Raw genomic sequence first — 57,671 nt, forward strand, 5'->3', positions numbered from 1 at the left:
TGCAGATCCTACCAGTCCCGCAAAAAATTATACGGAATTAATCAAAATTGAACGCCGCATAAAAAGGTGGATTGTTAAAAATAATTTACTAATCACCATCGTAGGACACACGCACAGACCACGTTTTCCAGAACCCAAAGACATTCCTTTTTTTAATGATGGTAGCTGTGTACACCCAAGAAGCATTACGGGTTTAGAAATTGAAAACGGCAAAATTTCGTTAATCAAATGGCATATTTCTACGACTGAAGATGGTACACTTAGAGTGGTACGCGTACTTTTGGAAGGACCTCAAAAATTAAGTGATTATAAGAGCTAAGATCTAATTAATTATTGCACCACTTTTTAGAAACTCTACGTCTTGTTTATTACCGTCTTTAGTGATTTCAACATCATAGAAGAATCCTTTTTGATAATGAGTAACCTCCTCTATCTCTACAATCTTATAGGCTTCATATTTTGTATCTATGATATCTTGAATAACCTCTGGCAAGTCTTTCTTATCTATATTGTTTTCTGTTTCTATCCAATTACCATTGGGGCTAAAATCAGCTCTATAATGAACACCATCCTTTTTAAAACTAGCTTCAAAATTATCATTTTTATCTATGTCCCAATCAGGATCATTCTCATTTGGATACTTTGCATTAAAATTCTCTTTTACAACTTTCGGCACTTTTCCATCCTGGTATTGACAACTCATATAGGTTACCGAAATAAATAATGTCAAAAAAAATAAACAGGTTCTCATAAGCTTTTTTCTTTAGATGTTGTGCTGCGAAGAAACTGAATATGGAAGTCAAAGTTTAACTTAAAAAAAAGGAATACTAGCTCAAAAGCTACACAACTAAAAAAAATAGCTTTTAGACCTATATCTTCGCGCTACGAACAAATTTAAACGCATTATACCATTGAGAATTGAGACCCGTCTCTAATTCTTGAACTAAATTAGCTTCAAAACCAACATTACACTATGCATGCATCTTTTAGAAAGAATACTACTCAATATTTAAGTGTTACACGCTTAATAGCCTATCTTATTTTTATACTATTTTTAAATGGGTGCGCTACTTTTAAAATGCAAGAGACAGATGAAATTAAGGATTCAAAATCAACTTCTAAAACACCTGTTCATACCTTTTTTCTTGCAGGCGGTTATGGAGACTACACCATTACTGAAAACAAAACTGCCGCTACACTTTTAAAAAAACAGTTAGCCAGCGCAGATAAAAACACAACACTTTTATTTACAGGAGATAATATTTCTGCAACCACTAAAAACTGGAACACAGATAAAGAATTAATTCAAGAGCAAATTGCTTTAACGGAAAATTTTAAAGGGAACACTATTTTTATGCCAGGCGTTAACGAATGGAAAAGCTACAACACGCGTGATGTAGAAAAAGTGGAAGAATATTTAGACTCCGTTGATTCTGATGCGCTAAAATTCTTTCCTAAAAATGCCTGCCCTATTGAGCATATTATAATCAATGATGATTTAGATTTAATATTAATTGATTCTAAATGGTTTACAGGCAATTGGTCTAGATTAGAAAATATAAATAAAAAATGTACCGATATAAATACCCGAATGCGCTTTGCTGAAGAATTAGAGGGCTACATTAATGACGGACAGGGTAAAAATATTGTGATTGCCATGCACCAACCAATTTTTAGCAACGGGGAGTTTGCGGGTAAAAAATCCTTTAAATCACATATGACTCCAGCGCCAATTGTAGGCACCGTAGTAAACACCGTATTAGATTTAGGGGCTTTTTCCTCAGACCTTTTAAATGCAAGACCTTATGAATATTTAAGAATATTAGTTAGCTCACTTGCCAAAGCATCAGATAGAATAACTGTTGTCTCTGGTCATGAAGAGAGCTTACAATATTTAACAGGGGGAGGCATTCATCAAGTAATTAGTGGTTCGCTCAGTCAAAAATCGGCTACGAAATTATCTAAAGATAATCTAAGTAGTATTGGCGGAACACTAGATTTTGAAGGCAAATTTACCTATGGAAAAAAGGGTTTCGCAAAACTGGTGTATTATGAAGATGGTTCCTCCGAGGTAACTTTTGTTACCGAAGATGATGATGAAAAAAATATTTCCATACTTCCCAGCTTACAAAAAGACACCACATCTGTAACATTTTCTAAGAACCAGGCAAAAACCATAAAAACAAGTATTATTAAAGATACTGATGCCATAAACAAATCAGATTTTTACACCTTTTTATGGGGACAACGGTATCGTTCTTATTTTGGAACTCCTGTTACCGCAAAAATCGCACAGTTAGATACCCTTTATGGCGGACTGAAAGTACTTAAAGAAGGAGGAGGTCATCAATCATTCTCAGTTAGACTTGCTGATAAAAATGGAAAAGAATACAATATGCGTTCCTTAAGAAAAAACGCTTTAAAATATTTAAAATTTAAAATTAAGGGAGTGGCTTATAATGAAAACGATTATAAGAATACGCTAACCGAAGAAACTATTTCAGATTTCTTTACCACCGCTCATCCCTATATGCAATTAGTAATTAATCCGCTGGCCAAATCTATAGGCTTAAACCACTCAAGTCCTGAATTGTTTTACATTCCAAAACAAGAAACTTTAGGAGATTTAAATAATGAGTTTGGAGATGAACTTTATTTCATTGAAGAAAGACCTTCAGACGAGCAATTAAATCATAAGGGCTACCGAAGAGAAATTGATGAATCTGGCGAAATAACAGACTTTGAGAGTACAACAGATATGCTCGAAAAAATTAAGAGTGATGAATCTTACAGTGTTGACCAACGAGCTTATATAAGAGCCCGTATTTTTGATATGCTAATTGGCGATTGGGACCGGCATGAAGATCAATGGCGTTGGGTAGAATATGAAACAAATGATGGGAAAAAAGAATTTCAACCGGTACCAAGAGATCGTGATAATGCATTCCCCAAATTTGATGGCAAGGCCTTAAAAATAATTAAACTATTTGCTGCAGACTCCAGGATGTGGCAAAATTATGACGCCGATATTCAAGATGTAAAATGGTTAAATAATAACGGGAACAGTCTAGACAGAGCTATTTTAACTAAATATGATGCTAAAACCTGGGAAGAAGAAGCCAAATTTATCCAAGAAAATTTAACGGAAGCTAAGATTGATGCCGCTTTTAACAATTTACCGAAAGAAGTTAAAGATTCTACTGCCGTTGAAATAAAAGATAATTTAAAATTGCGCTTAATGACTATCAGACAGGATGCTAAAGCCTATAGTAAGTATCTAGATAAAATGGTTTCATTACACGGTACTGAGAAAGATGATAAATTTGAAATTACAAGGTTACCAAATGGTGAAACAAAAGTTGTTATTAAGAGAATACTTTCTGACAAAGAGAACCCAATAATATTTGAACGTACTTTTAATAAAAAGGATACTAAAGAATTATGGCTGTATGGTTTGGGCGATGATGATGTTTTTGAAGTTACAGGAGATGCTAATAAATCTATTTTTATACGCTTTATTGGCGGCTATGGAGATGACAAATTTAATATTCAAAATAAAAAGAATTTAAAAGTTTACGATTGGAAACATGAGACTAGTGTTTTTGAAGGAGAGCAACCAAAAAAACAATTGACCAATCTTTATGATACAAACATGTACCATTGGCGTTATTTTGAAGAGAATTCTAATATGCTTATTCCTAATATAGGTTTTAGAACAGATGATGGGCTTTACATAGGTGCTACAAATATTTACACAAACAAAGGGTTTAATCGTAATGGTTTTAGACAAAAACACAAGATTGTTGCTAATTACTATTTTGGCTTTAAAGCTCTTGAACTAGGTTATTATGGTGTTTTTGCAAATATATTCCCTAAATGGAATTTTGAAATTAGCGCCTACCACTCTACTGATCGATTCTCAAACAACTTTTTTGGAATAGGAAATGAAACTATTAATTTGGATGATGATTTAGATAAAGATTTTAATAGAGTTAGAATTGAAAAAACAAGGTTTGATGCGGGTATTGCTTATCACACTTTAAAAATAAAAGGTGTGTATGAATCTTTTGAGGTTATTGAACAAAACAACCGCTACTTAAATTCTGATAATTTTCAACCTGAATTGTTTGACAACCAACGTTATTTAGGAATAGAAACCGAAGCTTACTATGATAATGATGATGCTAAAGATTTTCCTTCAAGATCAATTATGTTTGGATTGAATGCTGGCTACAAGGCAAATATGCAAATAAATGACAATCAATTTGGGTATTTAAAGTTTAAAACAGGCATTAGCCACAAACTTATATCTTCCGGCGATTTGGTTTTGAGTACAAAAGCAGAAGTGAGTACTACTTTCGGAGACACATATTTCTTTTACAATATGCCGTCTATAGGAGGGAACAATGGGTTGAGAGGTTTTAGAGACGAACGCTTTACTGGAAAAACTTATTTCTATGAGACAACAGATTTACGCTTTAGAATTAAAAAATATATGACTCCGGTTGCTCCAATAAACGTTGGTGCATATGGAAGTTTTGATTATGGTAGGGTGTGGAATAAAAATGAAAGTTCAAACGTTTGGCATACTTCACAAGGTGTAGGAGTATGGGCTAGTGCTTATAATTTTTTAACCTTAAATGTTGGATACTTTAATTCTGTTGAGGGCAACATAGTGCAATTTAAATTTGGTTTTGATTTTTAGCATATTGTATACAATTAAATAGATGTTGATTTTTGATTAATTTAGCACTCTATTTAAAAACACAACCATGTTTAAAAAATCTATTACACTTATTATAATCTGTCTTTCTCTAACATCTTGTTGGAAAGATAAAAGTCCAGAAGATTTAATCCGATTAAAAGAAAAATTTAAGTCGCAAGTATCTTCTTTTGAAAACAAGAAAGAAAATGCAAATAAGATTGTCAATTCTGGTCTAGAGTCCCTCAACTCCTTAAAGAGCGCTTTAGAAGACACTAAAAATGAAGATAAAGAATTTGCTAAGGTTTATGGAGATTGGGAAAAAGTAAACAATCGTGTAGAGAAATTGAATAAAGAATACGAAGATTTAAAAACTAAAGCCGCTAACCTTTTTTCCGCAATGGAAACGCAAACCAATAGCCTAAGCGATGAAGACAGCAAAAAAACGCTATTAAAAGCAATTAATAGCGCAAGAAAAAAATACAATGGTACACTCGAGAATACTTCTAAAGCTATCGAGAAGTTGCGCTTATTGCATGGAGATGCTGTTGAAGTAGTTAAAGCCTTAGAAGTAGCAGCTGCATTAAATTCTTTTGACACTATTAATGATCAAATGAAAAGTATTGAAGGTCGTGTAGACGGCATCATGCAAGAATTAAACGTTGCGGTTGTAGAAAGTAAAAAGCTTTACGAAAAGAAAATTACGGAGTTAGAAGACAAATAAGGAGCGTTAGGAGATGCTACTCGTCTAATTTAACAACAATTTTAAATTCATTGGCAGGGTATTTGCTAAATTTACTATTAGCTAACAACTATATTAACCTATGAAGCAGTTTCTAATTTTTTTATTTTTTGGTTTACTTTTTCAAGTAGGTTTCTCTCAAGAAGGAGTGATTAAGGCACAGCCTTTGAAAATAGAAAGCAAAACTCCTAGTGATTTAAAATTAACTCCCGAAAAGAAGACCAACCTATCTTTGAATATGCCAGACTTATTAGAAAAGCAAGAAGACTACAACATGAAGGATTCTTCAAAGACTACTATTTCTATGTTACCAAATAAAGAGCTGGTCCAAGCTGGAAAAGATTTAAAATTGAATCCGAAATTTGGTGAAAACTCAGGCGAAAGTCAGGGCAAACATTTTCCCAATATGTATTTAGGTGATATTAAAAACAATGGAAAATTTATTGGTATTGTTTGTCGTGATCACGAATATGTAGATGGAGATTTAGTGAGTATCTCTGTAAACGGAGAGGTTGTTGATCCAAAATTATTTCTAACGGGAGCCTTCAAGGGAGTTAATGTAGATCTTAAACAAGGCTTTAACAGAATAGAATTTAAAGCATTAAATGAAGGTTCTTCTAGCCCAAATACCGCACAAATTAATGTGTACGATGATGAAGGTAAATTGCTTTATGCCAATCAATGGAATTTATCTGCGGGCAGCGTAGCTACTTTTATAGTGACCAAGGATTAATACTATTGTAAATGTCCCCCTATAAAAAGTAATATCCCTATACACACCAGCTATCCTTTCTTTATCACTTTTCATAAGTACCGTACCTTTTAACCAATAAGTCTGTTATAACGTTTAGTCACTTAGGTATCACCCTAATTAAACATCTAAAAATTTAATCCAAAAGGCCTACAATAGTGCTTTAGTTCTAAAATAATATGTAGTTTGAGCCGTTTCTAAGAGACAACCACCAATAAAACCGCCAAATGAAGAGTCTCTTTACCACCTTATTATTAAGTAGTTTGTTATTTTCTTGTGTTGATAAAAATCCAGAAGTAGATGAAACAAAATACTTGACGGCACAAAAAGAATACGAAGAAAAGAAAGAAACACTTACCAAAAGCAAAGGCTTGTATTTTAAAGAAAATAGCGCTGCTATTATCGCTAAAATAACCAACCTTCATAAATTAGCAGATTCTACAAACACGTTCAAGGAAGCATCTACTGATTCTACCCTATTTTACCGAAGCTCCGCAATTAACTTTATAAATTTTCCCAACTACATTGTAACAGACAAAAGCAAAAGCGTAAACTATTCTAGTTTTGAATTTAGAGCAAAAGAAAAAAGTAATGTCCCTTCTAAATCTGCAGTTTTTATTGCTAAAGAGAATAATGAATTTGCCAAGCAAAACATAAAAGATGTCTTGGAACATTTATATTCTTGTACCGATACCCCATTAGATATAAGCTGTACCAGTTTAAACGAAGAAGAATTAGAGCAATTTAAAGACATTAGCTTGGCCTTTATTATAGAAGGTTATAGTGTTATGGATCCAAAATTAGATGCTGCTGATAATTTCTCTTCTGGGTTATTTTTTGCATCCATCACAGCCATAGACATAGAAAAAAATTATCCAATCTTAAAATTTAATGTTACTGCTACGAACAGCGATCAAATTGAATATCGTGAGGGCGGGTTCATGAATGAAAGTCCTTCTCAGAAGATTAATGAAGATTACAGAAACAACATCCGAAAGGCGATATTAGCGGCATGTAAAAAACACTTTACAGTTATCAATTATTAATAAAAACACCAGTATAAAAAAAGGACTAAATCTTATAAGATTTAGTCCTTTTTTATTATCCAGTAAACACCTGAAACTTTAATTCTGCGCTACATCAAGTTTTTCTCTATCCATTCCTTTAAATACATAGCACCAATTCATATCCTTTAAAACGACATCATCACCATAGTCTCTGTATTCTTTAAGGAACGAATTCATAATGTCTTCTTTCTTCAGTTCAAAAGAGTTGTAGCGGTAATCAAGATTTTTATTTATTTCTGACTGAATTGAATAGGAATATTGATTACTATCTAAAATATTCATGTATGCACTTGAAAACTCTATGCTATCCTCATCATAAGCAATAACTTTCACTATGATTTCTGCAGGACGGCTATTGGTATCTGAGCATTCAAAAGCTTTAAATTTGTAATAATCTCCGGTTGTCGGATATTTAACCTGCATCTTCTGATCTGCCTGCTCTGCATAGAATCTATTTTCCCATTTGATATCTTTCATTTTTTCATTTCCGAAAAAAGACACTCCAATAAATAGCGCCAAAAAGATAAGAGCAAATGAATACCAAGGCGTTTTTATATCATCTCTTTGTGATAGTAGATGCTGCAATTCAAGCGGCATCTCGTACATATTACTATCGCCTTCTTTTCTAACGACATAGGCTTTACCTATAGGAAAGAATGGAATCCAAAATAAATGAAAATAACGCTGACGTACCTCTAGAGTTATCCTTTGATCACCAGGATTTTCTGGAATACCTAGTTCTCTAGGTGAAAAACTTTTTATTTTAAAATTATTATGTCCGAATACAATCATACTAAAGGCTTGTTGGTTGGTTGTTTTTAAGCGAACGTAAACCAAACTTATTTAGTATTTATTTTCGATGAACACCAAGCTAAGGGCTAAAAATGCGCAAAAACTGAAATACCTACTATTTTAAAAATGTATTAGTTTTATTCTCCCGCTCCGCATAGTCTCCCGACTTTAAGGCTACAGTCTTCAAAATTTTAATTCTTTTTAGTACTTGAAATTACTTTCGCTCTCCCGGCCTATAGGTTTCCTTTGCTCTTTTCAACACATCGTCTTTATAAAAAGCGACGTCTTTAAATTGCATGGCAGCATAGCGTGCTATTTGATCATCAAAATGAGGTGATTTTGGATCTCCACATTGCCCACCAGCCAACATACTTTTTGCCTTCACTTTAGCTCCAAATTCTACAACAGCCACAAAACTATTGCCCCTAGTCCCGTAAATCTTTTTAGTATCATTGGTGTAACTTACGCCATAGGCTGCCAATGCACCCCACCTACCCGATGCAAACCCAATAGGAATACTCGGCAAACTATCATTAAAAGCTTGATGAATAGCCCCATCTAAGCGTTGGTATCTATTTACCTCTCCCCAAGGCATATTCCAAGTACCAAAATCTTCCTCAAGCTTTTCTAGTACTGCCTTAAAAACTCTTAATCGCTCTTCAAATGGCGTATCCGTACCAAAATAATTCAAGCGTTCCATATCACTAAAATCCTTAGGCACCTCAACCATTTTACTATACATGGTTCCGTAATAATGCGCTAAAGTCATGGCTACTGAAGTTTCAGAAGTTTTTAAATCCCAAGATCTCAGTACTTCTATTGGAGCTCCTAATTCTTTGGTTTTATCTGCCTTATCATATGCCTCTACCAAACCTGGAATTAATTTTTCAAATGCTGGTAAATACGGATCGTGTGCCAATTTAATGAGGCTATCTATGGTATACCCACTTCTATCAGTCAATAAATTAATGGCATGAACTCCTCTAAAATTCTCTTGGTCCTTAGACATATAATTAGGATACGCTTCCTTTTTAGGACTGTATGCTAATGCTGCTGTAAATGGGGTAGAGTTACAATTCTGAAACCATCCGTTCTCCGGATTTAAAATCAGAATATTTTCATCTACCGTGTGCAAACCTTGCCAGTCTGTTTTTGGGTTACTACCATCTACCGGTAGCGTATAATCATAAATGGTATCCCGTTTCGGGACAAAATTACCATGGAAATACGCTATATTCCCTTCCGCATCTGCATAGACGGTATTATTGGAGGAGTTGGTTCTTATATCCATCATTTCTCTAAACCCTTTGTATCCTGTCTGTTTGGTACGAATATAAGATTGCTCTAAAGCTTTTACAGGTTCCCACATCATTGCCGAAGCCGTCCACTGGCCATCTACCATATGTGTAATTGGTCCGTGGTGGGTTCTATAACTTGGCACTTTCTTTTCCTTAATACTATCACCCTCTTTATATTTTAGTATAAGTTCACCCACGGTAACGGGTCTCAATTCTTCTCCGTATTGATATACCAACTGGTCATCAACCTCCAGAATAGTTTCTTTAAATTCATCCATGACATCTGTATAGGTAGAGGTATGCATCCAACCTGTTTTTTCATTGAACCCTTGATACACAAAAAACTGACCCCAAGTAACGGCACCATACGCATTTAACCCTTCTTCACTTACTACATGCACTTCACCTCTAAAGAAAAATGAGGTATGTGGGTTGATAAGTAATAAGGCGTTTCCGGAAGCGGTTAACTTCCCAGATATTGCTATCCCGTTAGAACCTTGTGGCTCTGCCATTTCTTCCTCTTTTTTTAATTCTAACTGCTGTAGTTTTGGCAACTCCATTCCGCTTTCATAAAAGGCTTTTATTTTACTGCTGGATATGCGTTCTATATCTCCACCAATAGAACCTTCGCTAAAATACATAGGCATCCACGGATCAAAATGGGTAAGTAACTTTGGCTTTACTTCTGGATGTGTTTCCAAATAATAGTTAACGCCATCAGCAAATGCATCACATAATTTTTTTAACCATTCAGGGCTATTCTTATAATTTTCCTTTGCTTCATCTTCGGTCATAAATAGTTTAGCCCGCAAATCACTATACAAAGCACTTTCCCCCTCTACCTCTGCCAACCTACCTGTTGCCCAAATATAATTCTGCTCTACTCTATTAAAGTCATCCTCGCATTGTGCATATAAAAGTCCGAATACGGCATCGGCATCTGTTTTTCCGTAAATATGCGGCACTCCAAAATCATCTCTAATGATTTCTACATTAGTAACATACTCTACATATTGATCGGGAACCGTAGTAGTTTTTGATTCTGATTGGCAGCTAATTAAAGCGATTACAAAAACCGATAAAAGATAATTTTTCATTAAGGTTGTTTTAGGTTGATACCATGAAATTAAATGACTTGACAATTAAATACTAATTTTCAACTAAAAAAAACTGACTAGAGACTACCAGGTACAATTTCAATCATTTTAAAGTAACTTTGCATTTTATTTATTTATTGTAATTTTCAATTATGGCAGAAAAAAAAGTGAGTATTCTTACCGCATTCAAAACGATTATTTGGCCAAGGAGAAACCTTGTATTTATAGGGCTTTTATTAATTGTCATTAGTAAAGCAGCAAGTTTTGTAGCTCCATTATCACTTAAGTATTTAATGGATGATATTATCCCAAATAAAAACATACACCTTTTAAAATTATTGGTAGCCGCTGTAGCTTTAGCAATTTTAGTACAATCTGTTACTTCATTTTTACTGACTAAAATTTTAAGTGTACAAGCACAGTACCTGATTTCCGAATTACGAGCACAAGTTCAAAAAAAGGTACTTTCATTACCTATTCGGTTTTTTGACAATGCAAAATCTGGAGCTTTAGTCTCTAGAATTATGTCTGATGTTGAAGGAGTTCGTAATTTAATAGGTACAGGATTAGTACAATTAGTGGGTGGATCTATCACAGCTATCGTCGCTTTAATTTTATTACTACAGACGAGTGTTTCTATGACTTTATTCACCTTAGTACCACTAGCTATATTTGCTATTATTGCTTTAAAAGCCTTTAAAGTAATAAGACCAATTTTTAGAAATAGAGGTAAAATAAATGCTGAAGTAACGGGTAGACTAACAGAGACTTTAGGCGGGGTTAGAGTTATTAAAGGATTCAATGCTGAAGAGCAAGAAAGTAAGGTATTTGAAGAAGGTGTTGATAAACTGTTTCAGAATGTAAAAAAGAGTTTAACAGCCACGGCTTTTATGACTAGTTCTAGTACATTTCTATTGGGTATAGCTACTACGGGAATTATGGGAATTGGCGGGTATAAAATAATGATGGATGAACTTACCATAGGTGAATTTTTAACCTTTACTTTTTTATTAGGATTGATGATTGCTCCGATTGTACAAATGAGCAACATTGGAAGTCAGTTAACTGAAGCATTAGCGGGCTTAGACCGTACCGAAGAATTAATGAATATGACTCCCGAGTCTGATGAAGAAAATAGAACGATTGTTTTAGAGGACATAAAAGGAAAAATCGTTTTTAACGATGTTTCTTTTGCTTATGAAGAAGATAAAGATGTACTCCATAATATAAATTTTGAAGTTAATTCTGGTGATGTAGTTGCCTTAGTAGGTAGTTCTGGTTCGGGAAAATCTACTATAGCAGGTTTAGCCGCTACGTTTTTAAATCCGCAATCGGGTATGATTACGATAGACGGTAATGATGTATCTAAAGTAAACCTTAACAGTTACCGAAAAAATCTTGGTGTTGTGCTACAAGATGAGTTTTTGTTTGAAGGCACTATCCGTCAAAATATTTTATTCCCAAGACCAAATGCTTCTGAAGAAGAATTACGTGCTGCGGTAGAAGCTGCCTATGTAAATGAATTTACAGATCGATTTGAAAAAGGGCTAGACACTTTAATCGGGGAACGCGGTGTAAAATTATCTGGTGGCCAACGTCAGAGAATTGCTATCGCTAGAGCCGTTTTAGCAAATCCCAAAATATTAATTTTAGATGAAGCAACGTCTAATTTAGATACGGAAAGTGAAGCCTTAATTCAAAAAAGTTTAGCCACCTTAACCGAAGGGAGAACTACTTTTGTTATTGCCCACAGGTTAAGCACCATTCGCAAAGCCAATCAAATATTGGTCATTGAAAACGGTAGGATTGCAGAGCAAGGAACGCATGACGATTTAATTGCAAAAGAAGGTCGTTACTATAACTTGTTTACGTATCAAGCAAGAATATAAAACATAAAAAAGGCTAGTTTAAAGCGATATCATCACTGTCAACTAGCCTTTTTAAATTTATTCAAACTTTATTTTCAACTCTCAGGAGCCAATTCTAACTCCAGCCCTTCTAAATCATCCGTAAGATGAATTTGACATCCTAGACGGCTGTTATCTTTTACATAGAAAGCTTCTGCTAACATAGCATCCTCATCGTCAGATTTTTCTGGTAAAGCCACATCATTTAGCACATAACATTGACAAGAAGCACACATTGCCATACCTCCACAAACACCAATAGTACCCTCTGGAGCTAATTCGTAAGCACGAACTAATTCCATGACATTCATGTTCATATCTGTTGGTGCATCTACTTCGTGTGCGACCCCTTCTCGATCTATAATTTTAATTTTAATATCGGCCATGGTTACTTCATATTAAAAATTCCCATAGATTTTTAAGTCCAAGGGAATATTACTTTATTTTATTACTACTAATTAAGCTAAATTGATCACTTCTTCTATTTGAGGAGCATACTTTTTAATCGTCATTTCAACACCACTCTTTAAAGTCATCTGATTAACAGTACACCCTATACAAGCGCCTTCTAATCTAACTTTAACTGAAGTATCGTTATCTATAGAAACTAATGAAATATCACCACCATCACTTTGCAAAAAAGGTCGAATTTCTTCCAACGCTTTTTCAACATTTAATCTTAGTTCTTCTGATGTCATAATTATTTCTTTTTAACCGGCGAGCAACCCGCCATAGTCGTTATTTTAATTGCCTCTGTAGGCGGTAGCTCTTCATTTCTGTTTACTACTTCTTGCACAACATTTTTAGTAATCTCTTCAAAAGCTTTCGCTATTGGAGTTCCTTCTTGCATTGCTGCAGGCCTACCAATATCACCCGCTTCTCGTATACTCTGCACTAAAGGAATCTCTCCTAAGAAAGGCACTTTCAAATCTTCAGATAGATGCTTAGCACCTTCTTTTCCAAAGATATAATATTTATTATCCGGAAGTTCTTCTGGTGTAAAATACGCCATATTTTCAACGATACCTAACACAGGAACGTTAATAGAGTCTTGCTGAAACATGGCAACACCTTTACGCGCATCTGCTAAAGCAACTTCTTGCGGAGTACTTACGACTACAGCACCAGTAACTGGCATTGCTTGCATAATACTTAAATGAATATCACCTGTTCCAGGAGGTAAATCTATCAACATAAAATCTATTTCTCCCCAATGTGCATCAAAAATCATTTGATTTAATGCCTTAGACGCCATTGGTCCTCTCCAGATAACTGCTTGATTAGGTTGTGTAAAAAAGCCAATAGAAAGTAACTTAACACCATAACTTTCTACGGGTTTCATTTTAGACTTACCTTCTATAGTTACTGCTAGGGGTTTCTCCATAGCAACATCAAACATAATTGGCATTGATGGCCCGTAAATATCAGCATCTAACAAACCTACTTTAAAGCCCATTTTAGCTAAGGTTACGGCTAAATTTGCTGTCACTGTAGATTTCCCTACACCACCTTTACCGGAGGCTATAGCAATAATATTTTTAATCCCAGGAAGTGGCTTCCCTTTTATTTCGTTAGCCTTTGGTTTACCTGCTGCTGTTGCCGGAGCCTCTACCTTAACGTTAATTTTTATCTTTGCTTTTTCGTAAACCTCTTTGTGTATGATCTTCAAAATTTCTACCTCGGTCTTTTTTCTTGCTTGAAGACTTGGGTTTGCAATGATTACATCTATCTCAACTTCATCACCAAAAATCTGAATATTTTTTACAGCACCACTTTCTACCATGTTTTTACCTTCTCCTGGTACTGTAATTTGTTCTAGAGCTTTAAGAACATCTTTTTTTTCTAATTTCATCTGAGTATTTTACTGCTGTTTATCTGTAAGACGTAATTTTCATGAATTCATTTCAAAAAAAACTTAGAAAAGAACCCTAAAATCACGTATTATCATCCAGTTCTATTAAAACTGATTCTCAGCTACAAAGATACGGTTTAGAAAGGATATTAAGAAAACAAGAAATTGAAATATAACATTGTTAGATAAGATTGGACTATCTGATATTTTCTGCAACTTTTAAACTAATTATAAATCTATTTCTAGTTCTAAAAATGGATCCCAAAAAAGAGCATCAAGATTTTGAATTTGATTTTCTATAACCTCAACACCTTCATTTTCTAAAAGTTGCTGCATTAAGTTTGTTCCATCAAAATGATGCTTTCCTGTTAACAATCCTTTTTTATTAACCACTCTATGCGCCGGTACATCTTCCATATTATGAGAAGCATTCATTGCCCACCCTACCATTCTGGCACTTCTGGCAGCACCTAAATATTTGGCTATTGCTCCGTACGATGTTACGCGACCGTATGGAATTAACTTAGCCACTTCATATACTTTCTGAAAGAAATTCTGATTCTCTTCTTTCATTTTTATTGATTAAAAATTCTGAATAATGTGATGATAAAAAGCAAGCCCATTAATCCACTTAATATATAGTTGGAGTTTCTAGAGAAGGCGTTATTTTTTGTTTCTAATTTAAAAAAATAAATAGTATAAATATAAAGTACCACAAAGGTTCCTGTTCCTGCAGCAAGTACAAAAATTACGATATCCGTGATTTCAAACTTAATCCACCCCGACGCCTTCCACATGGCATTAAGACCACTATAATAAGGAATAGTGAGCAAATTTATTGCCGCTAAGAAAATCCCTTTAAAGAAACTATTTTTCTTACTAACATTGATCGTCTTCTGTTTTTTAACAGTATTCCGCTTTGCAAGAATAAAAAAGTAGACACATAAAAAAGCAAATACGACTAATGCTATTATTAATAAAACAGCGACTACTTCTGGGTGGTTGTGTAGGTATTTTGAAATAAGCACGGCGATATACGCCTGAATCATAATCATGGAAGAAACGCCAAGACTAAATATGATTCCGTTGAGCTTACCCTTCTCTACACTAGTTTTTGCCGCATTCATATTCAATAACCCTGGCGGTACGGTTGCTATAAAGGCAGCCGAAAAGGTCGCAAAAAATAAAAGTAGCAAATGCGCCATTAGTTAATTGACTTTAAATTGAGTAAAAGTAATAGGTTTTCCTTTCTCAAGATACTGATTTTCGTAGAACGTTTGAATTGTCAAGACCTCTTTAGGACTGCCTTCGTTTTTATACACATCATGATTGGCATATATAACTTCAAGTCCTAATCCATGTAAAAGCCCTAAGGTATAGCCGTGCATAAATTCACTATCTGTCTTTAAATTTACAACACCCTTCTCGTCTAATATGTAGTTGTATTTATCTAAAAACAATTTATTGGTAAGCCTATGTTTTGTGCGCTTGTATTTTATTTGTGGATCTGGGAAGGTAATCCAAATTTCAGAAACTTCATTTTCTGCAAAAAGTAAATCAATTAATTCTATTTGCGTTCTTAGAAAAGCCACGTTAGCTAAGCCTTCTTCTTTTGCAGTTTTAGCACCACGCCAGAAACGTGCACCCTTAAGATCTACCCCAATAAAATTTTTATTTTTATCTTGTCTTGCTAATCCAATCGTGTACTCTCCTTTACCGCATCCTAATTCTAAAACAATAGGATTATCATTCTTGAAAAATTCGCTCCATTTTCCTTTCAAATCGCACAAACCCTTCTGAACATCGTCTCTATCAGGTTGAAGAACATTTTCAAATGTATCGTTCTCTCTAAACCTTTTTAACTTGTTTTTACTCCCCACTTTTGTAATATTTATTGAATCGGCAAAACTACTAAAATCTTAGCATTAAGAATGATGCAATATGAGAATATCTAAACAAAAGAATATTTATACTTTTAAGTGGTTTACTTTGGGTTTACTTTTTCAAGCGTAAATGAAAATTCTGACCCTACACCTTGCACACTTTCTACATAAATACGCTCATTATGTGCTTCTATGATATGCTTTACAATAGACAAGCCTAATCCTGACCCACCTTCTTCTCTACTTCCGCTTTTATCAACACGATAAAAACGCTCAAAAAGTCTAGGTATATTCTGTTTTGAAATTCCTTCTCCATTATCCGTCACCCTAACAATCACCTTATTTTTAATAAGATTTTCAACACTTACCTCTGTGGTACCGTTCTCATGACCGTATTTAATGGAGTTTACTAATAAGTTGGTAACTACTTGCTGAATTTTTTCCCTATCCGCATTAACCAAAATAGGTGTCTTGTATTTCATATCAAAAGTGAGCGAGATATTCTTCTTGGCTGCTTTCATTTCTAAAAGATCAAACACATTCTGAATTAACTCTACAATATTAAACTCTCTTAGTTCTACATTTAAATCACCCACTTCTAATTTGGTTATTAAATCTAAATCTTTAACGATATAAATTAAACGGTCTACCCCTTTACTTGCCCGTTGTAGGTATTTTTTACGGAGCACTTTATCATCCGCAGCACCATCTAGCAAGGTAAGTATATAGCCTTGCACCGTAAATAGAGGCGTTTTCAATTCGTGCGAAACATTCCCTATAAAATCGCGACGGTATTCTTCACGAATTTTAAGGGTATCTATTTCTATTTTTTTGTCTTTCGCAAATTTTTCAATTTCAGAAGTTAGCGTACCCATATCTGTAGTTACGGTACGCGATGCCAAACTAGAAGATTCTAATAATGAAACATCATCATAGATTCTTTTGATTCGTTTGTAAATAAATTTTTCTACCCGAAGTTGAATTACAAAAAAACAAACGGTAAATGTAATCAGCATAAACACAATTAGAAGCAACCAGTCTAATTCATCCTTTAACCACAAGAAAGTAGATAAGAATAATGTTATTGCTACCGTAATATAAGTCGCTGAGCGAAATGCAAATTTGTATGATTTTTTAAAGGATATTGCCATTATAACACAAACTTATACCCTACTCCTTTTACGGTTTTAAAATGATCATCTCCTATTTTCTCCCGAAGCTTTCTAATATGAACATCAATAGTTCTTCCGCCAACAACAACTTCATTACCCCACACTTTATCTAAGATAACTTCTCTTTTAAATACTTTGTTAGGTTTAGAGGTAAGTAATGATAACAACTCAAACTCTTTTCTTGGCAGCACTAATTCTTGACCGTCATTCACAATTTTATATTCCTCCCGATTTATGACAATGTTCCCTACTTTCACAATGTCTTCTGCAGCGGCTTCCTCATCTTTTAAACGTCTTAATAAAGCTTTTACTTTACTTACAAATACTTTTGGCTTTATAGGTTTTGTAATATAGTCATCTGCTCCAGCATCAAAACCAGCAACTTGAGAATAATCTTCACTACGTGCTGTTAAGAATGTAATGATCGTTTCTTCTAAACCTGGCGTATTTCTGATAATTTCACATGCCTCTATACCATCCATTTCTGGCATCATAACATCTAGTATGATCAAATGTGGCTGTTTCTTTTTTGCCTTAGCTACCCCTTCCGCTCCATTTTTAGCTGTAAAAACTTCATAGCCTTCTGCGCTTAGGTTGTAACTTAAAATCTCAAGAATATCTGGCTCATCATCTACCAATAATATTCTAATGTCCTTCTTTTTCATTTGATACTTGAATTAAATTCTGGAACTTTCTATGGCATAAATTACATTCTTATCGCTGTATATCAACAACTTGCAATCATTACCCCTAAAGCCTTTTAGTTTGTTAATCGCTCAAAAGTAAAGATAATACAATTACGACTAAAGCACTTAACATTGATTTAATATCGTAACATTAAGTTAACGCTTAAAAAATAAATCTTTAACATAGAGGTAACATCACTTTTACCCTGCCGAACGTTCTTTGCCGCGTAAAAAGACAAAAACAAAATGAAGTATCTATTAGTATCATTATTTTTAATAGTATCCACTTTATCTTACGCACAGGACAAAGGAAGTGTTGTTGGGAAAGTAATTGACAAAGAAGCAAGTGATGAACCCTTGGCGTTTGCCAACGTGTTAATAAAAGGGACAACGAAAGGTACGACTACAGATTTTGACGGATTATACGAAATTGCAAATATTGATCCAGGCACCTATATCGTTGTATTTAGCTATTTAGGGTATGAATCTGTTGAAATCCCGAATGTAGCGATAGAAGCAGGAAAAGCAACCACTATAAATGTTCCTATGGCAGCGAGTGAAGGAATGTCTTTAGACGAAGTGGTTGTAACAACAACTACTAGAAAAGATTCTGAAGCCGCACTTTTATTAGATCAAAAAAGAGCTGTAGAGATAAAAACAGCAATTGGAGCACAAGAATTAGCAAAGAAAGCAGTTTCAGATGCTGCAGATGCAACTACGAAAGTAACAGGGGTAAACAAAAAAGAAGGCTCTAGCAAAATTTATGTTAGAGGTTTAGGTGATCGTTATAACAGTACCACGTTTAACGGACTACCATTACCATCAAATGATCCAGGAGATAAAAATATAGATTTATCACTTTTTGGTACTGATATTATTGAGAACGTAGGGATCTCTAAATCATTTTCATCCAACTTATCTTCTGATGTAGCGGGTGCTAATATTGATATAGTAAGTAGAGAAATGACTACTTCATCTTTATTTAAAGTAGGGATCTCTTCAGGTTATAATTCACAAACCACCTTTAAAGACTTCAAAAATATTGATGGTGCTAATTGGGTGGGCGTAAATACAGATACAAAGCACAACATTAGAGATTTAACAGCATACAGCTTTTCTAACGGTTTTACTCCTGAAACAAATACGGCAAGTCCTAATTTAGGAGTATCCATAAACTACGGAAAGAAATTTCAAGTATCTGACGAAAGTACTATCAGTTTCTTCTTAGTAGGGTCTTTTGACAATAAGTATAGTTTTCAAGATGGTGTTTCAGAAAACGCTATTGATGTTGGAAATACTGGATCACAATTCGACACTAAAACATACAGCTACAATGCCTCTAAAATGTTAATGGGAAATTTAGTGTATAAGATAAATGCAAATCACAAATTAAGTTTTAATCACTTATTTGTTCATTCTAACAACCAAAAAATAGAAGACTTCACGGGGACAACTACTGATATAGGTAGAGGCGAAGACGACAATAGACTTGTAAACTTACTATTACAAACTGAAGTACAAAATAGACTTTTTGTAAATCAACTTTTGTCTAACCATAAGTTTGGAGAAACTATTGACGTTAACGCATCTCTTGGATACAGCTCTATATATAATGACGAACCAGACCGAAGAAAAAACACCTTCATTATAGATAATGATGATAACACCACTAGAATTTCGCAAAATGCAGTAAGAGACAATAGTCGTTTTTACGGAAATTTATTTGAAAATGATTATTCTGCAAACGTAAACGCTGTAAAGTATTTAGGGGAGCGCTTTGAAAATAAAGGAAAAGTAACCTTAGGATACAACGGAAGAATTACAGACCGAAAATTTGATGGTATCTATTTTGACCATAACTTTTCTTCTCCAAGAACTGCTTTTGTTGACCTTGATAATCTTGACAATACTTTCAACCAAGAAAACCTTTCCAATGGTGTTTTTGGTATTGAAACCTCTAGAGGTAGAAATAATAACGATGCAGAAACGTATTTACCACAATTATATGATGCTGATAAAAAAGTACATGCAGCCTATATTGATGCTATTTACAACGTAACAGACAAATTCACTGCTAACGTAGGTATTAGAGCGGAAGATATTAAAATGAACGTAACTTGGAACACGAACATAAGCTTCCCTGGTTTTTCAAATAATAGCAGCATTGATTTAGATAAGCAGTATATTTTACCTTCTTTGAATTTGAAGTATGCTTTGAATGATAAAATAAACTTAAGAGCTTCTGGTAGTTTGTCATATACGTATCCTCAATTTAAAGAAATTGCTCCTTTTGCTTACGAAGGTATCAATTATCAAGAATCTGGTAATCCTGGACTTTTACCTTCCGATAACTACAATGCTGAAATTAAATTTGAATTGTTTCCTAAATCAAATGAGCTATTTGCTGTTGGCGTTTTTGGAAAATTAATTCAAAACTCAATTAACAGACTTGAAAGAAACTCTTCCATAGAAAGAGACTTTACTTTTGACAACGCTGGTGATGCTTCTGTATTTGGAATAGAAGTAGAAACAAAATTAGATCTTTTTAATAGTGAATCTGACAATTTTAAAAGAAACAACATAAGTGTTGGCGCAAATGCTACCTTTATGAAAACTAAATTAGAATACAACGCGAATAATACTTCATTTAATTATACCGGTAGTAGTTCTGAATTAGAAGGCGCCTCACCTTTTACTGTAAATGCAGATGTTTCTTATAAATTTGATTTTGAAGAAAAAGAAACTATTGCCTCTCTAGTTTTCAATTATCAAAGTGACAAAGTATACAGTATAGGTACAAACTTCCAAGAAAATATTATTGAAAAAGCAGTTCCAATTTTAGATTTAGTGCTTAGCCACAAGTTTAATAAAACTATTGGATTAAAATTAAATGCTAAAAACATCTTAAATCCTAGCTTTGAACGCTACAGAGATATTCCTGAAAAAATTACAATGAATTCGTATAAGAATGGCGTTGGTATATCTGCTGGATTATCGTTAAACTTCTAATAAAAAAACCTCCTATACCAAGGAGGTTTTTTTATGCCTATTTGTAATTAATTAGCAATAAACATAAGCTTAACATTAGAAAACGTTACTTAACACAATACTAATATTTAGGTAATCCTATAGTTAAGATGTTGTCTTTAATTTGTGTGAAACAAAAAACGTAAACAAAAACTAAAATGAAAACTTTAAAAACTTTAATTTTCGCTGCATGCGCTGCAACTGTAATGTCTTGTTCTTCTGATGATGACAATAGAGAAATAACAGCACCTGAAGAAAGTAACGGAGAAATTACAGGGAGTGAACTAGTTGGAGAAATAACTGAAGATAGTAAATTATTGGCTTCAATTGAATATACCATCACAGGCTCATTAACTGTAAAAGAAGGCGCTACATTAACGATAGAGCCTGGAACCGTTATTAAAGCAAAAAGTGGTAGAACTGATGTATTTTTAGCTGTGGAAAGAGGCGCTAAGCTTATGGCACAGGGAACTGCAACAAACCCTATTACATTTACTTCTGATGCCGCTTCTCCAAAAGCTGGTGATTGGGGTGGAATTGTTTTAGCAGGAAAAGCACCTTCAAATAAAGGGACTGATGTACAGTCTGAAGTTGCAGGATTATTTTACGGAGGTACTACCAATGATGACAATTCTGGAGAATTAACTTATGTAATTGCAGAGTATACTGGCGCAAAAATTAATGGAGAATCAGAATTTAATGGCATCTCTTTCTTTGGTGTTGGTAGCGGAACTATTGTAAACAATATCGTAGTAAATAACGGTAATGATGATGGTATCGAGTTTTTTGGAGGTACTGTTAATGTAACAAATGTATTCTGTTCTAATATTGCTGATGATATGTTTGATTGGACAGAAGGTTATACAGGTACAATCGACAACGCTTTTGGAGTTCGTAATGATGGTTTTGATGTTGCTTCAGAAGACCCAAGAGGTATTGAAGGAGATAGTAACGGAAGTGACGCTACAGCAACCCCTATTTCTATGCCTACATTAAATAATGTAACAATATTAAACCTAAACCCTGGTGTAGCACTTAAAGCTGGAGCAGAAATTAGAAGAGGTACCGTTGCTACTATAAACAATTTACTTTTTGCCACTTACGGATCTGCATCTTTCGAAAACAGAATAGATACTGCTGATGACAAAGGAGATGGTACTGTTACTCTTACTGATGCTTACGCTCAAGGTAACGTTGGTGAAGATAAAATTGGAGGAGACATTAATGGCGCTATTACAGTTATTGAAGACGGGATTACAGTAACCGCAGACAATACAGTAACTGGCAAGGCTGGTATCGGAGCAGATCTAACAGCTTTTGATTGGGCTAGCCCATCATTCGTAGTTATAAAATAATACCACCGAACAAAATACAGTACTTAAAAGCCTCGCAATTGCGAGGCTTTTTTTTTACATCATATATTCTATGAAATTTAAAAAATGCACCTTTAATCTACTATATTTCAAACATACAGCACCATTTATCGAAAATTTTTGATTTAAATTTAACAATTCGTTTCTACACTTATAATTTTACTATCTTCGTGGTATACTATTTGTTACCGGTATAATATGAAACAACTCTACTTTGTAATCTTCCTATGTATTGCAACTCTTGGTTATAGCCAGGACAAGCCTACTACTGGTGATATTGAAGGGTTTAAATTATACCCTAATCCTGTAACTAACGGAAAAATCTACATCAATACCCTATTAAATGCTCCTAAAAAAGTATTAATTTTTGATGTCCTTGGTACTAAGGTCATGGAATCTACCATTATCGGTACCGAATTAAATCTTTCTGATATAGATGCCGGCATCTATGTAATTCGTGTTTACGAAAAAGACAAAATGGTAACACGAAAACTTATCGTAAAGTAGATCACATTTCACCCCATTTTTGATTACAACTGAGTAATTATCCTACAAATATAATTAAAGAGGCCTACACACTCGTATACCTAAAAGACTCATTTACAAAGTAAAAACCTCATAAAAAGAGAAAAAAGTCTGTTTACCTACAATATTCTGTGTTTCACAACATTTAGTACTGCTCCCTATACTCTTTTACTAAATTTACATCAGATATCCCAATCAAATCACACATGAAAAAAATCTACTTAATCCTACTTATGGTTTTTACATTCTCTCTTTCAGGACAAGAGCTCGTAGAAAACCGTGCAAATAATACCGAAATAACTGGCTTCAAATTATATCCTAACCCTACTTTTAATGATGTGGTTTACATTACCACAAAAGACAACCTAAAGAAGAATATTCAAGTATATGATTTATTAGGAGAATTAGTGTTACAAGTAAACAGTCACTATAAAGAATTAAATATCTCTAAACTAGATGCAGGAGTTTACATTGTGCAAGTAACAGAGAATAACAAAACCACCTCTAGAAAGCTAGTCGTGAAATAACCCAAACCAAACTATTATAATTAAAACTCTTTTTCTATCATTGAAAAAGAGTTTTAATTTTTTAGACCAATGAGTATGATTACTTTTGTGGTCGTATTATTTAGTTATGGACGCTTCTTCTATTTTTACTATTCAATCACCATCAGATTTTAATTCCGTAGCCCTACAGGTCTACCGTCATCAATATACCCATAACCTTGTGTATCAAGAATTTTGTAACTACCTGAAGAAAACACCTAGCAACGTTTCTAAAGTCGTCGCTATTCCTTTTTTACCTATTGAATTTTTTAAATCCAAAAAAGTAGTCGCTACTACTAAAAAACCCGAGATACTTTTTACCAGTAGCGGAACCACAGGAACAATGACGAGTACACATTATGTAACAGATGTTTCTATCTACGAAGAAAGTTACCTAAAGGCGTTTACTCATTTTTATGGTGCTGTTACAGATTATTGTGTTTTAGCCTTATTACCTTCTTATTTAGAACGCCAAGGTTCGTCATTAATCTATATGGCCGATGATTTAATTAAAAGAAGTAAGCACCCAGAAAGCGGATTTTATTTAGACACCCTTGATCTTTTAGTCCAGAAATTAAAAGAGTTAGACCAATCAAATACCAAAATTCTTCTCATCGGAGTTTCTTTCGCCCTTTTAGATATTGTAGAAAACTACACTCTTAAGCTAAAAAATGTAATTATCATGGAAACCGGCGGAATGAAAGGCCGAAGAAAAGAAATGATTAGAGAAGAACTACATGACACACTAAAAGAGGGCTTTGGGGTGCAGAAGATACATTCTGAATATGGCATGACCGAACTGTTATCACAAGCATACTCTAAAGGCGATGGTATCTTTGAAACTCCACCTTGGATGGATGTGATCATTAGAGACCCAGAAGATGCCCTGAGTTACCAAAGTACAGGAAAAACTGGCGGCGTTAATGTTATAGATTTGGCCAATATAAATTCCTGCTCCTTTATTGCGACACAAGATTTAGGTAAAAAATATGATGATGATACGTTCGAGGTATTAGGCCGTTTTGACCATTCTGATATTCGAGGCTGTAATTTATTAGTTTTTTAAAAACACAATAAATATTTAAATAAAAACCTTGACAATTATAAATTACCAAGGTTTCAATATTTCAAACAAAAATATAAGTTCTACAATCCCAATATTTTTGCATCAACAGCAAAAACAGAATGCACGTCAATTTTATGATCTTGACTTATAGCCTCATCAGTTACGGTACTCATACGAAGTGTAAAAGAGTCTTTCTTAATATATTCTTGCAAATCAGAATCTGCTAGATCTAATTCTAAAACTGATGCTGTTGCATCAACCTCTGTTTTAGAGGCGATTAAAATCTCATCTAAATCATCAGCATTAATATAAACTTCAATAGATTCTAAAAAACTAAAATCGGCGGTTTCAGGAGACGTAATTGTTAATGTAATTTCTTTCAGGATTATTTCTTCAATTAAATCCTTACGTGTGTCATTTACTTCAAATTCAGATTCTGAATTTGTTTCCATATCTGGAGTAGACACATTAAAAGGCAAATCTATTATTGTTGAAGATTCAATGGTTACTTGACTATCATAATCAATGTCAAATTTGGTTAATTCATCTAACTTATCACAGCTAGTTATTACCAAGATCAATATAAAAAACTTAAAAAAAGTACGCATTTACTTACAAAATTAACGATTACTCTATACTAACGTGTTTATAATTTATTTATTGACTTTAATTTAAAAAAAATTAAACAACGACTACTACAAAATAATTTTTCTTTCCTCGCTGTAGAAGAACAAACTTATCGTTGATTAAATCTTCTTTTGTAATTATGTAGTCTTCTTTAACCTTCTCTTTATTTACCGAGATAGAGTTTTGTTTCAGCTCTCTTCTAGCTTCCCCATTAGACCCTAAAAAATTAGTCTTCGCGGCTAAAGCTCCAATCATATCTAAACCTTCCTCAACATCTGCCATAGCTACCTCTGCTTGAGGAACACCTTCAAAAATGTCTAAGAATGTTTTTTCATTTAATTTCTTTAAACTTGCGGCTGTAGATTTTCCAAAAAGAATTCCACTTGCCTCAACAGCGTTATCAAGTTCTTCTTGTGAGTGTACCATTACGGTAATCTCATCTGCTAAACGCTTTTGAAGTACACGTAAATGGGGCGCTTCTTTATGCTCCGCTACTAAAGCTTCTATTTCCTCTTTACCGATAAAGGTGAATATTTTAATATACTTTTCTGCATCCTCATCAGAGGTATTTAACCAATATTGGTAAAATTTGTAAGGTGATGTACGTTCTGCATCTAGCCAAACATTACCCCCTTCAGTCTTTCCAAACTTAGTACCATCTGCTTTTGTAATTAATGGACAGGTAAGTGCATAACCCTTACCACCACCCATACGTCTTATAAGTTCTGTTCCTGTGGTTATATTACCCCACTGGTCACTACCTCCCATTTGTAAGGTGCAATTGTGTTCTTTAAAAAGATGTAAAAAATCATACCCTTGAACAAGTTGGTAGGTAAACTCTGTAAAAGACATTCCTTCTTTTGCTTCTGAAGAAAGACGCTTTTTTACAGAATCTTTTGCCATCATATAATTTACAGTAATATGCTTCCCCACATCACGGATAAATTCTAAGAATGAAAAGTCTTTCATCCAATCGTAATTATTGACAAGAATAGCCGCATTATCTGCTGCACCGCTAAAATCTAAAAAACGAGAAAGCTGTGCTTTCAAAGCATCCTGATTATGGCGTAAGGTTTTTTCATCTAAAAGGTTACGTTCTGTAGATTTCCCAGAAGGATCTCCAATCATTCCCGTAGCACCACCAATAAGCGCATACGGTTTATGGCCTGCTAATTGAAAGTGACGCAACATCATCACCCCTACTAAATGCCCTATATGCAACGAATCTGCCGTAGGATCTATACCAACATAAGCCGATTGCATTTCATTCATTAAATGCTCTTCTGTTCCTGGCATGGCATCATGTAACATGCCTCTCCATTGTAATTCTGCTACAAAATTGGTTTTCATTAGTGTACTATTTTTTAATGTAGCTGCAAATATAAAAGAATGTAGAGTTTTAGCCTCCGTAAAAATTGATTAAATGATTTACAATTCCGTATTTTTAAACCATGATTTTAGTCACAGGCGGTACAGGTTTAGTTGGGTCACATCTTTTGTTTGAATTAACCAAAACAAATACTGTGGTACGAGCTATTCACAGAGAACATAGCGACTTAAAACAGGTAGAAAAAATATTTTCTTACTACACGAGAAATTCTCAAGAACAATTCAATAAAATAGAATGGGTACTTGCAGACCTCAATGATGTTCCTGCCATAGACATCGCTTTTGAAAACATAACACATGTGTATCATTGTGCGGCTTTAATTTCTTTTGACCCTAGAAATTATGACAAACTATTTAAAATAAATTGCGAAGGCACTGCTAATATTGTAAACATTAGCTTAGCAAAGAAGGTCAAAAAACTGGCTTACATAAGTTCTATTGCTACTATTGGTCAAGAAATTAATTCTGATACTGTCAACGAAGACTCCGATTGGAATGCAAAAGATGCCAATGTGTATGCACTCACTAAACACGATGCAGAAATAGAGGTTTGGCGCGGCTCTCAAGAAGGCCTACCTAGCATAATACTGAACCCTGGCGTTATACTAGGCCCTGGGTTTTGGGATTCTGGAAGCGGTACTATATTTAAAACCGCAGCAAAAGGATATGCATATTACCCTCCTAGTGGCACAGGTTTTATTGGTGTAACAGATGTTGTAAACCTATTGATCTTAGGAATGAATTCTGAGATAAATAAAGAACGCTATATTGCTATTGCAGAAAACAACACCTATAAAGAAATTTTATGCCATATTTCTAAGAAACTAGACCTAAGACCCCCAAATAAAGAATTAAAAAAATGGCAGCTGAGCTTTTTATGGCGACTAGATTGGCTTGCTAGCTTCTTCTCTAATAAGGAACGAAAATTAACGAAGAACAGCACAAAATCGCTCCAAGAGCAAAAACAATATGACAATCAAAAGATAAAAACTGCTTTTAGCTACACCTTTGAACCTATAGATAAGGTACTAGATTTTTGTACAGAACATTTTAAAAAGGAAACTTCTTAATTCACTTTTGGCTTCAGAGGTTTCTCTACCGTTATACTATCAAGCTTTTTAGGCTTACGTATACGCTCAATACTATCTAAGGTTCGTTGCTCCTTTTTAGCATCTTCTACAACTTTAAGATCTCCTTTTAATTTAGCTTCTACACCTTCATAAATCTCATCATACACCTCTGGGTTCGAAGCATAATAAACATCGCTTTCTACAAACTGAAGGCTATCTATACCATGTTTGGTATAAATATATTTCATGGCTTCTATATCATTTTTTTTTAGAACATCTACACTCGTATTTTTTGCAGCGGTAACTAAAGCTAAATCGTACAAAATTACCGACATCTTGTCTTTTGTAATAAGGTTTTCTGGCGGCTTAATTAATTCCTCTTTGCAAGAAGAAACCATCAAAATTAAAGCAACTAAAATAACAAGTCTATGCATAATTTATCTATTGAATGTAAGACGTTTAGCATTGCGTTTCTTAGAAAAATTTCCGTTTTCATAAGCTAAATGTCCGTTTACAAAAGTATGCGATATATTTGACTGAAAGGTACTTCCTTCAAAAGGAGACCAACCACATTTATAGGCAATATTTGCTTTAGAAACCGTCCAAGAATCTTTTAAATCTACCAAAACTAAATCTGCATAATACCCCTCACGCACATAACCTCTGCGATCTATTTCAAATAAAATAGCTGGGTTATGACACATTTTCTCTACAATCTTCTCTAAACTTATTTTACCTTGATGGTACTTCTCTAACATAGCTGGCAATGCATGCTGAACCAACGGCCCGCCTGACGGTGCTTTAGTATACACATTATCTTTCTCCTCCATAGTATGCGGCGCATGATCTGTTGCTAAAACATCAATACGGTCATCTAAAAAAGCATCCCATAATTGATCTCTATCTTCTGCGGATTTTACTGCAGGATTCCATTTAATTAAACTACCCTTAGTTTTATAATCTTCATCAGAAAACCATAAATGATGCAAACACACCTCGGCAGTAATTTTCTTTTCTTTTAAAGGAATATCATTCCTAAAAAGTGAAGTCTCTATTCCTGTAGACAAATGAAACACATGAAATCTTGCTCCTGTTTGTTTGGCTAGGGCTATTGCTTTAGATGATGACAGATAACAAGCTTCTGCACTTCGTATTAAAGGATGGTATTCCATAGGGATATTATCTCCATACTGCTCCTTGTATTTGGCCAGATTATTTTTTATGGTGGTTTCATCTTCACAATGTGCCGAGATCACCATTTCTGTATTTCTGAATATTTTTTCTATGACCTCCTCATTATCTACTAACATATTACCAGTAGACGATCCTAAGAATAATTTTACCCCAGAACAGGCATTTCTATCTAATTTTTTAAGTTCCTCTAGATTATCATTGGTCCCCCCAAATAAGAATGAATAATTAGCATACGAGCTATTAGCGCCCATCGCAAATTTTTCTTCTAATTTATCTATAGTTGTTGTTTGTGGGTTGGTATTTGGCTGCTCCATGAAGGTTGTAATCCCTCCTGCAACAGCTGCCCTACTTTCACTAGCTATATCTCCCTTATGGGTTAATCCTGGTTCTCTAAAATGAACTTGATCATCAATAATTCCGGGAAAAATATATTTTCCAGAGGCATCAATAACCGTAGCTGTAGCATCTGAAATATCAGTAGCAATCTTTTGAATAATATCGTCTTGAATAAGAATATCTGCTACTTCTAGCTTATTTTCATTGACGATAGTAGCATTCTTTATTAAAAACTTACTCATGATTTAAATTTATTTTTTCTAAAAAAGCTCATCCATTTCATTTTGATTACGCCAAAAATAGCTTCTCGAACTATAGAAGAATTCATTTTTGATTTTCCCAATACACGATCGGTAAAAATAATAGGCACTTCTACAATCTTAAATTTGTTTAAATGCGCTCTAAATTTCATTTCTATTTGAAAAGCATAGCCTACAAAATGAATCGCAGATAAATCTATATTTTCTAAAACTCTTCTTTTATAACAAATAAAGCCCGCTGTAGGATCATGAACTCGCATTCCTGTAATAATTTTTACATAGAATGATGCTCCATAAGACAACAATACACGATGTAGAGGCCAGTTAACAACATTAACACCTTTAATATATCTAGATCCTACTGCCAGATCTGCCCCATCTACGCAAGCTTGATAAAGGCGCGTAAGATCGGCCGGGGTATGTGAAAAATCAGCATCCATTTCAAAAATAAATTCATAATGGTTTGCTAATGCCCATCTAAAGCCATGAATATAAGCCGTGCCTAAACCTGCTTTTTCTTTTCTAACTTCTAAAAATAGTTTTCCTGGAAAGGCTTTTTGTAGCTCCATAACCTTACTCGCAGTTCCATCTGGTGAATTATCATCAACAATTAACACATGAAACTCCTTCTCCAAATCAAAAACAGCTTTAATTATAGCTTCTATGTTTTCAATTTCGTTAAAAGTTGGAATAATTACAAGACTATCGATCATAAAAAAAAATCTATTCTTGCAAAAATAGTTTTTTTATACTGGTAACGAAATTCACCTATAGTATTTATGATTATTTTAGACAAAAAAGCTAATTACACTAATTAATTAAAAGCCTATGTCTTATAATTTGTAGTTTTGCGCAAATAAGCTTGTTGAAAAATGCAGAAACTGCCGAAATTATTTATTTTTATCCTTGGAATTATTTTCGCGATCAATTTAATACAAAGTTATTTTACCGATTTAATTTTTGATGAAGCCTATTATTGGCATTATGCTCAACATATGGCCTGGGGTTATTTTGACCACCCACCCATGGTGGCTTTCTTAATTAAATTAAGTAGTTTTTTCTTTGATGGTGAGCTAGGCGTTCGGTTTATGAGCTGCTTACTTTCTATAGGTACACTTCTATTTATTTGGCTAGTAATAGATAACCCAAAAAAGAAAGATTATGTGCTACACTTTTTTGTCCTCACATTTTCAATGACTCTCTTAAATGCCTACGGCTTTTTTACCCTCCCAGATACACCCCTTTTATTTTTCACCGCTGCCTTTTTATATGTTTATAAAAAGTTCATTGCCGCCCCTTCTATCCTATTATCAATAATTTTAGGCTTAATTATGAGCGCGTTAATGTACAGTAAATACCACGCCGTTTTAGTGATTATATTTGTGTTAATTTCAAACATAAAATTAGTTTTAAACAAATATGCATGGCTAGCAGTATTCGTAGCATTACTAGGTTATTTGCCACACTTTTTATGGCTCTATGAAAACGATTTTGTATCCGTAAAATATCATCTATTTGAGCGCCCTAATAGGGCTTATGACTTTAATGATTATACCGTTGGCTTCTTTTTAAACCTTCTTGCCTTATTCGGGCTTACATTTTTCTGGATCTATAAAGCATTATGGAAAACTAAGGGGACAGATTTATTCAACAAAGCTTTATTGTACTTAACATACGGCACCATCATATTCTTCTTTATTTCTAGTTTTAATCGTCGCATACAAACGCAGTGGATAATTGTTATCTCTATATCACTAGCTATACTTGCTTTTAATTATATGTTAGAGAATGAGAATGCCAGGAAATGGATTTTTAGAATGGGATTAGTAAATATTGTTCTCCTTATATTTATACGTTTTGTGTTAGTGTTCGAAGAAATTGCACCTATACATTATGAGTCACACGGAAATAAAGAGTGGGCAGCATCTATTAGTGATAGGGTTGGCGATACTCCTGTAGTTTTTGAAAACTCTTATAGAAACGCACCTATGTATGAGTTTTACTCTGGAAAAACTTCGTTCTCATTAAATAATGTCATGTATCGAAGAAATCAATATTCCATAGATGATACCGAATCAAAAGTGCAACATAAAAAAATACTCTATGTTTCAGGCTATTTAAAAAAAGGCGACATCGCTGTTGATTTACCTAAACAGAAAAAAGGTTTTGGTGTTTACATGAATGATTTTGAATCTTTTAGAAAATTACGTGCTATTCTTGATGAAAGTGAGATTTCACTTAAAAATAAAAGCGACATCACTTTAAAAATTTACAACCCTTATGATTTTGATATTGAACTAAGTAAGTTAAAATACAAGGTTGCTTATCACACACAATACAAGCGCCCGGAAGAAATTGTGCCCATTACGCCAGTTCCAAAAGACGCAAACATTACGCTATTAAAAGCCAAAGACACCGTATATTACAGTTTTAAACTCCCACCATTTAAAATGGAAAATCCGGGCTATTTTAAAATTGCAATTAGTGAAAACGGACTTCAACCAGGGATGAATGGTGATAATATAAAATTAGTAAACTAAATGAAAGAGGTTTTACTAAGAACAATCGAAAACGTAGACTGGATTACCCTTATCTTATGTTGTAGCATTGCCACAATGGTTCTAGCTAAAAAGATTTACTACGGTAGATTTGCAAATTTTATTATTTTACCTTTCAACAATAAATATATCTTTCTCTATAATAAAAAAGACAAACTATCGCATTGGTTCACTATTTTTCTTTCTATTTTTCAATTGCTGAATTTTGCTTTATTTTTATATTATTTAGATTCAATTTTTCACGTAACTCAACGTAGTACCACTCCTTTTTCTTACATGATTACGCTAGGAGTCCTAATTGCTTTTTTCTTTTCTAAATTAATACTACATCTATGTAATGCCTTTGTTTTTAACATCCAAGGAGCTATTAGCGAATTTTTATTTAAAAAAATATCTTACTTTAATTACAGTAGTTTAGTAATGTTCATTGCGAATATTCTTCTTACTTATATCGTAAAAGATTCAAAAATTGTAATTTATATAAGTGTATTGTTAATTATAACAATTAACACCCTAGGATGGGTTACTGCGATAAGAAATCATCAAAAATTAATTACCAATAATTTTTTCTATTTTATTTTGTACCTTTGCACACTCGAAATAGCACCCTTAGTGCTTTTAGGAGATTACTTTAAAGACTGATGCTTATGAAAGTAAAAACGATTTTGGTTTCACAACCAGAACCGAAGATGGAAAACTCTCCATATTCCCGACTTATTGACAAGGAAAAAGTAAAGGTAGATTTTAGACCTTTTATACATGTTGAAGGCGTAGATGCCAAAACTGTAAGGCAACAAAAAATTGATCTAAATAATTTTACTGCTATAATATTAACTAGCAGAAACGCTGTAGATCATTTTTTTAGAATTGCAGAAGAAATGCGCTTTAAAGTACCTGATTCGATGAAATATTTCTGTCAGTCAGAAGCTGTTGCTTATTATCTACAAAAATATGTAGTATACAGAAAGCGTAAAATATATGTAGGTAAAATGAATTTTCAAGATCTTTCTACTCTTTTCAAAAAGTATAAAGATGAAAAATTTTTACTACCATCTTCAGATTCTCTAAAACCGATTGTTCCTGAAACACTTGATGCATTAGGATTAAATTGGACCAGAGGTATCTTCTACAAAACTGTAGTTAGTGACCTTTCTGATTTGAAAGATGTGTATTATGATATTTTAGTATTCTTTAGTCCATCTGGAATTGAATCTTTATTAAAGAATTTCCCAGATTTTGAACAAAAAGATACTAGAATTGCCGTTTTCGGAAATTCTACCGTAGCAGCAGCTACCGATGCTGGCTTAAGAATAGACATAAAAGCTCCAACTCCTGAAACGCCTTCAATGACTATGGCGTTACAGAAATATATAGCAGGATTAAATAAAAAATAAGTACTAATTTCTTATGTACTAGTATAAAAAAAGCCTCTTTTCAGAGGCTTTTTTAGTTTTTAGAATCCGTAGCGTTGTGGTCCGCCACGTCTTATTTCTTCATTTGCATCCGATTCAAACTTTTTAAAATTCTCACGGAAAGCATTAGATAGCTTAAATGCTGTTGTGTAATATTTCTCATCATTATTCCATGTTGTTCTAGGGCTTAAAACTTCTGTAGGCACCCCAGGACATTCTCTAGGCTGTGCAACGCCAAATACAGAATGAATATGATACTTATCGTAAGAGTACAATCCTAAATCTCCATTTAGAGCTGCTGTAATCATGGCACGAGTATACTTCAACTTCATACGTGTTCCTATTCCGTAAGGACCACCTGTCCATCCTGTATTTACCAACCAAACATTAACGCCTGCATCTTTCATTTTCTTACTTAGCATCTCTGCATACTTCGTAGGATGCAAAGGCATAAATGGAGCTCCAAAACAAGCAGAAAAATTAGGCGTAGGTTCTACAACTCCTGCCTCAGTACCAGCTACTTTTGCCGTATATCCAGAAATAAAATGGTAAGCCGCTTGGCTAGGAGTCAACTTAGAAATTGGAGGCAAAACCCCAAAAGCATCGGCCGTTAAAAAAAAGATGTTTTTAGGGTTTTCACCTATAGAAGGTACTTGAATATTTTCAATATGATCAATTGGGTAACTTACTCTTGTATTTTGAGTAATAGAAATATCCTCAAAATCTACAACTCCTTGAGAGTCCATAACAACATTCTCTAGTAACGCCCCTTTTTTAATTGCTCCAAAAATTTCTGGTTCATTTTCTGCAGATAGGTTTATTACTTTAGCATAGCACCCTCCTTCAAAATTAAAAATGGTATTCTCTTTGGTCCAACCATGCTCATCATCACCAATTAGTTTTCTATTCGGATCTGCAGATAGTGTTGTTTTCCCTGTTCCCGATAGTCCAAAGAAAATTGCAGTATCGCCATCCTTCCCAACATTTGCAGAGCAGTGCATTGGTAATGTATTTTTATATACCGGTAAAATAAAATTAAGAGCAGAAAAAATTCCTTTTTTAATTTCTCCTGTATACCCTGTACCACCAATTAAAGCAATCTTTCTAGTGAAATTTAAAATTGCAAAATTGTGTTGACGCGTACCATCTACTTCAGCATCTGCCATAAAACCAGGAGCATTCACTACCGTCCATTCTGGATCAAAATTTACCAATTCTTGTTCTGTTGGCCTCAAAAACATATTACTAGCGAACATGTTAGACCAAGGGTACTCATTAATTACCCTAATATTTAATTTGTAATCTTCATCTGCACACGCATAGCTATCGCGTACATAAATTTCTTTATTATTTAAATAAGTGATGACTTTATCATACAAGGTATCAAAAGCAGCAGGCTCAAAAGGAATGTTAACATTGCCCCACCAGACTTTATCATTTGTAACTTCATCTTTTACTATAAATCTATCCATAGGAGACCTACCGGTAAACTCACCTGTATTTACCGCAAGAGCACCAGAAGATGCTTCTTTCCCCATACCCTTTTCTAGGGTTAATTTATGTAAATCATCTGGTGATAATTGATAATGTACATTTTCACTTGTAATACCATACTTAATCAACGAAATCGTTTTCGCAATCTTATCCATATTAAAGAAGATTTATTAGTTTTAATGGGGTAAAATTATTGAAATTATAATTCATAGGGTAGTTTTTTCGTTAATATCTAATAATTTTCTTTGTAATAGCGAAAACCAAGTAAAACCCAACCTACAATTAATAGCATCCCACCGATAGGTGTAAGCAACGCAATGGACTTAAAATTGAAAGAAAACAAGCTGTTTGTTGCTAATAAATAAATAGAAAAAGAAAAGAAAATTATCCCGATCGTAAACATCCAATAAATTAGCTTCTTATCTTTTTCTTGAATTTTACTAACTCCTGAAAGAATTAAAAGTAATAATGCATGATACATTTGATAGGTAACTCCCGTATTATAAGATGCTACCGCCTCTACACTTATCAAATTTTTTAAACCATGTGCCCCAAATGCGCCAAGTACCACTGCAAGTGTCCCAAATAATATTCCTGTAGTAAAAATTGTTTTGTTCATAACTAAAATGATTGTTATTTTTACATATATAACAAATGTGAAATTTAAATGTCACTATAAAGATACAAAACTATGCTGCGTAAAATTCTAATTACTGGTGCTGGTAAGTCCACATCATATCTATTAGATTACTTTTTAGAAAAAGCAATTGATGAACAATTACATGTTGTCATTGCAGATCTAAATCCGGAGACTATACCTGCAAAATTTAAAAATCATTCAAATTTCGCTGTTATAAAACTAGACATCTTCAATACAGAAAAACGCCAAAAAGCAGTACAAGAAGTAGACATCGTTGTATCCATGCTACCAGCGCATATGCACATTAATATTGCCAAAGACTGTATCTTATTTAGCAAACACCTAGTTACCGCTTCATATGTTAGTGATGAAATTAAAACTTTAGATAAAGAAGCTAAAGAAAAAGGGCTTGTATTCATGAACGAAATTGGTCTAGACCCAGGTATTGACCATATGAGCGCCATGCAGATCATTGATGGAATTAAAAAGAAAGGGGGCAAAATGATATTGTTTGAATCTTTTACAGGAGGATTAGTAGCCCCTGAGAGCGATAACAATTTATGGAATTATAAATTTACTTGGAACCCTAGAAACGTAGTCGTAGCAGGTCAAGGTGGTACGGCACAATTTATTCAAGAAGGAACTTATAAGTATATTCCATACCACAAACTATTTAGAAGAACAGAGTTTGTAGATATTAAAGGGTATGGCAAATTTGAAGTCTACGCTAATAGAGACTCCTTAAAATACCGCGAAGCTTATGGCCTCAATGATATTCTCACATTATACAGAGGAACTATGAGACGTGTAGGTTTCTCTAAGGCTTGGAATATGTTTGTGCAATTAGGTTTAACAGACGATAGCTATACCATTGAAAACTCTGAAGGAATGGCCTATAGAGAATTTGTGAATTTATTTCTACCCTATTCTCCTACTGACTCCGTAGAATTGAAACTTAGGTATTATCTAAAAATAGATCAAGATGATATTATGTGGGAGAAATTACTGGAACTTGACTTATTTAGCGCTGACAAAAAAATTGCCCTTAAAAATGCAACTCCAGCACAAATACTACAAAATATACTTGAAGATAGCTGGACTCTTGCAGACGAAGACAAAGATATGATAGTGATGTATCATAAATTTGGTTATGAATTAAACGGGGTTAAAAAACAGATTGATGCCAACATGGTGGTCATAGGCGAAAATAGAAGCCATACGGCTATGGCTAAAACAGTAGGCCTACCTGTTGCGATTGCTACTTTATTAATTTTAAATAAAAAAATTACGCGCGCAGGAATACAAATTCCACTACAAGAAGAAGTATATACCCCTATTTTAAAAGAACTAGAAGCTTACGGAATTATATTTAATGAGGAAGAAGTACCTTACTTGGGATACAATCCAAACACGGTTGCTAGTTAGTAATTGAAACTAATTTGCTATATTTCATTCTAAATTGAAACTAGAACAAATGAAATCAGCTAAAGAAAATGTAAAAATTGATGGAATAGATAAAAAGATATTACGTTTTCTAATGTCTGATGCCCGTAAACCTGTTCTAGAAATAGCTAGAAACATAGGTATTTCTGGCGCTGCTATTCATCAAAGGCTCCGGAAACTAGAAAATTCAGGACTTATTGCAGGGTCAAAATTTGTAATTAATCCAAAAGTACTTGGGTTTTCTACGATGGCTTATGTGGGTATTTATTTAGATAAAGCAATGAGCAACCCAGTCGCTGTAAAACAATTAGAGAAAATTCCTGAAATTCTTGAATGTCATTACACTACAGGAAACTGGTCTATTTTAATTAAGGTATTATGTAGAGATAATGAGCACTTAATGCAGGTTTTAAACAATAAGATTCAACAGATTGATGGGGTATCAAGAACGGAAACTTTTATTTCGCTAGATCAACAAATAGAACGCCAAATAACGATATAAGGTTAATTTCTCTAAGTTTCAAAAATAAAAAACTAAGCTATAGTATTGCTTGTGTAGCACTATGCTTTTTTTCCTGCAAAGAAGAATTGAAATCTGATAGTTTGATGGCCAATGTAAGCTGGCAAAAGAACTTACTAATCAGTATCTCTTAAAAAATGAAGTAATTTTTAAATTATTTAATAAAGAAAACCCAAAGTCTCTTTTAAGAGAACTCTTTAATACAAACAAAAAGGACTGCGATACAGACATTACCTAATACAGGTACAGAATCTTGTCATTATCAAACACAGCTTTCTATAAAATATGATAACAAAACTGAAATTTTAAAAGAAATCAAAACTAAGTCTATCGCTTTATTCTCCACTTATTTTGATGAGATTGTATCTGAAAGCACCATTAAATATGAGGTTTTTAACTCTTCCAAAAAAAATAGATACGATGTTAAAATTAAGAAAAGCAAGGATATAGAACTTCTCAGATGCATAGTACACATCATGCGCTTACACACCTATGAACAAACTGTAAAAATCTTAGACATAAAAAAGGTTCCTTAAGTAAAGGAACCTTTTTTATTATCTATTAAAAGTTATATTACCTTCTTCCTCCAAATACTTGTAAAGCCCAATATGCAAGAGTAGCAACGGAACCAATAGCCGCTACTAAATAGGTTCTTGCAGCCCATTTCAAAGCATCTTCTGCGCCAGCATATTCATCTGGAGCTAACATATTTGTATTCTTTAACCATGCCAATGCACGATGGCTTGCATCATATTCTACGGGTAAGGTAACTAAACTAAAAATCGTAGCAAAACTCATCATAACTAGACCTGCGACTGCGACATAATACCCAATTCCAAATCCAGCAGCTGCACCTAACATTAGTCCACCAAATACGATCCACATAGACATGCTAGAGGTAACGTTTACAATAGGAACTAATTTAGATCGTAAGCCTAACCATTGATAGGCTTGCGCATGTTGTACCGCATGACCACATTCGTGAGCCGCAACTGCTGCCGCAGAAGCATTACGCTGATTATAGACCCCTTCACTTAAATTTACAGTCTTATTTGAAGGATTATAATGGTCTGTTAACATGCCCGGTGTAGAAATTACTTTTACATCACGAATACCATTATCCGCTAGCATTTTTTCAGCAATTTCTGCACCGCTCATGCCATTTCTTAAATGTATTTTTGAGTATTGCTCAAATTTGCTTTTCAGCTTCCTGCTTACTAACCAACTAACTAATGCAATCGCTCCTATTAATATATAATATCCGTACATAATTTTTTATTTTAAAACTTAAATATAGCAAAGATTCTTTGCTATACTATACTAACGCAAAAATCCCGCCAAAATTTTCCAACACGTAAATGTGGAAAATTTGGCAGGACTTTAAAACTTTTGAGAATGAATTAGCTTAAGAAGCCCATTCAAATGCCTCAATAATTTCTTTATAAACTACTTCACCTTCAGAAATATTTAAACCTTTCTGTAGTCCCGGATCAGAAGCTAATGCTTTTTTCCAACCCATATTAGCAATCTTAATAGCGTAAGCTGTAGTTACGTTAGTAAGCGCTATAGTAGAAGTATAAGGTACCGCACCTGGCATATTTGCAACAGAATAATGTACAATTTCATCTATAATATAAATAGGATCTTCATGCGTTGTAGGTCTTGTTGTTTCTACACAACCTCCTTGATCTACAGCAACATCTACAATAACAGCACCAGACTTCATGGTTTTTAGCATGTCTCTAGTAATTAAATTTGGCGCTTTTTTACCTTTAAGTAAAACACCACCAATTATAAGATCATGTGTTTGTACAAATTCTCTAATGTTGTATTCGTTAGAAAATAACGTAGTACAGTTATTTGGTAAAACGTCATTTGCATAACGCAAACGTTTCATGTCAACATCCAAAATAGTTACCTGAGCACCTAAACCAGATGCCATTTTAGCAGCTTGCATACCTACTACCCCTGCACCAAGTATTAAAACTTTTCCTGGAGGAACTCCTGGTACACCACCTAATAATAGTCCACGACCTTTTACTGGTTTTTCTAAATATTTTGCCCCTTGTTGGATAGACATTCTACCAGCAACTTCAGACATTGGCGTTAATAATGGTAAGCCACCATCTTTATCTTCTACTGTTTCATAAGCAATACAGACAGCACCACTTTCTATCATAGCCTTAGTTAAAGGCTCGCTTGAAGCAAAATGGAAGTATGTGAATACAATTTGTCCTTTTTTAATAAGGCTGTATTCTTCCTGAATAGGTTCTTTAACCTTTACAATCATTTCAGCGATAGCATATACCTCTTCAATGGTTTCAAGAATTGTAGCTCCAGCATCTACATAAGCTTCATCTAAGAAACCACTATTATCACCTGCTGTTGACTGTACAAATACTTCATGGTTGTGTTTTACAAGTTCAAAAACACCACCTGGAGTCATTCCTACACGACTCTCATTGTTTTTAATTTCCTTAGGGATACCTATTTTCATTTGCTTTGTATATTAAAACTTTCGTTAAAAAAGATAAATCTCTGTAAGATATGAATTTGATAATCAGATTATAGCAAGAAATTTATAATAAAAAACAAACTAAAAAAGACAAAGGCAAATATTAAGTTTTTTCAACAAACAAATTAATTCGCCAATGTCAATTTTAATTATAATTAGTCGCGTCAAATTTGCTACAAATAGTTATAATAAAAAAACAAAAACCAGTAAAATTGTGATGGTTTAGCTAATAATCAAACTTTTAACAATAAGCCCTGTATTGTTTTGCTGAAATTATAAAATTGATGCTTAAAATTCAGATTTTCGAATAAAGTGTTACAGAATTGTCAACCTTAAACAAACTACGAAGAAAAAACACCAATCTACTGCATTTACTGCTGCAGATTGGTGTTAAATAAAATTTACCCTACTATATTGATAATTTTACCAGGAACAATAATTACCTTTTTAGGTGCTCTTCCTGCTAATTGTTGTATTGTTTTTTCATGAGCCATTACTGCTTCTTCTATCTGATCTTTAGTAAAATCCATCGGAAGCTCTAATTTAAAACGCATTTTTCCATTAAAAGAAACTGGATATTCTTTACTACTCTCTACTAAATGTGATGCTTCAAACTTTGGAAACGGTGCTGTAGCAATAGATGCTGTATGTCCTAATTTACTCCATAATTCTTCCGCGATATGTGGTGCGTAAGGCGATACTAAAACAATTAACGCCTCTAGCACTTCTCTACTCGTACATTTCTGTGCAGACAGTTCATTTACCGCAATCATAAAGGTAGATACCGAGGTATTAAATGAGAAATTCTCAATATCTTCTTGTACTTTCTTTATGGTTTTATGCAAAGTTTTTAAATCCTCCCCCGACCCCTCCGAAGGAGGGGTGTTTGTTACGTAAAAAGCTCCATTTTCTCCAGAATGGTACAAACGCCATAATTTTTTAAGAAAACCATGAGTACCTGTAATACCAGCTGTATTCCAAGGCTTAGATTGCTCTAATGGCCCTAAAAACATCTCATACAAACGCAAACTGTCTGCCCCATACTCTACACAAATACTATCCGGACTTACCACATTGTATTTAGATTTAGACATTTTTTCTACTTCGCGAGAAACTTTAAATTCCCCTCCCGACCTCCCCGAAGGGGAGGAGTTCTCATCGTAAAACTCACCATTGTCCAAAATAAAAGTAGCATCCTTATACTCTTTCCTCCAATTTTTAAACATTTCAACATCTAATTCATCTGAAGCATTTACAAACGATACATCAACGTGCGTTTCGTAATAATTTCTGGAATTATTCTCAATTACAACTTTTCCTTTTAAATTTAATTTCTCTATTTCTTTTTCAATTATAGAGGTTAGCTTCTTATCAATCGATAAAACAAAATCATTATGTTCTTGTTCTTCGTTATTTTTAACATCTCCATAATAAACCCTAATGAGCTTAATTACGTCATTAGAAATAAATGTATTTTCTAAAATCTTATATTTATCACTCAATTCATCAATTAAATCCAACTCTTCTTGTGTAAGATCCACATCAGAAAATCTTGAAATATTATAACCCACTCTATGAACAAAAGCACTTGTCCCCGTAATCATTCCTTGATTGATCAGTTTTTTAGCAAACTCGTTTTTAGGCACTACCCCTTTATCAAACAAGAATTTTTGCCAAAAACGAGCATATAATAAATGTCCTGTTGCATGCTCACTACCACCAATGTATAAATCTACATCTTGCCAATAGTCCATCGCCTCTTTAGAGAATATTTCATTCTCATTATTGGGGTCCATATAGCGGTTAAAGTAGAAACTACTCCCCGCCCAACCTGGCATGGTATTTAATTCTAAGGGCCACACCGTGGCGTTATTTATCTTACTGTTATCTACAACCTGGTTAGAAACCGTGTCCCAGGCCCAAACGGTAGCATTCCCTAATGGTGGCTCACCAGTTTCGGTGGGTAAATATTTTTCTACTTCTGGTAATGCAATTGGTAAATGCTTCGCATCTATCATTTGCGGCATACCATCTACATAATATACTGGGAAAGGTTCTCCCCAATACCGTTGTCTGCTAAAAACAGCATCACGCAAACGGTAGTTAATTTTCCCTTTTCCTTGTCCTATTTTTTCCAATTCATAAATTGCTAATTTCATCGCTTTTTTATACGGCAATCCGCTTAAGAAATCAGAATTTGCAATTACAGTTTTATCTTTATCAGCATGTGCTTCTTCAGAAATATCTACGCCTTCAAATACATTAGGAATAGCTATATTGAATTTTTTAGCAAAATCATAATCACGCTGATCACCACAAGGCACTGCCATAACCGCTCCTGTACCGTATCCTGCTAAAACATAATCACCAATCCAAATCGGAATCGGCTCTTTGGTAAAAGGATGCTCTGCATAAGCCCCCGTGAATACTCCTGAAATGGTTTTAACATCTGCCATACGCTCCCGCTCGCTACGTTTTGCGGTTGCCTCAATATATGCATCTACCGCTGCTTTCTGCTCTGGAGTGGTTATTTTAGCTACCAACTCATGCTCTGGCGCCAGCGTCATAAAAGAAACTCCGAAAATAGTATCAGGGCGCGTGGTAAACACATCAATCCCCCTAACCCCCGAAGGGGGAACTTCCTTGCTAATTGCAAGCTCATTTGTTATACTTTTTAAGACTGTGTCTAAATCTCCTATAACTTCTTCATTCGTAAAACGAATGACTTTAAAACCTCTAGCATTTAAAACATCTGTACGTACTTGATCTGCCTCTTTTTGAGTATCATGAATAGCCCCATCAACCTCAATAACTAATTTCTTAGAAAGGCATACAAAATCAACTATGAAATCAGCAATTAGATGTTGTCTTCTAAATTTATCTCCACTATTTTTCCCTTTCAAACTTTCCCACAACACAGCTTCTGCCTCTGTAGGATTATTTCGCATCTCTTTAGCTTTTTCCAATAATAAATGCGAATTATTACCCCCAGTCATATACCCAGGAGCAGTTCCCTTTCCTTCGGAGGGGGCTAGGGGGAGGATTTGAAACGTTACTGAAGCACCTTGACTTCTACCAATCCAATTGGTTTGTGAATCTTTAAGCGGTTGTGGCCAATCTACCGTAGTCAAATCATCTAACAAACGTTGTGCATATGCAGAAATTCGCATACTCCATTGTGTCATTTTTTTACGGATAACAGGGTGACCACCGCGTTCTGAAACTCCGTTTACAATCTCATCATTTGCTAAAACCGTACCTAATTCTGGGCACCAGTTCACTTCAGTTTCAGCCAAATATGTTAACCTATATTGTAAAAGTAATTCTTGTTGCTTTTTAGTGTCAAATGCTTTCCACTCCTCTGCCGTAAAAGCAATAATATCTTCATCAGAAACAGCATTTACTGTTGCATTACCTTCTTTTTCAAAAAGAGCAATCAATGTAATTATGTCTTCTGCCTTATTAGAATTATTATTATACCAAGAGTTGAACAACTGAATAAAAATCCACTGTGTCCATTTATAATACTCCGGAGTAGACGTACGTACTTCTCTACTCCAATCAAAAGAGAAACCAATTTTATCTAATTGCTCTCTATATCTTTTAATATTAGTTGCTGTAGTTGTTGCTGGATGCTGCCCTGTTTGAATAGCATATTGTTCTGCTGGCAAGCCAAAAGAATCATATCCCATTGGGTGCAATACATTAAACCCCTTATGTCTTTTATAACGTGCATAAATATCACTAGCAATATACCCTAACGGATGCCCAACATGGAGTCCTGCTCCAGAAGGATAAGGAAACATATCTAAGACATAAAACTTTTCTTTATCAGAATTGTTCTCTGCTTTAAACGTTTGGTTTTCTGCCCAATATTTTTGCCATTTGGCTTCAATTTCTGTGAAATCGTAGTTCATTATATAAAGTTTGTTTAAACCCTGATGGTTTTAATGCGGAGCAAAAATACCTTTATTATGGGAAAAAGGAAAAGATAATGGCCGCTTAGCATTAACAATTACATCAGAAACAAGAATTTAGACCTATAACCAACCTTATATTAGGTCACAAATTAACATGCATTATTGATTACTCAAATATGAAAACGACCTTTTTAAGCACTAAAAGCATCATTTATAGTAAAAAACAAGATATTATTAGCACAAAATGTTAACAGTGATTTCATATTAAATATACTTTCCTATTTTTACATATCGTTTTCACAAATTATGAGTAAATCTTTCGAGCGCTATCAACAACGTAAATTAATATCGAGCTATTTTTCTGTAGTCTTAAGCATAGGTCTTGTGCTTTTTCTATTAGGTATTTTAGGCTTATTGGTTTTAAATACAAAAAAACTAGCCGATCATTTTAAAGAACAAATAACCATCTCTGTCTTTTTAAAAGACAATGCAAAGCAGGTAGAAATAGACCAACTCCAGAAAAGCTTAGTCATGGCAGCATATACCAAAGCCGCTACCTACGTTTCTAAAGAAGAAGCAGCAGCACAGCACAGCGAAGATATTGGCGAAAATTTTCAAGATTTCCTAGGGTATAATCCACTAAAAAACTCCATTGATGTTCAATTAAATGCAGATTTTGTGACCCCAGAGCAACTAGAAGAAATAGCAACAGAAATTACAACCAAAGGATATGTAGAAGAAGTTAGCTATGACAAACCATTAATTGGTTTACTTAATGAAAATGTAAAACGAATTAGCTTCTGGATTTTAGTAGCCAGTAGCATTTTTACTTTTATTGCCGTTTTACTCATTAACAGCTCCATACGCCTGTCTATCTATTCCAAGCGTTTTATTATTAAAACGATGCAAATGGTAGGCGCTACCAAAGTGTTTATTCGCAAACCATTTATTTGGACAAATATTAAACTAGGCCTACTGGGCGCTATTTTAGCAATGCTCGCATTAGCCGGAGTTTTATACTATGTGAATGAAAATTTCCCAGAATTGGGCCTCATGGAAGACCCTATTATTCTCCTGATTCTTTTTTCTAGTGTTTTTATTTTAGGCTTGTTAATTTCACTTATTAGCACCTACTTTGCAACACAACGTTTTTTAAATCTAAGAACAGACGAATTATATTATTAAATTTGCAGCATGGCATACAAGAGCGACAATTCAAATCCGGATTCTAAAAAAGAATTTATCTTTCAAAATAAGAATTACACCTTCATGTTTATTGGCCTTGCTTTTATAGTAATAGGGTTTATATTAATGAGCGGCGGAGGTAGTGATGACCCTAACGTTTTTAATCCTGAAATATATAGTTTTAGAAGAATCCGTTTAGCACCAACGCTTGTCCTTATAGGCTTAGGTATAGAAATCTACGCTATTTTGTTGAACCCTCATAAGAAAAATTAATTGGAAGTTATAGACGCAATAATCCTCGGGATAATTCAAGGATTAACAGAATTTCTACCTGTTTCATCAAGTGGACATTTAGAATTAGGAAAAGCTATTTTAGGAGACCATTCTGTACCCGAAGAGAGCCTTTTATTCACGGTAGTTCTTCATTTTGCAACAGCATTGAGTACGCTTGTTGTTTTTAGAAAAGATGTTTGGGAATTACTTTGTGGACTTTTTCAATTTAAATGGAATGAAGAAACTCAATTCTCTATAAAAATTATTATTTCAATGCTACCAGCTGTTTTTGTTGGTTTGTTTTTTGAAAAACAATTAGAAAGCTTTTTTGGCGGCAATGTTCGCTTTGTAGGCTTCATGCTACTAGTTACTGCAGTACTTCTTTACTTAGCAGACAAAGCTAAAGACACGGATAAAAAAGTTAGTTTTAAAAGTGCCTTTTTGGTTGGTATTTCTCAAGCCATAGCCATGCTACCTGGTATCTCTAGAAGTGGAGCAACTATTTCTACCTCTGTATTATTAGGGGTTGATAAAACTAAAGCCGCACGTTTTTCATTTTTAATGGTAGTTCCTTTAATTTTTGGTAAGATTTTTAAAGACTTATTAGGAGGAGAACTTACTTTTGATGGAGACAATAATGTTGCTATGGGTGCCGGTTTTATTGCTGCATTTATCGCAGGATTAGGAGCTTGTACTTGGATGATTCAACTCGTTAAGAAAAGCAAGCTTTCCTATTTCGCTATTTATTGTTTAATAGTAGGGCTTATTGCCATCGCCTATGGATATTTAGCATAACACACACTTAAAAATAGCTATTGAAAACTAAAGAAGATTTTTTAGAAGGACAAACACTTTTGATTGACAAACCATTAGAATGGTCTTCTTTCCAAGCGGTTAATTCTATTAAATGGAGTATCCGAAGAAAATTTGAGCTTAAAAAAATAAAAGTTGGTCACGCGGGCACCTTAGATCCTTTAGCGACAGGATTGCTGTTAATTTGCACAGGGAAATCTACCAAAACAATTAACGAACTTCAAGGTCAAGCAAAAGAATATACAGGAACTATAACTTTAGGAGGTACCACACCTTCTTATGATTTAGAATCTGAAATTAATGAAACCTTTCCTACCGAACATATTACCGAGGCCTTAATAAAAGAAGCTACTCAGCAATTTTTAGGTGAAATTGAACAAGCGCCACCTATTTTTTCAGCTTTAAAAAAAGACGGAAAACGTTTGTATGAATATGCAAGAGAAGGTATTGAAGTAGAAATAAAAAAGCGGCCAATTACTATTCACGAATTTGAGATTACCGCTATTGAAGATAACATAGTATCTTTTAGAGTAGCATGCAGCAAAGGCACCTATATTAGGTCTTTAGCCCATGATTTTGGGATTGCCCTGAAATCTGGAGCACATTTATCATCACTTAGAAGAACCAAAATAGGGAATTACAACGTAGATAATGCTATAACCACAGAGGCATTTAATAAGTTATTAAATCCTGAATCTGAAGAAAATCTTTAGAAAAAGAGCATTTTCGTTGTTGTTCAACGATTTGATAAAATAATATTCTAAAAAAGTGGTTAATAGGAATATGAGTTTAAATAAAAGTCAACTTTCATTATTAATCACAATTTTTTCAATGGCCATAGTGGTGTTGGGTTTATACAACGTACATTTAGGTTCATCGGAAAAAGAAGAGTATGTAGTGGAATTAGCTTTACTTGAGGAAGATCCTGAAGAACTTTTAGACGAAGAGGAACAAGAACTACAAGACCAAAAAGAAGCAGAAGCTATTAAAAGTCACATGGCTTTTAATGAAACAGCTAAAGCGAGTCAAGGAAACCCAGAGCCTTTAAAGACATTAGAAGAATTAATGGAAGAAGCAGAAAATGCCTCTGACAGCGATGAACCTAACGAACTTCTAACATCTGATTCTGGCGCATATGCTGCAAATTTAAAAGAACTTAAAAAAAAGCGTCAAGAAGCAAAACAATTACTTGGTGAACGCGAAGCTCAGAAAGATGTACCTACTAATAATTTAGCAAAACGCAGGACATCTATCTCTTACTCCTTAATAGACAGAAACCACTACAACTTACCTGTACCCATTTACACATGTATTGAAGGCGGTAAAATTGTAGTTAATATTGTCGTAGATAGTCAAGGTACTGTAACAGATGCCAACTTTAATAAAAGCAGCTCTAGCACTAGCAATGGTTGCTTAATAGATAATGCTTTAGAATATGCCTATAAAGCATCTTTCAATAAATCTACAAAAGATAGCCAGAAAGGTACCATCACCTATTTATTCCAAGAGAAGGCCCGCTAATAAATCTTCCGCAGTATGTACCCCTTTATCTTTTGTATACCAAATTTGCAAATCTTGCTTAAATTCTGGCGTTAACGTCCCGTGTGTATTTTTATAATCATTAACCAATTGAGTTGCCTTAGAAGGTCTTGGACCCCACTCTGAAAATACAGTATTCGTAGCATCATCAATCATTATTAACTTAGGAATAGATAAGGTGCCATTGTACAAAAATTGATTCATCAATTCTAAGTTTTCATCACGGAGAATAACTTTAAAATCAATATTAGGATTGAGACTCGCTAATTTATTCATTACAGGCATAGTTTGCGCAGCATCACCACACCAGCTTTCTGTAAGTACCAACCAGGTAACTTTTCTTTGAACGCTCTCTATTTTTTCTATTATATCCTCTGAAAACTTAAGCGTTTTATCTAAACGTTTCATACGTTTATTATTAAGCAGGGTATAATCTGCAAGCGCTTCATTTTGAACGGTTCCTGTAGATTTTTTATCTACTACTAAATCTGAAACTGTAGTTCTATATTCTTGATAAGTCATTGCCTTAGCTAGGCTTGCCTTTAGTAATTCTGAAACTTCTTGGGAGTTCTTTTTGGTAGCTACGATATTCATGATTGTTTTATTTGGGGTAAAATTAATAGCTAAGTTTTATATAAAAACTGAGTTACATCATGTTTGTAGAAAAAAGGAGCGAAAACTTACAAATGTCTTTTTTTTATCATTCCACCTCTGGTGTCGTTAATACTATTCATTACCACAAAAGCATGAGCATCTATTTTAGATATTTCTATATTCAACCTACGTATCTCTAGCCTTGTGATAACGGTATAAATAACATCATAATCTTTCTGAGCGCCCCCATCTTTACTAAAACCTCCTTTGGCTCTATATATCGTTAAACCTCTACCTAATTTTTCAGAAATCATAACTCTAATTTCTTCACTCTTATTAGAAATAATGGTAACCCCTGTATATTCCTCAATACCATCTACCACAAAGTCTAAGGTCTTGGAAGCAGACAAATAGGTTAACATAGAATATAAAGCTGTTTCTATAGATAAGAAATAGGCCGCTGCTAAAAAGATAACAATGTTAATTAAGATAATGATATCGCCAATTGTAGTGCCTAGTTTTCTACTTAAAAAAATAGCTAGCACTTCTGTGCCATCTAATACACCACCCCCTCTAATAGATAAACCTATCCCTGCTCCTAAGAAAAACCCTCCAAAAACAGCAACTAAGAGCTTGTCTTGGGTAATTTCCGGAAAATGCACGGTAGATAACACCAGGGCCAAGCCTAGAATAGCAATTGCAGCTTTTATGGCAAATGTTTTACCGATAACCTTATAACCAAGTATCAAAAAAGGAACATTCACCACAATTATCAAAATAGGCAATGGCAGTTCAAAAATTTCTGTAGCAAGCAACGAAATACCAGTTGCCCCGCCATCTATAAATTGATTAGGGAGTAAAAAACTTTCCAACCCAAAGGCTGCAGAAAAAATACCCACTAGAATAAAAAGCATATCTTTTAAGAATGCCTTGAAACCCACACGAAGTTTTCTAGATCTTTTAAGGTAGGCTCCAGCATGGCCCAATAAACGGTATCCTTTTGTTTTGCTATTTGGCATGTTATAACCTTATAAATCTTTAGGATTTATCGCTAAGCTATTAAATAATTTGGCTTTAGTTACAAAGAATTTATTTTGAACAGAATTTTGTTTCAATTTAGATTCTATAAGTTTATTTTCTCTTGAATTGATTAAAAATAAAGAGCTTTCTCCGAAGCTAAACTTACGCTCTTCTGCTGCTAATAAAGTTTCATAGTTTTCTACCATATCTGCAATAAGTACATTCTGCTTTTCAAAAGATGCTAACTCACGGTACATTGCAATTACCTTATTTCTAATGACGATCTCCGCATTATCTAATTCGTATTTTGCATCTTGTAATTTAAATTTTGCTAATTTTAAATCTCCTCGTTCTTTTCTTAAGAATAGCGGCAATTGAAAGCGGATACCTCCTTTATAATAATCGGTTAGTAATGAATTAAAATACTCGGGTGTTTCGGTTAAAAAATTATATTCAATTTCTATTTTTGGTAATAATTTATTCGCCTTTAAATTTTTATCTACCCGTAACCCATCCATTTTATAGGTAAGTGATTTTAATTTAGGGTGATTTTCTATGGTAAAACTATCTAGAGGCACTCCATTAATTCCTAAAGTTTTATTGATATCTTCAGCCACATTTTCATCAGGAATAACATTTTCCTGAAGTTCAATAGGCACATTATCTAACCATAAAAAGCTTGAAAGCTCTAATGATTTTTGCATCAATCTAACTTTTGCTTGTTCTAAATTTAATGCTCTGTCTTGTAAGGTTATGGTAGCCTCAACGGTATCAATTGCTGCAATTTGCCCTGAATACGCACTTTTTTTAACCCCATCTAGACGAATGTCTGCATTAGATAAGAAACTATCAAATATTATATTCTCATTATATGCCTGTAACCAATCAAAATATGCTTTTGCAGCATCAAACAAAACTTGGTTTACTAAAATATCTCGGTCTGCTTTGGATTGTTCCCTAAAATACTTAGCTTTTTTCAAGGTTGCCATTCGGTCATTAATCCAAAGTCCTTGACCAATAGACATACTTACCCCTGCACTATACAAGCCATCATCAGGAACCGTAGCTTCAGGATTTAAATACACTCCTTCATTTTGTTCAAAGGCACCTTTAAAATTCACCCCATACCAGGTAGGAATCTTAAAAACAGCATTTATTTTTTCGTAATACTCAGTCCCTTTAAATTGTTTGGTTCCATAATCTACCTCAATTTTAGGATCAAAACCTCCCCTAGCTTTTAACAGGTTTGCCTGCCCTATATCTAGAGTTAACGCTGCTTGTTTTGCTATGGGATGATATTTTTTTACATACCCTAAATACTCCTTGAAGTTTAGCACCTCCGCACCCAAGTCTTGTGCACTTACACAAAAGCTAAAAAATAAAAGACTGTACAAAAAAACTTTACTCATTATTTCTTATCCTTAGTTGCTGTTGCGTTTGGCTGATAATAGTTGGGCGGAAAACCATTTAATTGTCGCCATAACTCATACCAAATTGGCACATCTTCTAACAAGGCTATTGTATTTGCGCCAGAGCCCACACGAATCTCGTTGGGCCATGCTTGATCTTCTGAGTCTTGCGCTAAAAGAATGCGGTATTTTCCATTGGGACTAATGAATGTTTCTACAGCCACTACAACTCCGCCATAAGTACCATAAGATGCATTTGGCCAACCGCTAAATACAATAGCAGGCCATCCATCAAACTCTATACGCACTTTCTCTCCTTTATGTATTAAAGGCAAATCTAAAGGCGCTACAAACATCTCTACCGCTTTATCATACACAGAGGGCATAATACCCACCAATTTATCACCTTCTTTAAAAGTTTCACCAATACCCGCCTGAATTGCTTTGTTTATGTACCCACTTTGTGGCGCTTTAATGTAATACATATCATTTCGCATTTCATAATTGGTAAACTGATTTTCTAATTTTGTTACCTGTGCTTGCGAATCGTATTGCCCTGATTGCGCACTATACATATCACTTTGCGCTTTAGATATTTTATCCGTGTACGCCGTTTGTACACTACTTATTGCTACTGAAGCATTTAAAATTTCATTCCTACTTGCTAATAATTTATTCTGTTGAGAAATTAATTTAGCCTGTGTCTCCTGCAACTTTAACCTTTTTTCTTCTACATCTGTAACTGCCTTTAGCCCCTCTTCTTGCAACAGCACAGTACGATCATATTGACGTTCTGATATTTCAAGATTAGTTGCTGCCGCCATTAAATCAATACTATCACTCTGTACTTTTAACTTTGCTTGTAACAATTTATTTTTAGCTTGTTGCAATTTCAAACCTCGTTCTGTGGCCAATGCACCAATTTGATTATTCAGCGCTTTTACTTTGCCTTCATAAGAGACTACAGACCTTTCTTTAGCTTTAATTTGGTCTCCTGTACGCTCTACCAATTTAGGATCAAAATATTCATTTTTAATTTCTGAAATAAATAGAATAGTATCTCCTTTATTTACAAAATCGCCTTCTTGCACATACCATTTTTCTATACGTCCTGGAATAGGAGATTGTATGGTTTGCGGGCGTTGATCTGGTTTTAAAGAAGTCAAAGACCCTTTACCACGAACATTTTGCGTCCACGGCAAAAACAAAACAATAAAACCAAACAAGGCAGATCCGATTAAAAATCTATTAAAATACTTATAGTGCCTCTTATGAAAAACGCGTTGCGTAGACTTATAGCCAGAAAGGTCTACTTTTTCATTTAATACGTTATTAGATATATTAAGCATAGCTCTCTTTATTTTGTACTTACAATTTTACCGTCTTCAAGTGTAATGATCTTATCTACGCGACTAAACCATTTAACATCATGACTTACTACAACAACCGACCAAGGATTGGTTTTGTTCGTCAGAAAATCCATAATCGTTAAGGCTTCTATTTCATCTAACTGATCTAATGGTTCCTTTAAAATTAATAGTTTTGGCTTCCTTACGATTGCCCTAGCTAACACAATTTTCTTAGCTACATTATGCGGTATTTGCTGTCCTTCTGGAAATAATATAGTTTGGATCCCTTTAGGTTGTTCTTTTACAAATTTGGTAAGCCCTGTATTCTCAATAGCCCAATACAAATCTTTCTGAGAAATTGTTTGATCGCCGAATGTAATATTATCAAAAATAGTTCCTTCAAACGGACTTTCTTCCGTTAACGATTGCCCTATAAAGTTTCTATAGTGATTTGGTAAAATATTTTCTAACGAAATATTATTTACATAAACAGCACCTTCTGTTGGGTGAATTAAACCAGCTATTAAGCGCAATAAAGTTGTTTTTCCCGAACCATTTGCTCCCATTAAAAGCGTTGTACTTTTAGGGTGTAGCGTTAAGGATAAATCATCAATAACCTTATAAGTTGCTCCTTGAGGAATGTAACTAATTTCTGAAATCTCTACAGTTAGCTCAGTGGTTTCTGTTAACGGAGTTTCTCCTTCTTGCGGCTCTAATTCTTTATCTACAACCTGTCCTAATTTCTCAAGAGATGTTAATAAATCATAGATAGTCTCTAAGCCTTTAATCAATTTTTCTACTGAGTTTATCACCAATAAAATAATAATCTCGGCAGCAACAAACTGCCCGATATTCATCTCTTGATTTAAAACCAATAACCCTCCTATCACTAATAACCCAGCAGTTACCAAAACTTTAAAACCAATCATTTGAATGAATTGGATCACCAAAATTCTAAAATGACTTTCTCTTGCCTCTAAATACTCAGCAACCAACACATCATTTTTATATAAGGCATGATTGGTTTTTCCTGATAATTTAAAACTTACTAAAGAACGCGCAACCTCTTGAAGCCAATGAGCTACTTTATATTTATATTTAGATTCTGCCAGACTGGTCTCTAAGCCTTTTCGTGCTGTAAATTTGAACACCACATAAATAAGTACCAGAAGCAACAATCCGTAGACTATAAAAAATGGATGATAAAAGGATAGTAATAAAAGTCCGAATACTATTTGCAGTAGTGCAGCCGGAAAATCTAACAACACTTTAGCTAATGATTTCTGAACATTTAAAGTATCAAAAAACCTATTTGCCAATTCTGGAGGATAGTAGTCTTTTAATTCACTCATTTTAATTTTCGGAAACCGATACGCAAATTCAAAAGACGCCCTTGTAAATATTTTTTGCTGAACGTTTTCAATAATTCTAATCTGCATGAGCTGTAATAAGCCCCCAAAAGCAACACCTCCAGTAACCAAAACTACCAATACAATCCAGGAACTACTTATTTGTGCTCCTTGAATGAGGTTGATAATTGCCTGAATCCCTAACGGAAGTGTTAAGTTGACGATCCCAGCAAAAATTGCATAATAGAAAGTTTGTAAAATGTCTCGCTTATCAAGTTTTAACAACCCAATTAAACGTTTCCAAGCGGTAAGTGCATTTTTAGCCATTTGTTATTGGTGCTAAGGTTTTAAATACTAAATCTAAAAAATAGTTAGTGGGTGATTTAGGCTGATGACAATCTGTTAAGGTAGGAAAATGATCTTTTAAAAAGAACTGATGTAATGACCCCTCTAATATGGTACTAGCCAAACTAGAAGGATATTCATAGGTTGGATTTACTTGATGAATTATTTCAGATAATCGCAAAACTAATCGCTTATAGATAATAAAATAACCCTCTTTATTCTCTTCATCTAACTCTTTCGTTAAGTACGATTTGGAATACTCATTAATAACAATTTTACTTAAGATAACCTCATTAATATGCGAAAAATGAGAATCTTGTTCAATAGTTTTTGCGAGCACTTCTATTGCTTTTTCAAGTTTTTTAGAAGGATCTCCAATACTGTTTGTAGAAAACACTAATTGATACTCTAACCAACCCCAATACCAAGAAGCTAAATACAACAAAAGCTTATGCTTATTTTCAAAATACCGATAAATAGAACTTTCATTAGACTTGATAACCTCCCCTAATTTTTTAAAAGTGAATTTCTCAAAACCTATCTCATGAATCATTAAAATGCTATGTTCTATTATTTTCTTACCTAAATCAGAGGATTCAGGATCCTTAAGAAAAATCTTGTCATTTATTGCAATTTTTACCGATTGTAAAAGCCTATCCATTACTTACTATTTAAATACGCTTGCAAATATAATAGTATTACTATCAACTCACAATAGTTTAACTTTTTTTAACGAAAGCATAACTAATATTTTATGTTGTATTTTTTATATTTGAATCAGAGAATTAGTATGAACTTTAAACCTAAAACATATGAAAACTTTCATTATTTTTATCTTTATGGCGATGTATACTCTAGGTGGGCATAGTCAAAAAACAACAGCAAACCTTGAAGAAGGTACTATAGTAATACTTACCAATATTAATGGCGAACACTACAAACACATAGATTTTCCCAGAAAAAATTTCATCATTAAAAGAGGTGCTTTAGCAGATTTTAATAGCCTGGCGGGAACAAAACTTGTTATTAAAGAGTACAAGGCAACTAAAGGCACTAATCAAATAGCCTTATTATCTAGACAAGATGGCAAACCTTTCTTTAGATTCTTTTCTTCTGTTGAAGCTAATATTGAACAAGCCATAGAAAGTGGAGAATTGAAAATGTATTTAGAATAAATTACGTAATGCCTTACCGTCAAAGAAATTTCTCCACTATCTTTAAGCACTGTTAGTATACAAAGACAAAAAGCGTTTAAATGGAGAAACAACGATGTGGATGGTGCCAAGGCGATGATTTATACGAAGCTTATCATGATCTAGAATGGGGCGTACCCGTAAAAGAGGATGATAAGCTTTTTGAATTTTTAATTCTAGAAACCTTTCAAGCAGGTTTAAGCTGGATTACCATTCTACGAAAAAGAGAAAATTTCAGGGAAGCTTTTGATTCTTTCGATTATAAAAAAATAGCCAAATATGATGCTATTAAAATTGAAGAATTACTCCAGAATGCTGGAATTATAAGAAATAAGCTTAAAATTAATGCAACGATTTCTAATGCTATTGCATTTCTAAAAATACAAGAAGAGTTTGGTAGTTTTAGCACCTACATCTGGGAATTTGTTAAGCACAAACCCATCAAAAATACCGTAGAAAACTATAAATTAGCACCAGCAAATACACCGCTATCTGATGTAATTAGCAAAGACTTAAAAAAAAGAGGATTTAAATTTGTAGGCAGTACGGTGATATATGCACAAATGCAAGCTACCGGAATGGTAAATGATCATGAAATAACCTGTTTTAGATATAATGAAGTATAAATTTATAGTACTATTTTTTCTCTGTGGCTTTAATTCACTTTTAGCCCAAGTTAAACACGAACGCGAATTCCGAATTAAGAAAAAGGATTTTCCAACAGCAGCACATACGTTGATAAAGAGCAATGTCTCCAATGCAAAAAAATTAAAATTTTATAAAGAAATAGATAGTTTAAAAATTAGTTACGAAGCCAAATTTAAGAAAGATAAATTATGGTATAGCATTGAATTTAATGAAGAAGGTACTTTAGAAGATATTGAAATTACCATTAAGACTGTTGACATTCCCAATGAAACTCATGAAGAAATTTTAAAATACCTTAGCAACAACTTTTCTTCTTTTAAAATCAAGAAAATTCAGCAGCAATATGTTGCAGAAGATCCTATGGAGAAAACTTTTAAAAATGCCTTTCAAAATTTAATGATCCCTTCTGTTAACTATGAATTAATTATTGCTGCAAAAAAAGAGAACGGCTACGAACAATTTGAAATTCTTTTTAATGCTGAAGGAGTTTATCTAAGTATTAGAAAATCATTACCTCCTAACTATGATCACGTCTTATATTAAACTAGGGCTTTCCCTAATTCTCTTTTTTATAATAACCCCTAGTTTTGCTCAAGATAATTTTACAGGATACCTTGAGCCTCAAATTTCCGTAAACCATAAAATATCTCCGCTCTATGCGTTTAATTTTTCTACAAGCAATAGAGCCTATTTCTATAAAGACGGAGCAACTGCCGTTAATATGCGACAATTAGATTTTGCTCATTTTTCTGAATTAACGATAGCCTCTAATCAAAGTTTTTCTTTAGGAATTCAATATAGATTTAGAGCCCTCTTTGAGGAAGAGAAAGAAAATGAGCTGCGAATTACACAACAATATAATTACAAATTTAAACCAAAATCTATACGATATGGACACAGAGTACGAACAGAACAACGTATCTCTCCCTCATTAACGACATTCCGGTTTAGATATAGATTTGCGGCAGATATGCCTCTGAAAGGCGAAAAACTTGATATAGGAGAACCTTATATTATAGTTTCTACAGAAAGTTTATTAAGTGTAGCCAATACAAAAAAACCAAGTTACGATCAACGTTTTTCTTCCCAGATTGGTTACAAATTGAGCTCAAACACCAAAGTGCAAATTGGCTTAGAATACCGACTAGAAGAATACAATACAACTTTAGCACAAGTACTTTTCTTAAATTCTGCTTTTGTTCTTACCCTTTAAAAGTCTATTCCGTTTTATTTTAAAATATCCCAAAGTTAAAATATCATTCTTATTAAGATCGTTAACTCTTAGTATTTCAACTCTTTATTTTGCCTCCTCGGAGTGTAAAAAACCACCCTTTATTAATTACAATAACTTAACAAAATCCTCTCTAGCTATCTCTTCTGCACCTAAACTTTCAAGGTGCTCTGTGTAGACTTGACAATCTATTAACGTATAATTCTTTATCGCTAACTCTTTTGCTAAACTTATAAAAGCAAATTTAGAGGCATTGCTCACTAGACTAAACATACTTTCTCCACAAAAAACATGACCTAAATCTATACCATACAACCCCCCTACTAAAGTATCTTTTTCCCAAACTTCGTACGAATGCGCAATGCCTTTTTCATGAAGCTTAAGGTAAGCTTCTTTCATCTTCTCTGTAATCCAAGTGCCGTCCTGGTCCTTTCTATCGACCATAGAGCAATACTCCAGTACTGTTTTAAAATCTACATTCTTGGTTAAGGTAAATTGGCGATCTTTAATCACCTTACGCATGCTTTTAGAAATGTTTATTTTATGAGGAAATAATACCATTCGTGGATCAGGACTCCACCACAAAATCAAAGAATCCTCGTTGAACCAAGGGAAAATTCCGCTTTTATAAGCCAACAATAGCCGTTCAGGAGAAAGATCTCCCCCAACAGCAAGCATACCTTCGTGGTTAGCCTTTGAAACATCAGGGAAAATTAATTCCTCAGAAAGAAAAATCATAGGCTTATAGTTTAATTCTTTATTCAATTTTTTTTTGACCTCAAAATACATCAAAGTCTATAAAAAACAAAAGACCTGTTTAGTTAAAAACTAAACAGGTCTTCTCCTTAATTATATGTTAA

54 protein-coding genes (1 of these 54 running past the window's edge) are annotated in these 57,671 nt (G+C 33.9%); 26 read left to right on the plus strand and 28 right to left on the minus strand.

The genetic code is table 11. From position 1 onward, the window contains the following. Positions 1 to 319, plus strand: the 3' end of a protein-coding gene (locus CELAL_RS04930; RefSeq protein WP_013549810.1) for a metallophosphoesterase. The gene continues 575 nt to the left of window position 1, outside the view; the window shows 319 of its 894 coding nt (coding positions 576–894); the start codon falls outside the window, past its left edge; it ends in the stop codon at positions 317 to 319. A 3-nt stretch (positions 320 to 322) separates the two neighbouring features. Here the strand turns inward: CELAL_RS04930 and CELAL_RS04935 are convergent, their stop codons facing one another. Beyond that, positions 323 to 751, minus strand: a complete 429-nt coding sequence (locus CELAL_RS04935) for a PepSY-like domain-containing protein (RefSeq protein ID WP_013549811.1) — start codon at positions 749 to 751, stop codon at positions 323 to 325. A 222-nt stretch (positions 752 to 973) separates the two neighbouring features. Here CELAL_RS04935 and CELAL_RS04940 point away from each other — a divergent pair, with 222 nt between their 5' ends. The 4 genes from CELAL_RS04940 to CELAL_RS04955 all read left to right on the plus strand — a co-directional run bounded on the left by CELAL_RS04940 (position 974) and on the right by CELAL_RS04955 (position 7,241). After that, complete coding sequence (locus CELAL_RS04940; protein ID WP_013549812.1) at positions 974 to 4,705, plus strand: BamA/TamA family outer membrane protein; 3,732 nt, start codon at positions 974 to 976, stop codon at positions 4,703 to 4,705. A gap of 67 nt (positions 4,706 to 4,772) precedes the next feature. Continuing rightward, a complete protein-coding gene (locus CELAL_RS04945) occupies positions 4,773 to 5,426 on the plus strand; it encodes a hypothetical protein (RefSeq protein ID WP_013549813.1) in 654 nt (217 codons plus the stop codon). A 100-nt stretch (positions 5,427 to 5,526) separates the two neighbouring features. Beyond that, positions 5,527 to 6,177, plus strand: coding sequence for a carbohydrate-binding protein (locus CELAL_RS04950; RefSeq protein ID WP_013549814.1), 651 nt, complete (start codon positions 5,527 to 5,529; stop codon positions 6,175 to 6,177). Positions 6,178 to 6,422: 245 nt separating this feature from the next. After that, a complete protein-coding gene (locus tag CELAL_RS04955; RefSeq protein ID WP_013549815.1) occupies positions 6,423 to 7,241 on the plus strand; it encodes a hypothetical protein in 819 nt (272 codons plus the stop codon). Positions 7,242 to 7,319: 78 nt separating this feature from the next. On the opposite strand, the gene CELAL_RS04960 is transcribed toward CELAL_RS04955, so the two are convergent. Beyond that, positions 7,320 to 8,099, minus strand: a complete 780-nt coding sequence (locus CELAL_RS04960; RefSeq protein ID WP_013549816.1) for a hypothetical protein — start codon at positions 8,097 to 8,099, stop codon at positions 7,320 to 7,322. 169 nt (positions 8,100 to 8,268) lie between these two features. After that, entirely contained in the window at positions 8,269 to 10,449 is a 2,181-nt protein-coding gene (locus CELAL_RS04965; protein ID WP_013549817.1) for an acylase, read from the minus strand. Between the two features lie 152 nt (positions 10,450 to 10,601). Between CELAL_RS04965 and CELAL_RS04970 the strand changes: the two genes are divergently transcribed. After that, positions 10,602 to 12,338: an ABC transporter ATP-binding protein gene (locus tag CELAL_RS04970; protein WP_013549818.1), complete on the plus strand. Its 1,737-nt coding sequence runs from the start codon at positions 10,602 to 10,604 to the stop codon at positions 12,336 to 12,338. A 74-nt stretch (positions 12,339 to 12,412) separates the two neighbouring features. On the opposite strand, the gene CELAL_RS04975 is transcribed toward CELAL_RS04970, so the two are convergent. The 8 genes from CELAL_RS04975 to CELAL_RS05010 all read right to left on the minus strand — a co-directional run bounded on the left by CELAL_RS04975 (position 12,413) and on the right by CELAL_RS05010 (position 17,928). Then, a complete protein-coding gene (locus CELAL_RS04975; protein ID WP_013549819.1) occupies positions 12,413 to 12,742 on the minus strand; it encodes a 2Fe-2S iron-sulfur cluster-binding protein in 330 nt (109 codons plus the stop codon). 72 nt (positions 12,743 to 12,814) lie between these two features. Next, entirely contained in the window at positions 12,815 to 13,054 is a 240-nt protein-coding gene (locus tag CELAL_RS04980; protein ID WP_013549820.1) for a NifU family protein, read from the minus strand. 2 nt (positions 13,055 to 13,056) lie between these two features. Further along, entirely contained in the window at positions 13,057 to 14,208 is a 1,152-nt protein-coding gene (locus CELAL_RS04985; RefSeq protein WP_013549821.1) for an Mrp/NBP35 family ATP-binding protein, read from the minus strand. Positions 14,209 to 14,436: 228 nt separating this feature from the next. Next, complete coding sequence (locus CELAL_RS04990) at positions 14,437 to 14,781, minus strand: MGMT family protein (protein ID WP_013549822.1); 345 nt, start codon at positions 14,779 to 14,781, stop codon at positions 14,437 to 14,439. Positions 14,782 to 14,783: 2 nt separating this feature from the next. Continuing rightward, positions 14,784 to 15,413, minus strand: a complete 630-nt coding sequence (locus tag CELAL_RS04995) for a LysE family transporter (RefSeq protein ID WP_013549823.1) — start codon at positions 15,411 to 15,413, stop codon at positions 14,784 to 14,786. Positions 15,414 to 15,416: 3 nt separating this feature from the next. Then, on the minus strand, positions 15,417 to 16,088 hold the full coding sequence (gene trmB / locus CELAL_RS05000; protein ID WP_013549824.1) for a tRNA (guanosine(46)-N7)-methyltransferase TrmB: 672 nt from the start codon (positions 16,086 to 16,088) through the stop codon (positions 15,417 to 15,419). Positions 16,089 to 16,192: 104 nt separating this feature from the next. Beyond that, positions 16,193 to 17,242 carry a sensor histidine kinase gene (locus CELAL_RS05005; RefSeq protein ID WP_013549825.1) on the minus strand — a complete coding sequence of 350 codons (1,050 nt, stop codon included), beginning with the start codon at positions 17,240 to 17,242 and terminating at the stop codon, positions 16,193 to 16,195. After that, positions 17,242 to 17,928, minus strand: coding sequence for a response regulator transcription factor (locus tag CELAL_RS05010; protein WP_013549826.1), 687 nt, complete (start codon positions 17,926 to 17,928; stop codon positions 17,242 to 17,244). The genes CELAL_RS05005 and CELAL_RS05010 overlap by 1 nt, the downstream gene beginning before the upstream one ends. 267 nt (positions 17,929 to 18,195) lie before the next feature. Here CELAL_RS05010 and CELAL_RS05015 point away from each other — a divergent pair, with 267 nt between their 5' ends. The 5 genes from CELAL_RS05015 to CELAL_RS05035 all read left to right on the plus strand — a co-directional run bounded on the left by CELAL_RS05015 (position 18,196) and on the right by CELAL_RS05035 (position 24,485). Then, positions 18,196 to 20,958 carry a TonB-dependent receptor gene (locus tag CELAL_RS05015; RefSeq protein ID WP_013549827.1) on the plus strand — a complete coding sequence of 921 codons (2,763 nt, stop codon included), beginning with the start codon at positions 18,196 to 18,198 and terminating at the stop codon, positions 20,956 to 20,958. A 176-nt stretch (positions 20,959 to 21,134) separates the two neighbouring features. Continuing rightward, complete coding sequence (locus CELAL_RS05020) at positions 21,135 to 22,331, plus strand: hypothetical protein (RefSeq protein WP_013549828.1); 1,197 nt, start codon at positions 21,135 to 21,137, stop codon at positions 22,329 to 22,331. Between the two features lie 216 nt (positions 22,332 to 22,547). After that, the gene (locus tag CELAL_RS05025) at positions 22,548 to 22,856 is read left to right on the plus strand and encodes a T9SS type A sorting domain-containing protein (protein ID WP_013549829.1); all 309 of its coding nucleotides are present in this window, start codon (positions 22,548 to 22,550) and stop codon (positions 22,854 to 22,856) included. Positions 22,857 to 23,080: 224 nt separating this feature from the next. Next, positions 23,081 to 23,401: a T9SS type A sorting domain-containing protein gene (locus CELAL_RS05030; RefSeq protein WP_013549830.1), complete on the plus strand. Its 321-nt coding sequence runs from the start codon at positions 23,081 to 23,083 to the stop codon at positions 23,399 to 23,401. A 106-nt stretch (positions 23,402 to 23,507) separates the two neighbouring features. Beyond that, on the plus strand, positions 23,508 to 24,485 hold the full coding sequence (locus CELAL_RS05035; RefSeq protein WP_013549831.1) for a LuxE/PaaK family acyltransferase: 978 nt from the start codon (positions 23,508 to 23,510) through the stop codon (positions 24,483 to 24,485). 80 nt (positions 24,486 to 24,565) lie between these two features. Here CELAL_RS05035 and CELAL_RS05040 read toward each other — a convergent pair whose 3' ends face one another. Together CELAL_RS05040 and tyrS are read right to left on the minus strand one after the other, a co-directional pair. Then, entirely contained in the window at positions 24,566 to 25,066 is a 501-nt protein-coding gene (locus tag CELAL_RS05040; protein WP_240927753.1) for a hypothetical protein, read from the minus strand. A gap of 100 nt (positions 25,067 to 25,166) precedes the next feature. After that, the gene (gene tyrS / locus CELAL_RS05045) at positions 25,167 to 26,462 is read right to left on the minus strand and encodes a tyrosine--tRNA ligase (RefSeq protein WP_013549833.1); all 1,296 of its coding nucleotides are present in this window, start codon (positions 26,460 to 26,462) and stop codon (positions 25,167 to 25,169) included. A gap of 101 nt (positions 26,463 to 26,563) precedes the next feature. Between tyrS and CELAL_RS05050 the strand changes: the two genes are divergently transcribed. Then, entirely contained in the window at positions 26,564 to 27,571 is a 1,008-nt protein-coding gene (locus CELAL_RS05050) for an NAD-dependent epimerase/dehydratase family protein (RefSeq protein WP_013549834.1), read from the plus strand. On the opposite strand, the gene CELAL_RS05055 is transcribed toward CELAL_RS05050, so the two are convergent. The 3 genes from CELAL_RS05055 to CELAL_RS05065 are packed head-to-tail and all read right to left on the minus strand — an operon-like array spanning position 27,568 to position 30,074. Further along, on the minus strand, positions 27,568 to 28,005 hold the full coding sequence (locus CELAL_RS05055; protein WP_013549835.1) for a DUF4296 domain-containing protein: 438 nt from the start codon (positions 28,003 to 28,005) through the stop codon (positions 27,568 to 27,570). The genes CELAL_RS05050 and CELAL_RS05055 overlap by 4 nt on opposite strands. Before the next feature lie 3 nt (positions 28,006 to 28,008). After that, positions 28,009 to 29,343, minus strand: a complete 1,335-nt coding sequence (locus tag CELAL_RS05060; RefSeq protein WP_013549836.1) for a dihydroorotase — start codon at positions 29,341 to 29,343, stop codon at positions 28,009 to 28,011. Continuing rightward, the gene (locus CELAL_RS05065; RefSeq protein WP_013549837.1) at positions 29,340 to 30,074 is read right to left on the minus strand and encodes a polyprenol monophosphomannose synthase; all 735 of its coding nucleotides are present in this window, start codon (positions 30,072 to 30,074) and stop codon (positions 29,340 to 29,342) included. The genes CELAL_RS05060 and CELAL_RS05065 overlap by 4 nt, the downstream gene beginning before the upstream one ends. 159 nt (positions 30,075 to 30,233) lie before the next feature. On the opposite strand from CELAL_RS05065, the gene CELAL_RS05070 reads away from it, so the two are divergent. The 3 genes from CELAL_RS05070 to CELAL_RS05080 are packed head-to-tail and all read left to right on the plus strand — an operon-like array spanning position 30,234 to position 33,313. Next, positions 30,234 to 31,901, plus strand: coding sequence for an ArnT family glycosyltransferase (locus tag CELAL_RS05070; protein WP_013549838.1), 1,668 nt, complete (start codon positions 30,234 to 30,236; stop codon positions 31,899 to 31,901). Continuing rightward, positions 31,902 to 32,561 (plus strand): DUF4271 domain-containing protein, encoded by a 660-nt coding sequence (locus tag CELAL_RS05075; RefSeq protein ID WP_013549839.1) that lies wholly within the window; start codon positions 31,902 to 31,904, stop codon positions 32,559 to 32,561. 5 nt (positions 32,562 to 32,566) lie between these two features. Continuing rightward, positions 32,567 to 33,313 carry a uroporphyrinogen-III synthase gene (locus CELAL_RS05080; RefSeq protein ID WP_013549840.1) on the plus strand — a complete coding sequence of 249 codons (747 nt, stop codon included), beginning with the start codon at positions 32,567 to 32,569 and terminating at the stop codon, positions 33,311 to 33,313. A 59-nt stretch (positions 33,314 to 33,372) separates the two neighbouring features. On the opposite strand, the gene pckA is transcribed toward CELAL_RS05080, so the two are convergent. Then, positions 33,373 to 34,980, minus strand: a complete 1,608-nt coding sequence (pckA, locus tag CELAL_RS05085; protein ID WP_013549841.1) for a phosphoenolpyruvate carboxykinase (ATP) — start codon at positions 34,978 to 34,980, stop codon at positions 33,373 to 33,375. A gap of 77 nt (positions 34,981 to 35,057) precedes the next feature. Then, positions 35,058 to 35,444, minus strand: coding sequence for a DUF423 domain-containing protein (locus CELAL_RS05090; protein WP_013549842.1), 387 nt, complete (start codon positions 35,442 to 35,444; stop codon positions 35,058 to 35,060). Between the two features lie 72 nt (positions 35,445 to 35,516). On the opposite strand from CELAL_RS05090, the gene CELAL_RS05095 reads away from it, so the two are divergent. Together CELAL_RS05095 and CELAL_RS05100 are read left to right on the plus strand one after the other, a co-directional pair. Beyond that, positions 35,517 to 36,890 carry a saccharopine dehydrogenase family protein gene (locus CELAL_RS05095; protein ID WP_013549843.1) on the plus strand — a complete coding sequence of 458 codons (1,374 nt, stop codon included), beginning with the start codon at positions 35,517 to 35,519 and terminating at the stop codon, positions 36,888 to 36,890. Positions 36,891 to 36,939: 49 nt separating this feature from the next. Continuing rightward, entirely contained in the window at positions 36,940 to 37,410 is a 471-nt protein-coding gene (locus CELAL_RS05100; RefSeq protein WP_013549844.1) for an Lrp/AsnC ligand binding domain-containing protein, read from the plus strand. Between the two features lie 591 nt (positions 37,411 to 38,001). On the opposite strand, the gene CELAL_RS05105 is transcribed toward CELAL_RS05100, so the two are convergent. The 3 genes from CELAL_RS05105 to CELAL_RS05115 form a co-directional block, all read right to left on the minus strand. Then, positions 38,002 to 38,697, minus strand: coding sequence for a zinc metallopeptidase (locus CELAL_RS05105; protein ID WP_013549845.1), 696 nt, complete (start codon positions 38,695 to 38,697; stop codon positions 38,002 to 38,004). 136 nt (positions 38,698 to 38,833) lie between these two features. Continuing rightward, positions 38,834 to 39,925 (minus strand): alanine dehydrogenase, encoded by a 1,092-nt coding sequence (ald, locus tag CELAL_RS05110; RefSeq protein ID WP_013549846.1) that lies wholly within the window; start codon positions 39,923 to 39,925, stop codon positions 38,834 to 38,836. 419 nt (positions 39,926 to 40,344) lie between these two features. After that, positions 40,345 to 43,860: a leucine--tRNA ligase gene (locus CELAL_RS05115; RefSeq protein WP_013549847.1), complete on the minus strand. Its 3,516-nt coding sequence runs from the start codon at positions 43,858 to 43,860 to the stop codon at positions 40,345 to 40,347. Between the two features lie 309 nt (positions 43,861 to 44,169). Here CELAL_RS05115 and CELAL_RS05120 point away from each other — a divergent pair, with 309 nt between their 5' ends. The 5 genes from CELAL_RS05120 (at position 44,170) to CELAL_RS05140 (ending at position 47,655) form a co-directional block, all read left to right on the plus strand. Continuing rightward, positions 44,170 to 45,048: a cell division protein FtsX gene (locus tag CELAL_RS05120; protein ID WP_013549848.1), complete on the plus strand. Its 879-nt coding sequence runs from the start codon at positions 44,170 to 44,172 to the stop codon at positions 45,046 to 45,048. A 9-nt stretch (positions 45,049 to 45,057) separates the two neighbouring features. Further along, positions 45,058 to 45,321 (plus strand): DUF3098 domain-containing protein, encoded by a 264-nt coding sequence (locus CELAL_RS05125; protein WP_013549849.1) that lies wholly within the window; start codon positions 45,058 to 45,060, stop codon positions 45,319 to 45,321. Continuing rightward, positions 45,322 to 46,116, plus strand: a complete 795-nt coding sequence (locus CELAL_RS05130) for an undecaprenyl-diphosphate phosphatase (RefSeq protein WP_013549850.1) — start codon at positions 45,322 to 45,324, stop codon at positions 46,114 to 46,116. Between the two features lie 20 nt (positions 46,117 to 46,136). After that, entirely contained in the window at positions 46,137 to 46,847 is a 711-nt protein-coding gene (truB, locus tag CELAL_RS05135) for a tRNA pseudouridine(55) synthase TruB (protein WP_013549851.1), read from the plus strand. 70 nt (positions 46,848 to 46,917) lie between these two features. Continuing rightward, positions 46,918 to 47,655, plus strand: a complete 738-nt coding sequence (locus CELAL_RS05140; RefSeq protein ID WP_013549852.1) for an energy transducer TonB family protein — start codon at positions 46,918 to 46,920, stop codon at positions 47,653 to 47,655. On the opposite strand, the gene CELAL_RS05145 is transcribed toward CELAL_RS05140, so the two are convergent. From CELAL_RS05145 to CELAL_RS05170, 6 genes are all read right to left on the minus strand, one after another. Continuing rightward, on the minus strand, positions 47,632 to 48,267 hold the full coding sequence (locus CELAL_RS05145; protein ID WP_013549853.1) for a thioredoxin family protein: 636 nt from the start codon (positions 48,265 to 48,267) through the stop codon (positions 47,632 to 47,634). The genes CELAL_RS05140 and CELAL_RS05145 overlap by 24 nt on opposite strands. Positions 48,268 to 48,353: 86 nt before the next feature. Next, on the minus strand, positions 48,354 to 49,286 hold the full coding sequence (locus tag CELAL_RS05150; RefSeq protein WP_013549854.1) for a YitT family protein: 933 nt from the start codon (positions 49,284 to 49,286) through the stop codon (positions 48,354 to 48,356). Positions 49,287 to 49,295: 9 nt separating this feature from the next. Next, the gene (locus tag CELAL_RS05155; RefSeq protein ID WP_013549855.1) at positions 49,296 to 50,696 is read right to left on the minus strand and encodes a TolC family protein; all 1,401 of its coding nucleotides are present in this window, start codon (positions 50,694 to 50,696) and stop codon (positions 49,296 to 49,298) included. Next, entirely contained in the window at positions 50,696 to 52,045 is a 1,350-nt protein-coding gene (locus CELAL_RS05160) for an HlyD family secretion protein (RefSeq protein WP_013549856.1), read from the minus strand. The genes CELAL_RS05155 and CELAL_RS05160 overlap by 1 nt, the downstream gene beginning before the upstream one ends. Before the next feature lie 8 nt (positions 52,046 to 52,053). Then, the gene (locus tag CELAL_RS05165; protein WP_013549857.1) at positions 52,054 to 53,721 is read right to left on the minus strand and encodes a peptidase domain-containing ABC transporter; all 1,668 of its coding nucleotides are present in this window, start codon (positions 53,719 to 53,721) and stop codon (positions 52,054 to 52,056) included. Next, positions 53,714 to 54,400 (minus strand): TetR/AcrR family transcriptional regulator, encoded by a 687-nt coding sequence (locus CELAL_RS05170; RefSeq protein ID WP_013549858.1) that lies wholly within the window; start codon positions 54,398 to 54,400, stop codon positions 53,714 to 53,716. The genes CELAL_RS05165 and CELAL_RS05170 overlap by 8 nt, the downstream gene beginning before the upstream one ends. Positions 54,401 to 54,551: 151 nt before the next feature. On the opposite strand from CELAL_RS05170, the gene CELAL_RS05175 reads away from it, so the two are divergent. The 4 genes from CELAL_RS05175 (at position 54,552) to CELAL_RS05190 (ending at position 56,793) form a co-directional block, all read left to right on the plus strand. After that, complete coding sequence (locus CELAL_RS05175; protein WP_013549859.1) at positions 54,552 to 54,914, plus strand: hypothetical protein; 363 nt, start codon at positions 54,552 to 54,554, stop codon at positions 54,912 to 54,914. Positions 54,915 to 54,994: 80 nt separating this feature from the next. Further along, entirely contained in the window at positions 54,995 to 55,558 is a 564-nt protein-coding gene (locus CELAL_RS05180; protein WP_013549860.1) for a DNA-3-methyladenine glycosylase I, read from the plus strand. Then, positions 55,548 to 56,123 (plus strand): hypothetical protein, encoded by a 576-nt coding sequence (locus CELAL_RS05185; protein ID WP_013549861.1) that lies wholly within the window; start codon positions 55,548 to 55,550, stop codon positions 56,121 to 56,123. The genes CELAL_RS05180 and CELAL_RS05185 overlap by 11 nt, the downstream gene beginning before the upstream one ends. Continuing rightward, the gene (locus CELAL_RS05190) at positions 56,104 to 56,793 is read left to right on the plus strand and encodes a DUF2490 domain-containing protein (protein WP_013549862.1); all 690 of its coding nucleotides are present in this window, start codon (positions 56,104 to 56,106) and stop codon (positions 56,791 to 56,793) included. The genes CELAL_RS05185 and CELAL_RS05190 overlap by 20 nt, the downstream gene beginning before the upstream one ends. A 126-nt stretch (positions 56,794 to 56,919) precedes the next feature. On the opposite strand, the gene aat is transcribed toward CELAL_RS05190, so the two are convergent. Next, entirely contained in the window at positions 56,920 to 57,549 is a 630-nt protein-coding gene (gene aat / locus CELAL_RS05195; RefSeq protein WP_013549863.1) for a leucyl/phenylalanyl-tRNA--protein transferase, read from the minus strand. Positions 57,550 to 57,671 lie beyond the last annotated feature (122 nt).

The organism is Cellulophaga algicola DSM 14237 (genome assembly GCF_000186265.1).
Lineage (GTDB): Bacteria > Bacteroidota > Bacteroidia > Flavobacteriales > Flavobacteriaceae > Cellulophaga > Cellulophaga algicola.

What these genes read in the sequence shown, in the direction of transcription:
- CELAL_RS04935 (WP_013549811.1), bottom strand. Translation starts at nt 751, where the DNA reads ATGAGAACCTGTTTATTTTTTTTGACATTATTTATTTCGGTAACCTAT.
- CELAL_RS04940 (WP_013549812.1), top strand. Translation starts at nt 974, where the DNA reads ATGCATGCATCTTTTAGAAAGAATACTACTCAATATTTAAGTGTTACA.
- CELAL_RS04945 (WP_013549813.1), top strand. Translation starts at nt 4,773, where the DNA reads ATGTTTAAAAAATCTATTACACTTATTATAATCTGTCTTTCTCTAACA.
- CELAL_RS04950 (WP_013549814.1), top strand. Translation starts at nt 5,527, where the DNA reads ATGAAGCAGTTTCTAATTTTTTTATTTTTTGGTTTACTTTTTCAAGTA.
- CELAL_RS04955 (WP_013549815.1), top strand. Translation starts at nt 6,423, where the DNA reads ATGAAGAGTCTCTTTACCACCTTATTATTAAGTAGTTTGTTATTTTCT.
- CELAL_RS04965 (WP_013549817.1), bottom strand. Translation starts at nt 10,449, where the DNA reads ATGAAAAATTATCTTTTATCGGTTTTTGTAATCGCTTTAATTAGCTGC.
- CELAL_RS04970 (WP_013549818.1), top strand. Translation starts at nt 10,602, where the DNA reads ATGGCAGAAAAAAAAGTGAGTATTCTTACCGCATTCAAAACGATTATT.
- CELAL_RS04975 (WP_013549819.1), bottom strand. Translation starts at nt 12,742, where the DNA reads ATGGCCGATATTAAAATTAAAATTATAGATCGAGAAGGGGTCGCACAC.
- CELAL_RS04980 (WP_013549820.1), bottom strand. Translation starts at nt 13,054, where the DNA reads ATGACATCAGAAGAACTAAGATTAAATGTTGAAAAAGCGTTGGAAGAA.
- CELAL_RS04985 (WP_013549821.1), bottom strand. Translation starts at nt 14,208, where the DNA reads ATGAAATTAGAAAAAAAAGATGTTCTTAAAGCTCTAGAACAAATTACA.
- CELAL_RS04990 (WP_013549822.1), bottom strand. Translation starts at nt 14,781, where the DNA reads ATGAAAGAAGAGAATCAGAATTTCTTTCAGAAAGTATATGAAGTGGCT.
- CELAL_RS04995 (WP_013549823.1), bottom strand. Translation starts at nt 15,413, where the DNA reads ATGGCGCATTTGCTACTTTTATTTTTTGCGACCTTTTCGGCTGCCTTT.
- CELAL_RS05005 (WP_013549825.1), bottom strand. Translation starts at nt 17,242, where the DNA reads ATGGCAATATCCTTTAAAAAATCATACAAATTTGCATTTCGCTCAGCG.
- CELAL_RS05010 (WP_013549826.1), bottom strand. Translation starts at nt 17,928, where the DNA reads ATGAAAAAGAAGGACATTAGAATATTATTGGTAGATGATGAGCCAGAT.
- CELAL_RS05015 (WP_013549827.1), top strand. Translation starts at nt 18,196, where the DNA reads ATGAAGTATCTATTAGTATCATTATTTTTAATAGTATCCACTTTATCT.
- CELAL_RS05020 (WP_013549828.1), top strand. Translation starts at nt 21,135, where the DNA reads ATGAAAACTTTAAAAACTTTAATTTTCGCTGCATGCGCTGCAACTGTA.
- CELAL_RS05025 (WP_013549829.1), top strand. Translation starts at nt 22,548, where the DNA reads ATGAAACAACTCTACTTTGTAATCTTCCTATGTATTGCAACTCTTGGT.
- CELAL_RS05030 (WP_013549830.1), top strand. Translation starts at nt 23,081, where the DNA reads ATGAAAAAAATCTACTTAATCCTACTTATGGTTTTTACATTCTCTCTT.
- CELAL_RS05035 (WP_013549831.1), top strand. Translation starts at nt 23,508, where the DNA reads ATGGACGCTTCTTCTATTTTTACTATTCAATCACCATCAGATTTTAAT.
- tyrS (WP_013549833.1), bottom strand. Translation starts at nt 26,462, where the DNA reads ATGAAAACCAATTTTGTAGCAGAATTACAATGGAGAGGCATGTTACAT.
- CELAL_RS05050 (WP_013549834.1), top strand. Translation starts at nt 26,564, where the DNA reads ATGATTTTAGTCACAGGCGGTACAGGTTTAGTTGGGTCACATCTTTTG.
- CELAL_RS05055 (WP_013549835.1), bottom strand. Translation starts at nt 28,005, where the DNA reads ATGCATAGACTTGTTATTTTAGTTGCTTTAATTTTGATGGTTTCTTCT.
- CELAL_RS05060 (WP_013549836.1), bottom strand. Translation starts at nt 29,343, where the DNA reads ATGAGTAAGTTTTTAATAAAGAATGCTACTATCGTCAATGAAAATAAG.
- CELAL_RS05065 (WP_013549837.1), bottom strand. Translation starts at nt 30,074, where the DNA reads ATGATCGATAGTCTTGTAATTATTCCAACTTTTAACGAAATTGAAAAC.
- CELAL_RS05070 (WP_013549838.1), top strand. Translation starts at nt 30,234, where the DNA reads ATGCAGAAACTGCCGAAATTATTTATTTTTATCCTTGGAATTATTTTC.
- CELAL_RS05075 (WP_013549839.1), top strand. Translation starts at nt 31,902, where the DNA reads ATGAAAGAGGTTTTACTAAGAACAATCGAAAACGTAGACTGGATTACC.
- CELAL_RS05080 (WP_013549840.1), top strand. Translation starts at nt 32,567, where the DNA reads ATGAAAGTAAAAACGATTTTGGTTTCACAACCAGAACCGAAGATGGAA.
- pckA (WP_013549841.1), bottom strand. Translation starts at nt 34,980, where the DNA reads ATGGATAAGATTGCGAAAACGATTTCGTTGATTAAGTATGGTATTACA.
- CELAL_RS05090 (WP_013549842.1), bottom strand. Translation starts at nt 35,444, where the DNA reads ATGAACAAAACAATTTTTACTACAGGAATATTATTTGGGACACTTGCA.
- CELAL_RS05095 (WP_013549843.1), top strand. Translation starts at nt 35,517, where the DNA reads ATGCTGCGTAAAATTCTAATTACTGGTGCTGGTAAGTCCACATCATAT.
- CELAL_RS05100 (WP_013549844.1), top strand. Translation starts at nt 36,940, where the DNA reads ATGAAATCAGCTAAAGAAAATGTAAAAATTGATGGAATAGATAAAAAG.
- CELAL_RS05105 (WP_013549845.1), bottom strand. Translation starts at nt 38,697, where the DNA reads ATGTACGGATATTATATATTAATAGGAGCGATTGCATTAGTTAGTTGG.
- ald (WP_013549846.1), bottom strand. Translation starts at nt 39,925, where the DNA reads ATGAAAATAGGTATCCCTAAGGAAATTAAAAACAATGAGAGTCGTGTA.
- CELAL_RS05115 (WP_013549847.1), bottom strand. Translation starts at nt 43,860, where the DNA reads ATGAACTACGATTTCACAGAAATTGAAGCCAAATGGCAAAAATATTGG.
- CELAL_RS05120 (WP_013549848.1), top strand. Translation starts at nt 44,170, where the DNA reads ATGAGTAAATCTTTCGAGCGCTATCAACAACGTAAATTAATATCGAGC.
- CELAL_RS05125 (WP_013549849.1), top strand. Translation starts at nt 45,058, where the DNA reads ATGGCATACAAGAGCGACAATTCAAATCCGGATTCTAAAAAAGAATTT.
- CELAL_RS05140 (WP_013549852.1), top strand. Translation starts at nt 46,918, where the DNA reads ATGAGTTTAAATAAAAGTCAACTTTCATTATTAATCACAATTTTTTCA.
- CELAL_RS05145 (WP_013549853.1), bottom strand. Translation starts at nt 48,267, where the DNA reads ATGAATATCGTAGCTACCAAAAAGAACTCCCAAGAAGTTTCAGAATTA.
- CELAL_RS05150 (WP_013549854.1), bottom strand. Translation starts at nt 49,286, where the DNA reads ATGCCAAATAGCAAAACAAAAGGATACCGTTTATTGGGCCATGCTGGA.
- CELAL_RS05155 (WP_013549855.1), bottom strand. Translation starts at nt 50,696, where the DNA reads ATGAGTAAAGTTTTTTTGTACAGTCTTTTATTTTTTAGCTTTTGTGTA.
- CELAL_RS05160 (WP_013549856.1), bottom strand. Translation starts at nt 52,045, where the DNA reads ATGCTTAATATATCTAATAACGTATTAAATGAAAAAGTAGACCTTTCT.
- CELAL_RS05165 (WP_013549857.1), bottom strand. Translation starts at nt 53,721, where the DNA reads ATGGCTAAAAATGCACTTACCGCTTGGAAACGTTTAATTGGGTTGTTA.
- CELAL_RS05170 (WP_013549858.1), bottom strand. Translation starts at nt 54,400, where the DNA reads ATGGATAGGCTTTTACAATCGGTAAAAATTGCAATAAATGACAAGATT.
- CELAL_RS05175 (WP_013549859.1), top strand. Translation starts at nt 54,552, where the DNA reads ATGAAAACTTTCATTATTTTTATCTTTATGGCGATGTATACTCTAGGT.
- CELAL_RS05180 (WP_013549860.1), top strand. Translation starts at nt 54,995, where the DNA reads ATGGAGAAACAACGATGTGGATGGTGCCAAGGCGATGATTTATACGAA.
- CELAL_RS05185 (WP_013549861.1), top strand. Translation starts at nt 55,548, where the DNA reads ATGAAGTATAAATTTATAGTACTATTTTTTCTCTGTGGCTTTAATTCA.
- CELAL_RS05190 (WP_013549862.1), top strand. Translation starts at nt 56,104, where the DNA reads ATGATCACGTCTTATATTAAACTAGGGCTTTCCCTAATTCTCTTTTTT.
- aat (WP_013549863.1), bottom strand. Translation starts at nt 57,549, where the DNA reads ATGATTTTTCTTTCTGAGGAATTAATTTTCCCTGATGTTTCAAAGGCT.